Here is a 56,873-nt window from a genome sequence, read left to right as displayed (position 1 = left end):
TCGCCCTTCTGCCGTCCCCTGCACTACCGCGGGACGCCGCCGACCGGTCGGGCCGGCCAGGCATCCCCGCCCCTGTAACGGATTCGACCATCCGAAAGTTGCAGTACTATACGTCATCCTCCTCACGCTTGGCCAAGGCCGCCGGTCGGATTGCCCCCGCCCCGAACCGCCGCGTGACCGCGTCCATGGCCTGCTCGGCCTCGCGCCAGCCGGTCTCGGGCTCGTCCAGGCTGAGTTGGCGGTGGGAGTCGGCGACCGGCGCCAGTCCCTCCATTCGCACCCCCACCAGCCGCAGCCGCACCCGTTCCAGGCCCGCCGCGGCGTAGAGCTCGCGCGCGGCGGCGCTGATCTCGTGCGCGACGTCGGTGGACTCGGCCAGGGTGCGCGAGCGGGTGATGGTGGTGAAGTCGGCCCGGCGCAGCTTCACCACGACCGTGCGGCCGACGTGCCGGCCGGCCCGCATCCGCCGGGCGACCTTCTCCGACAGCCGCAGCAGCTCCCGCCGGATGACCTCGGGGTCGTCGACGTCGCGGGGGAAGGTCTCCTCGGCGCCGATGCTCTTGTCGGGCGAGGACGGTACGACCGGGCTCTCGTCGCGTCCCCGGGCGAGGCCGGCCAGGCGGTCGCCCAGTGCCGTCCCGAACTCGCCGCGCAGGGTGGCCGCCGAGACACGCGCCAGGTCGCCGACCGTGCGCAGGCCCAGCCGGGTCAGGGTCTGCTCGGTCTTGTCCCCCACGCCCGCCAGCGCGCCGACCGGCAGCGGGTGCAGGAACGCGGTCACGCGCTCGGGCGGCACGGCCAGCAGGCCGTCGGGCTTGCACCGGGTGGAGGCGAGCTTGGCCACCAGCTTGGTGGGCGCGGCGCCCACCGAGCAGGTCAGGCTCTGCTCGTCGCGCACCCGGCGGCGGATCTCCTCTGCGATGCGCACCGGGCCGCCGAGGCGGCGCCGGGCGCCGGAGACGTCCAGGTAGGCCTCGTCCAGGGAAACGCGCTCGACCTCGGGGGTGACCGCCAGCAGGATGTCCATGACGGCCTCGGAGACCCGCTTGTAGTGGGCGCCGTCGGGCGGGAAGACCATCGCGTCGGGGCACAGCCGCAGCGCGCGCACCATGGGCATGGCCGAGTGCACGCCGTAGGTGCGGGCGATGTAGTCGGCCGAGGAGACCACGCCGCGCGGCCCGGTGCCGCCGACGATGATGGGCTTGCCGCGGGTCTCGGGGTGCACCAGCCGCTCGACGCCGGCGAAGAAGGCGTCCATGTCGATGTGCAGGACGGTGCAGCCGGCGGTGTCCTCGCTGTCGCCCTCCGGCAGCGGTTCGACCCCGCTGGGCCCGATCATCCCGCGCAGCGCCTGACCGCGCTCGAGCTGGCGTCGGCTCATGCCACCAGTGTGCCGCCGCCGGCGCGGGACGCGCCAGCGGCCCCGTCCGATTGCGTCGTCACAGCGGCTTGCGGGCCAGCAGGTGGATCTGGGTGGCGATCCCCGACAGCGCCGGGTGCACAGCGGCCGCCTTCTCCAGCTCCAGCAGCTGCTCGCCGATCCCGTGCTCGCCGTCGAGCACCCGTCCGGGCAGCAGGTCGGCGAAGACCCGCACGCCGCGGACGTCGGCGCGGCCCAGCCCGGCCCGCTCGGCGAGGTCGACGAGCCGGTCGACGGTGAATCGGCGCGGCATGGGGTCGGCGGTGCCCCAGCGGCCCTCGGGGTCGTCGAGCAGGTGGCGGGCGTCGGCCAGGTGTCCGGCGAGCGCCCGGTGCAGCACGCCGGCCAGTGCGTTGGTCGCCAGCACGCTGACGGCGCCGCCGGGCCGGGTGAGCGCGGCGACGTCGGCCAGGGCGGCCGCCGGCTCCTCGACGTACTCCAGCACGTTGTGCATCAGCACCAGGTGCGCGTGGGCCTCCGGCAGCAGCTGCGCCAGGTCGCCGGTCTCGCCCTGCAGCGCGCGCACGCGCACACCGGCCTCGGCGGCCCGGCGCTCCAGGGCCGCCAGCGAGTCCGGGCTGGGGTCGACCACGGTGACGCGGTGGCCGAGCCGCGCGAGCGGGACGGCCGCGCCGCCGGTGCCGCCGCCGGCGTCGACGATGTCCAGGCCGTCGCCGCCGGGGGGCTCCTGCTCCGCCAAGGCGGTGCGCAGCACCTGCCAGACGACCTCGGTGCGGGCTGCGCTGGCGGCGCGGTGCGGGCCGGAGCCCGTGCCGAGATCGCCCGGGACGGTGCCGCCGTGTGGCTTGTCGCTCAACACCGGCTCCCCTTCTGCTTGCTGGTCGAAAGCCCGCCGACCGGCGGCGCCGGTCAGGGCGCGAGCTGGGCCTTGTTCTCCATCAGCCGCGAAAGAAGGCCGTTGATGAAGGACGGGGACTCGTCGGTGGAGAGCTGGCGCGCCACCGCGACCGCCTCGGAGATCGCGACGCCGTCGGGGATGTCCTCGGCCCACAGCAGCTCATAGGCGCCCATCCGCAGGATGTTGCGGTCGACCACCGGCATGCGCTCAAGCGACCAGTCGATCGCGTAGTCGTCGAGCAGCGCGTCGAGGCGTTCGCGGCGCTCGTCGACGGCGCAGGCCAGCTGAACCGTGAACTCGTTGATCGGCGGCTCGGTCTGGGCGCGGCGGCGCTCGACGACGTCCCCGACCGCCGTGGCGCGCACCTCGGCCTCGTAGAGGATCTCCACGGCGCGTCTGCGCGCCTTGCGCCGCGCGCCTCCGCCACTGCTCATCGCTGCTCCGCCCGCGGACCCCGGACACCGATCGCGGTCGGCGCCATCAGTTGACGCGGCCGAGGTAGTCGCCGGTGCGGGTGTCGACCTTCACGCGCTCGCCCGTGGTGATGAACAGCGGGACCTGGATGACCGCGCCGGTCTCGATGGTGGCGGGCTTGGTGCCGCCGGTGGAGCGGTCGCCCTGCACGCCGGGGTCGGTCTGGGTGATCTCGACCTCCACCGCGGCGGGCAGCTCGACGTAGAGCGGGGCGCCCTCGTTCACCGCGACGGTCACCATGGCGCTCTCCAGCAGGTAGTCGGCGTTCTTGCCGACCACCTTGGCCTCGACGGGCAGCTGGTCGTAGGTCTCGGTGTCCATGAAGATGTAGGACTCGCCGTCGCTGTAGAGGTACTGCATGGCACGGCGGTCCACATTGGCGATCTCGACCTTGGCGCCGGCGTTGAAGGTCTTGTCGACGACCTTCCCCGAGGTGACGTTCTTCAGCTTGGTGCGGACGAACGCTCCGCCCTTGCCGGGCTTGACGTGCTGGAACTCCACGACGTTCCAGAGTTCTCCGCCGTCGAGCTTCAGCGTCGTGCCGTTCTTGAGGTCGTTCGTCGAGGCCACTTGGGTCGTCTCTCCAGAGGGTCGGGCTCGTTCGGTGGCGGGCGGGCGCCCGCAGCGCGGCCGCGCGGGGCGGCCTGCGCCGTCGTCAATGCAGTCTAGTGGGTTTCACCGGTGCGGGCGTTCACACAGACCCGCAGGTGCTCGGGGCCTCAGGTGCTCATCGCGGCGTACGCCGCGTCCAGCAGCTCGGGGGCGGGTGCGGCCAGCACCGCGGGCTCGGCGAGTGCGTCGAGCACGATGAAGCGCAGGGTGGCGCCGCGGGCCTTCTTGTCGACGCGCATGGCGCGCCGCAGCTCGGGCCAGGGCGCGCCGGAGTAGCCGGTGGGCAGCCCGACCGAGGCGAGGGTCGTACGGTGCCGTTCGACCAGGGCGGCGTCGATGCGGCCGTCCAAGCGCGCCAGCTCGGCGGCGAAGACCATGCCCACGGCCACGGCGTAGCCGTGCCGGAACGTGTAGTCCTCGGCCCGCTCGACGGCGTGTCCGAGGGTGTGCCCGTAGTTGAGGATCTCGCGGCGGCCGCTCTCGCGCAGATCGCCCGAGACGACCTCGGCCTTGACGGAGACGGCGCGCTCGATGAGCTCGCGGGTGTGGCGCCCGTCGGGCCGGGCGGCACCCTCGGGGTCGGCCTCGACGAGGTCGAGGATGGCGGGGTCGGCGATGAACCCGGCCTTGACCACCTCGGCCAGACCGCCGATGTAGTCGGACGCGGGCAGGCCGGCCAGGGTGTCCAGGTCGCACAGCACCCCGGAGGGCGGGTGGAAGGACCCGACGAGGTTCTTGCCTTCGGCGGTGTTGACGCCGGTCTTGCCCCCCACGGCGGCGTCGACCATGCCCAGCAGGGTCGTGGGCACCAGGACGCTGCGCACGCCGCGCAGCCAGGTCGCCGCGACGAACCCGGCCAGGTCGGTCGCCGCGCCGCCGCCCACGCCCACTACGGCGTCGCTGCGGGTGAACCCGGCCTGTCCCAGCCGGCTCCACAGCCCGGCGGCGACCTCGGCGGTCTTGGCGGCCTCGCCGTCGGGCACGGCCAGCGGGTGGACGTTGTAGCCGGCCGCGCCCAGCGCGGTCAGCGCGGGGCGGGCCAGCTCGCCCAGGCCCTGGGGGTGGACGACGGCGACCTGCTCGGCCCGCTCGCCCACCAGGGCGGGCAGCTCGGCGAACACCCCGCGGCCGACCACGACGTCGTAGGGGTCGGCGCCGCCGACGCGGATGCGGGCGGCGCTCATCGTGTGTGCTCCCGGTACTGGGGCAGGCCCTCGACGATGGCGTCGACGATCTCCTCGGGGTGGTAGCCGCTGGTGGGCACGGTCGCCCGCGCCAGTCCCTCGTAGACGGGAAGCCGCTCCTCCAGCAGCTTGCGCAGCCGGGTCCGGGGGTTGCCGGCCAATAGGGGACGGGGGGTGTCCAGGCCGACCCGCTTGGCGGCGTCGGCGAACTCCACCTGCAGGTAGACCACGTGGTGGCGGCCGAGCTCATCGGAGGTCCCGGGGTCAAGGACCGAGCCGCCGCCCAGCGCGACCACGCCGGCCCAGGAGGACAGCGCTTCGGCGACGATCTCGCGCTCCAGCGCGCGGAAGGCGGGCTCGCCGTCCTCGACGAAGACGTCCCCCACGGACTTGCCGGCGCGCGCCTCGACCTCGGTGTCGGTGTCGAGCAGATCCACGCCCAGCCGCTCGGCCAGGGCCCGGCCGACCGTGGTCTTGCCCGCGCCGGGCGAGCCGATCAGGACCGCGACCGGTGTGCTCATCGGTGTCTCCTCGGTTGTCGTCCGCCGGGCCCGCCGCACCCGGCCGTGCGCGCCTGCTATTGGATCTCCAGCGTATCCAGGTAGGCGCGGGCGTTGCGGGCGGTCTCGTCCAGGGAGTCGCCGCCGAACTTCTCCACGGCGGCCTCGGCCAGCACCAGCGCCACCATGGCTTCGGCCACCACGCCCGCCGCCGGCACCGCCGTGACGTCGCTGCGCTGGTGGTGGGCCCGGGCCGGCTCCCCGGTGGCCACGTCGACGGTGTCCAGCGCGCGCGGGACGGTCGCGATCGGCTTCATGGCCGCGCGCACCCGCAGCGGACCGCCGGTGGTCATACCGCCTTCGACGCCGCCCGCGCGGTTGCTGCGGCGACGCACGCCGCCGGGTCCGGGCTCGATCTCGTCGTGGGCGTCCGAGCCGCGCCGGGCGGCGGTGCGGAATCCGTCGCCGACCTCGACCCCCTTGATCGCCTGGACGCCCATCAGGGCGCCGGCCAACCGGGAGTCCAGGCGGCGGTCCCAGTGCACGTGGCTGCCCAGCCCCGGCGGCAGGCCGTAGGCGAGCACCTCGACGACGCCGCCCAGGGTGTCGCCGGCCTTCCTGGTGTCGTCTACCTCGGCGACCATGCGCGCGCTGGTGTCGGGGTCGAAGCAGCGCAGCGGGTCGGCGTCGACGCGCTCCAGGTCTGCGGGCTCGGGCTGCACGGAGTCGGGGACGCTGACGGTGCCCATCGACACGACGTGGCTGAGCACCTCGACGCCCAGGGCCTGGCGGCAGAACGCGCGGGCGACCTCGCCGATGGCGACGCGCGCCGCGGTCTCGCGGGCGCTGGCGCGCTCCAGCACGGGGCGGGCCTCGTCGTGGCCGTACTTCTGCATGCCCACCAGATCGGCGTGTCCGGGGCGGGGCCGGGTCAGCGGCGCGTTGCGCGCCACGCCCTCCAGCTCCTCCGCGGGCACGGGGTCGGGCGACATCACCCGCTCCCACTTGGGCCACTCGGAGTTGGCGACCTCGACGGCCACCGGACCCCCCTGGGTCAGGCCGTGGCGGATGCCCCCGACCAGGGTCACCTGGTCCTGCTCGAACTTCATCCGGGCGCCCCGGCCGTACCCGGCGCGACGGCGGGTCAGCGCGGCGGCGATGTCGTCCGAGGTGACGGCGACGCCGGCCGGAAGGCCCTCCAGTATCGCGACGAGTGCCGGTCCGTGGGACTCCCCCGCGGTCAGCCAGCGCAACATGCCTCCGATCATTTCACGGGCGGAGCGGCCGCGGCACATCGCGTGGCCCGCCCCGCGGGCGGCGTCAGAGCGGCGCTCCGGCCGGCACACCCGCCAGCAGCACGGCCAGCGCGCCGCCGATCATGAACGGGCCGAAGGGGATCTGGGTGCGCCGGGTGGCGCGGCGCAGGGCCAGCAGGGCGACGCCGTAGGCGGCGGAGGCCGCGAAGGCCGCGAACGTGCCCGCCGCGACCGCGCCGGGACCGGCCCAGCCGAGGTAGAGGCCGATGAGTCCGGCGATCTTGACGTCGCCCCAGCCCATGCCGGCGGGGTGGACGAACCACAGCAGCCAGTAGAGGGCGGCCAGGCCCGCCATACCGCCCAGGGGGTAGGCCGTGGCGAGCAGGTCGGCGCCGGTGAGCGCGGCCGGGCCGGGGGTGCGAGCGGCGCGCTCCAGCACCGCGGCGCCGAGCACCAGCGGGACGGCCACGGGGTAGGAGGGGCCCACGATCGCGTTGGGCAGCCGGTGCACGCGGACGTCGATCGCGGCCAGCACCGCGCCCGCAGTCGAAAGGAACAGGAGCGCGGCGACCCACAGCGGGTTGGCGGCGGCTCCCGCTGCGCCTTCGGTGGCGCCGACCGCCGCGAACAGCAGCGCGGTCGCTGCGGCAGTCGCGGCCGATGACGGGATCCGCCGGGCGCAGGCGGGGCAGCCGCCGGTGCGGGCGTAGCCGCGCACCCGCACCGCCGGCAGCCAGGGCACGAAGGGAACCTGCGCACCGCAGTGCGGGCAGGCGGGAGGGGGCGGCGGGGTGTCGTCGTCGGGACCGGGGTCGTGGCGGGCGAACAGGGGCACCAGCCGGCCGGACGCGGCGCCGACCGCCGCACCGGCGGCGCCCAGCGCCAGCGCCAGCGCGATGTCGGCGATTCCGGGCATGGGCGGAAACTAGCGGATCGCGGCGCGCGGCGCCCGCGCGGGGCGGCGGCTGTGGACGGCGCACACCCGGCCATCACCGTCGATCTTGTAGCCATCGCAAACGGAAATCGTTTTCCTTCACGATGGCTACAAGATCGACGGGGCTCAGGCGCGCCGGTCGGCGCGTACGACGGCGCTCAGCTCCACGCCGCCGGGCAGCACCGGGGTGAGTTCGGTGGTCAGGCGGTCGGCGACGCGGCGCAGCGACTCGTCGTCGCGGCGCTCCAGCTCCAGGCGGATACCGATCTCGGCGCGGTCGGACTCGTGCACGCGCACGCGCCCGATGCCGAACTCGGTGTGGGTGACCCGGTAGATGAGGGCGAGGATCTGCGGGTCGTCCTTGGGGGCGGGCACGGTGCCGTGCTCGGCGAGGGTGGTCAGGAACCGGCCCTGGACGGCATAGGTGACGGGGCCGGCGACGTCGACGACCACGGCGTCGGCGCCCTCGTCGATGGCCGCGCGGCAAGCCTCGACGGCGGTGACCGGGACCGGGCGGGCGTCCTCGCGCCAGGCGCGGGCGGAGTCGACCGAGGTGAAGGCGAGCACGCCGCGGCGGCCGTCCTGGCCGATCATCAGCGGCAGGGCGATGTCGCTGGACTTCTCGCGCGTGCGGCCGTCCTCGTCCTGCTCGGTCTCGTCGGCCACGGCCACGACCGGCACCAGCACGCGGGAGTCCCCCAGCGCCGCGAGCACCTGCCGGTCGCCGGCCTCGCCCCGGGAAAAGGCGTCGAGCCGCGCGGCGACGGCGGGATCGGGCGAACCGTCGTCGTCGCGGAATCGCTGTGCGCCGGAGATGGTGGGGCGGGTCACGCGGCTCCAGACTCCTGACTGTTCGGGACGGATCAACCCCGGTCGGGATGTCCGGGACCAGCTTAGCCAACCGGGCACGCATCCACGCGGGAAAACGCCGCTGGGCGCGCCGCGGCCGGGCACCGCCGACAGCGCTCGGAGCCGATCGGACCAGTCCGCATCGCCGATTTTCGGAAGTGCGCTATTACAATAAGTGACAACGTCGGCAACGACGCGGCAAGGGGACAGCATGTCGGATCAGCAGCTCAGGCCGGGGACATGGCGGATCGACAGGGCGCACTCGGTGGTCGGCTTCTCGGTGCGCCACATGATGATCAGCCGGGTCCGGGGGCGCTTCGAGATGTTCGACGCCGAGCTCACGGTGCCCGAGGACCCTCTGCAGTCGTCGGTGCGGGCGACAGTCGACGCCGCCTCCATCGATACCGACGACGCGCAACGGGACGCCCGCGTGCGCTCCGCAGACTTCCTCGACACCGCCATGCACCCTCAGTGGACGTTCCTGTCCACCGGAGTCCGCACCTCCGGCGAGGACTTCCTGCTCGACGGCGACCTCTCCGTGAAGGGCAGCACGCGGCCGGTGGTGCTCCGGCTGGAGTTCAACGGCGTGAGACAGGACGCCTCCGGCCTGTTCCGCGCCCGTTTCCGCGCCGGGACCGAGATCAGCCGCAGCGACTTCGGGGTCGACATCGAGATGCCCATGGACGGCGGCGGCGTCGTGGTCGCCGACCGGATCAGGATCGAGATCGACGCGGAGTTCACGCACGAGGCGGACTGACCGGCCGCCCGGTATGCTCGTGGCGCCGCCCCGGCGGATGCACCCCGCATCCCGAGCGCGGCGCGTCCCGCAGCCACGCCGAAGGAGCGCCGTGCCCGAAGCCCCGTTCGCGGCCGAGGCCGTCTCGGCGATCACCAGGCACATGAACGAGGACCATCCCGGCGAGACCCTGGCGATCTGCCGGGCCCTGGGCGGGGTCCCCCGCGCCACCGCGGCGCGGATGACCGGCCTGGACAGCGAGGGCGGCGACTATGCGGCCGTTGTCGGAGGCGCGGAGACCGCGGTGCGCATCCGCTGGTCGGAGCCGCTGACCGAGCGCGCTCAGGTCCGCCGCGAGGTCGTGCGGATGTACCGCGAGGCCTGCGAACGGCTGGGCGCGCCCCCCGGCGGCGAGGGCCCCGGCGGGCGCTGACCGCGCGAGCGGACCGCACCCGGGCCTGCCGAGGCGTCCAGGCCGCGCGGATCAGGGACGGATCCGGGTCGCGGGTCATCCCCGACCGCTCGGGGCTCGCCTAGTCTGGAAGGCGCCAAGGCCCGGAGCGGCGCCGTTCGCGGCGACGCGGCCAGGGTGTCAGCGACAGCCCCGAGAGCGCCGCAACCACGATGGTCGATCCCGAGTCCGCCGATCCCGACTCGCCCACACGCAACATCGAGCCGGCCACCACCCGGCTCGACGCCGACCGTGCCCGCACCCGGTGGGTCACCCGCGTCCTGCACCCGCTCACCGGCGGGTCCGGCGCTGCGCCGGGCACGTTCTCCGGCGCCGCCCGCACCCGCGCCCTGGTGCGCCCCGCTCCGGCGGCCGGCGCCGAGGGCGCGGCCGAGCATCCGGCGCGGCCGTGGTGGCGCCGCCTGCTGTCGCCGCTGGTCTCGTGGCTCCCGCGCCTGCTCGCGCAGGTGGTCGTCGGGCCCGCGGGCGAGATCGACTACGCGGTGCCCGCCGAGCTGCGCCGCGCCTACACCGTACGGGAGCGGATCGGAGCCGGCGGCGAAGCCGTCGTCTACCTCGCCGAGCCCGCCGGAGCGGGGCGCAGGCGCGAAGGTGAGGACGGTCCGGCGCCGGGGCGCCGCTTCGCGCTGAAGGTCTACCGCCCCGGCCACGACATCAACCGCGAGCTGCTGGACCGGCTGCAGGCCCGCGGCGAGGGCGACCCGCACACGCCCGCCATCCACGGCTACGGCCGCACGCGCAGCTCCTGGGGCGAGGACGTGGCGTGGGAGGCCCAGGAGTACTTCCCGCAGGGCTCGCTGCGCTCGGTGCTGGACCGGGCCCCGCTGGACGACGCGGCCGCGCGCGCCGTCGTGGCGGCCGTCGCCGACTGCCTGCACCACTGGCAGGACCAGCTCCAGCACAACCACACCGACGTCAAGCCCGAGAACCTGCTGATCCGCTCCCTCGACCCGCCCGTGTTCGCGCTGACCGACTTCGGCGGCGCGGTGCGGGCCACGATGAGCCGCGTCTACGGCGGACTGGCCGTCACGGAGGCCTACGCCGCGCCTGAGGTCGTCGAGGGCCGCCGAGAGGCACCCGCTGCCTGGTGGTCGCTGGGTGTCATGGTCCACGAGCTGGTCACCGGCCGCAGGCCGGAGCGCGGGGAGAGCTGGCTGACCGCGCGCAGCACCGAGGTCGACGTCTCGGCGGTCGCCGACGAGTCCTGGCGGCTGCTGGCGCGCGGACTGCTCACCCCCGCCCCGTCGGCGCGCTGGGGCTGCGGCGAGGTGCGGCAGTGGCTGGCCGGGGAGCGCCCGAGCATCGTCCGGCCGCGCGGGCACGCGCCCATCCGCTTCGCCGACACTTCCCACGACGACCCGCCCAGCCTCGCCTTCGACCTGCTGGACCGCTGGGACCGCGGCGAGGTGTGGCTGCGCACGCACTGGCCGACGGTGCGCACCTGGCTGGACCGCGAGGTCAACGACTACACCTTCGACCGCAGCTACCTCACCGACCTCGACGCCCGCCCCGAACGGGTGCACCTGGCCATCAGCGCGCTGGCGGCCCGGTTCGTGCCGGGGATGCCCCCGCGCTTCCGCGGCCTGGAGGTCGGCGCCGAGGGCGTGCTGTCCCTGGCCCGGGGCGGGTCCAGCCGCCACTCCGTACTGCGGGAGGCCCTGGAGCTGGGGGCGCTGGGCCTGGCGGCCCGGCACTGGTGCGGCCACCCCGGCTGCCGCGCCGAGGGCGCCGGCCGCTGCGCTCCGCTGGAGCACGTCCAGCACGAAGTGCCGCTGATCATGCGCCAGGTCGAGGCCGCAGCCCGAGGACTGGAGTCCGGGCCCGCATCGGCCGCCGGCGTCGCCGACCTGCCCCGCCACGCCTGGGACGGAGCGTGGGCGCTGGCCGCCGAGCTGGTGCTCGACCCCGAGGCGGGGGCGCGCGAGCGCGGGCGACTGCGCGCGCAGTCCTGGCACCCGCGCCTGCGCAGCGCGGCCCCGCACGTCGACTGGTGGCGCCATCAGCGCGACACCGGGCTGCGCCGCCGATCGGACGCGCTCGCGTCGAACGCGGCCCTGGTCACCGCCTCGCTGCTGCTGCCGGTCGCCGCGCGGGTGGGTGCCGCCGAGCGCGACCGGGAGAGTCGGGAGAGCCGCGCACGGCGCCGCGACCGGTGGGCCGCGTTCTCCGACGCCGTCTCCGACCGCTGGCAGCGTGTGCGCGAACGCACGGGCGGCCCCGCCGCGGCGCCGCCGCAGGACCCCGCCGGGGCGCCATGGGGTACCGCGCCTTACGGGCGGCCGGACTCCCCGTACGGGCGGCCGGACTCGTACGGGCGCCCGCTGACCGAGTCCGAGCAGCGCAAGGCGCGCCGCCGCGAGGAGCGGGAGCGACGGCGCGTCGGCCGCAGCATGCGCCAGCTCGAACGGGCCGAGGGCGCCGGACGGTGCCGCAGGTTCGCCTACCCCGCCGCACTGGCCGGGCTCGTCGACGGGCTGGGGCGGCTGATGCGTGCCGACGGGTTCTATCCCGATCGGCCGGGTCCGATCGCCGACGCCTACGCGGGTCTGGTCGAGTTCGCGCGCAGTGCCGCCGTCTCGGCCGCGGCGGGTGCCGCCGACGCGGTGGTGGGCCTGCTTCCCGCGGGCGCCGCCGGCCGGTGGTGGCTGCCGGTGCTGCTGGGTCTGCTGCTCGTGGTGCTGGGCCGCACGGCGGCGGGCCGCAGGCGCGCCCGCACCCGCCTGGTGGCCTACCGGCTGGCCGTGGCCGGCTCGGTGCTGATGCTGCTGGTGGTGCTCTCCAGCGGGTTGCTGATGGTGGGCGCCGGCGTGCTGATCCCGCTGTACAACCTGCTCGGCTGAGCGACGCCTCCGCTTCCGCGGCGCGGCGTGTCCGCGCCGCGCACGCGCCCGCCGGAGCGGCGGTGCGCGCCCGAGCGCGCGAAGCCGGGCACTATCATCGCCCGGGACCGGTAGCGGAACGGAAGGGCGGCAGTCTGGTGGGCGATGCGATCGAGTTGGCGGCCGGCGGGTACCGGGCGGCCGTCGGCCGCCGCGGTGCGGCGATGTGCCGACTGGCCTACGGCGAGCAGGAGCTGATCTGGCGCGTCCCGCCCGACGAGCCGCCGCCCGCCTCGCACGGGCTGCTGCTGGCGCCCTGGCCCAACCGGATCCGCGACGGCCGATACACCTTCAAGGGCGTTGAGCGGCAACTGGAGGTCACCGAGCCCCGGCGCGGCGCGGCGCTGCACGGTCTGGCCTACGGCAAGCCGTGGCTGCCGGTGGAGATCGGCTCCGACCGCGCCCGGCTGACCTGCGAGCTCGATGGCGGCGACCGGGGCTATCCATACCGCCTCGAACTGACCGTCGACTACGAGCTGCACGCGGCCGACGGTCTGACGGCGACCCTGGGTGCCCGCAACACCGGCGACTCCCCCGCCCCCTACGGCATGGGCGCGCACCCGTTCGTGTCCATCGCGGCGCCGATGGACGACGCGGTGCTGAAACTGCCCGCCTCGCACCGGCTGCCCGTCGACGAGCGGCTGCTCCCCTCGGGCGGCCCGGAGCCGGTGGAGGGCACCGAGCACGACTTCCGCACGCCCCGGCCCATCGGGGCCACGGCCTTCGACACCGCGTTCACCGGCCTGGAGCGCGACGCCGACGGCCTGGCCTGGACGGTGGTCACCTCCGGCGGCACGTCAGTGGGCGTGTGGGGCGACGCGTCCTGCCGCTGGCTCCAGGTGTTCAGCGCCGAGGGCCTGCCCGGGGAGCTGAACCGGCGCGGGCTCGCTGTGGAGCCGATGACCTGCCCGCCGGACGCGTTCAACTCCGGCACCGACCTGATCGTGCTGGAGCCGGGCGAGCGGACGAGCTCCCGCTTCGGGATCATGCGCCTGGCGCAGGGCTAGCCGCGATGTGGGGAAAAGCCCGCGGCGGGACCGGCACGAGCCCGGTCGGCTGATGCCGGCGGCCGTGTCCGCGCCGCCGATTGTGATCGCTCACACCTGCGCTGGCGGCGGGGCCTCCCTCCGGCACCCGCCGCGCCCGGCGGGTACGAGAGTTCACGTGGGCCGGTGCGGGGCGGAGCCGCGGGTTTCGAGGCAGGCCTGGAGGCGCTCCAGATCCTCGGGGGTGTCAATGTCCTCGGGGCTGGCCACGTCGTCGCAGGGCACGTGGGTGACCAGATGTGAGTAGGCACTCAGGAACGGGCGCGCTCCCACGTCGCCCTCGGCGAGGGCGTGGACGCTCGGCCAGTGCTCGCGGCCCAGCAGAACGGGGTTGCGCAGGTTGCCGGCGTAGGTGGCGACGGCCGCGCGGGCGCCGTCGGCGTGGGCCTCCAGCAGCCGCTGCACCGCCGAGGCGCTCACCAGCGGCTGGTCGGCCAGCGCGACGACGACGGCGTCGACGTCCTCGGGCAGCGTGTCCAGCCCCGCCCGCAGCGACGAGCCCAGGCCGCTCTGCCAACCGGGGTTGTGCACCGAGGCCGCGCAGCCCACGTCGACCTCGACCGCCCCGGTGACGACGTAGACCGGCGCGCACCCGCCCTCGCGCAGCGTCCGCACGCCCCGGTCGACGAGCCGCTCCCCCGCGACCTCCACCAGTGCCTTGGGGCGGCCCAGGCGGGCCCCCTCGCCGGCGGCCAGCAGCAGCCCGGCGACCGGTGCCGTCCCCGCACCGCTTTCGCCCCGCTTGCGTGTCGTCATGCCGCGATGATGCCACGCCCGGGCGCCGGGCCGTCCGGTGCCCGGGGACGCCTGCAGGCCCGGGAACGCCGCGTCCTGAGGCGAACCGGCCGATCCGTGCGGGTCGAGCTGCGGGGTTACATCGGACGCTGTCCGCTTCCGGCCTCCGCGCCCGCCGCGTCCCGGGCGTGTCGCGGCGGACCGGTCGGGGTCCGCGGCCCCGGCGCCGGACCGCCCGGTCACCGCGCGCGGCCGGCCGGCACCCTCGGTTCGGCGTCGTCGGCGCCCGCGGCGGCGAGCGGCTCGGTGTGGATGCGGCCGGCGGTGGTGGACAGGGGGCGCCCGCTGCCGCCCCACCGGGTCTGGATCAGCTCGGCGGCGATGGAGACGGCGGTCTCCTCGGGGGTGCGCGCACCCAGGTCGAGTCCGATGGGCGAGCGCACCCGCGCGAGCCGCTCCTCGCCGACGCCCGCCTCGCGCAGCCGCGCCAGCCGGTCCTCGTGGGTGCGCCGGCTGCCCATCGCCCCGATGTAGCCGGCCGGGGTGCGCAGCGCCGCCTCCAGCACCGGCACGTCGAACTTGGGGTCGTGGGTGAGCACGCAGATGGCGGTGCGCTCGTCGATCTGCGCCTCGATCTCGGAGAGGAAGACGTGCGGCCACTTCACCACCACCTCGTCGGCGCGCGGGAAGCGCTTGGTGGTGGCGAAGACCGGGCGGGCGTCGCACACGGTGACCCGGTAGCCCAGGTAGGCGCCGATTCCGGCGACCGCGGCAGCGAAGTCGATGGCCCCGAAGACCAGCATGCGCGGCGCCGGGGCGAAGGACTGCACGAACACCTCCAGCTCGTCGCCGCGCCGCTGGCCGTCGGCGCCGTAGCGCAGGATTCCGGTGCTGCCCTGGGCCAGCATCCCGCGGGCGTCGTCGTCGACCGCGGCCTCCAGCCTGGTCCCGCCCAGGTCCCCTTCGGCGCGGTCGGGCCAGATGACGCGGCGCGCGCCCAGTCGGCCGGGGCCGCCGGCGACGGTGGCCACGGCGACCGGGCGGTGCGACTCGATGTCGGCGATGACCGCGCCCAGGTGCGGGTGGCGGCCCGGGTCGACCGGTTCCACCAGCACGTGCAGGGTGCCGCCGCAGGTCAGTCCGACAGCGAACGCGTCGTCGTCGCTGACGCCGTAGGTGGCGCGGGCGGGCTCGCCGTCGGCGATGACCTGCTGGGCCAGCTCGTAGACGGCGCCCTCGACGCAGCCGCCGGAGACGCTGCCGGCCACCTCGCCTCCGGCGCCCACGGCCATGGCGGCGCCCGCTTCACGCGGTGCGCTGCGGTAGGTGTCGATGACCGTGGCCAGCGCGAACGTGTCGCCGGAGGCGTACATGTCGGCGACGGCGGTGCGGATGTCACGCACGGGGCCCTCCTCTTCCGCGCCGACCGCCGATCACGGCGGTGGCGAGCTGTTCCAGCGCGTCCAGGCTGTGGCCGGACACGAACTCGTCGATGTGCGGCCAGGCGGCCCGCATCCCCGCTGTCAGGGGCGCGTAGCCGGGCTGGGCCTTGTGCGGGTTCACCCACACCACGCGGTGGGCGAGCCGGGACAGCCGCGCCATCTGGGTACCCAGCAGCGCGGCGTCGCCGCGCTCCCAGCCGTCGGAGGCGATGACCGCCACCGCGCCGCGGGCCGCGCCGCGGCGGCCGTAGAGGTCCAGGAACTCCTTGAGCTCGGTGCCCAGGCGGGTGCCGCCGTTCCAGTCGGGGATCGCCTCGGCGACCGCGGACAGCGCGGCTCCGGGGTCGCGGATGCGCATCTGGGGGGTGAGGCGGGTCAGCCGGGTGCCGACGCTGAAGGCCTCGGTGTGGCGGGGGTGGCCGCGCACCACGACGTGGGCCAAGCGCAGCAGGGCGTCGGCGTAGGGCGACATGGACCCGCTGATGTCGACCAGCAGCACGACCCGGCGCGGCCGGGTGGAGCGGTGGCGGCGCGGCAGTCGGACGGGATCGCCGCCGGTGCGCAGTGCGGCGCGCAGCGTGCGGCGGTGGTCGAGCCGGCCGTGCGCCGCGGGTTCGAGGCGGCGGGTGCGGCGGCGCGGGCGGTCGGCACTGATGCGCGAGACCAGGCGCGCCACCTCGGCGCGCTCCTCGCGGGTGAGGGCGGCGATGTCGGCCGAGCGCAGGACCTCGGTCTCGCCCGCGGCGAGCAGTCCGGCGGTGTCGGCGTCGTCGCCCTCGGCCCCCTCGGGCGGGTTCCACATCGCGGGCGCCGTCACGGTGCGCGTGCGCGCGGACCGGGACGGCTCGGGCCGGGCGCCGCCGAAGTAGTGGGCGAAGCAGGCGTCGTAGCGGGCGAGGTCGGCGCCGCAGGAGCACAGGGTCAGCCGGCCGGCCCAGTAGACGGGTCCGGGCCGGGTCACGTCGAGGGTGTCGACGGCGCGCAGGAAGGCCGCCGCGCGGCCGGTGTCGGCGCCGACCCCCGCCGCGCGTAGGGTGCGGACGAACCCCAGCAGGGTCTCGGTGCTGTCGCGGCCGGCCGGGTCCACGGCCCTCACCCCACCGGCGCCTGGTCGTGCCCGTTGAACAGGGACGCGAGCTTGAGTCGGACGGCCTCGTGGTCCTCGCGGTGCTTGATGAGAGCGCCGAGGCTGCGGGCCGCGGAGTCGGGGTCGAGCTCGCGGGCGCCCAGCGCCACCAGCGCCGCGGTCCAGTCGATGGTCTCGGCCACGCCGGGCGGCTTGACCAGGTCCAGGCCCTCGCCGGAGGGTGCGCGCAGCCGCTGCCCGGCGGAGGCGACCTGGCGGACGAGGCGGTCGGCGGCGTCGGGCAGCCGCCGGCGGATGATGGCCACCTCGCGGTCGAAGCCGGGGTTGGGCATCCAGTGGTAGAGGCATCGGCGCTTGAGCGCGTCGTGGACCTCGCGGGTGCGGTTGGAGGTGAGCACGACGACAGGCGGGGTCTCGGCGCGCACGGTGCCGAGTTCGGGGATGGAGATCGTGAAGTCGGAGAGGAACTCCAGCAGGAACGCCTCGAACTCGTCGTCGGCGCGGTCGATCTCGTCGACCAGCAGCACCCCGGGGCCGGCGGCGCTGGCCTCCAGGGCGCGCAGCAGCGGCCGCGCCAGCAGGAACCGGCGGTCGTAGAGGCCCGACTCCAGCCGCTCGGCGTCGGACCCGCCGCCGGCGGCCTGCGCCGCGCGCAGATGCAGCAGCTGGCGCGGGTAGTCCCAGTCGTAGAGCGCCTGGGCGGCGTCGATGCCCTCGTAGCACTGCAGCCGGATCAGCGGTGCACCCATGACGGCGGCCAGGGCCTTGGCCAGCTCGGTCTTGCCGACTCCGGCGTCGCCTTCGAGGAACAGCGGGCGGCCCATGCGCACGGCGAGGAAGCAGGCGGTGGCCGCGCCGTCGTCGGCGAGGTAGTCGTGCTCGTCGAGCCGGCGGGCGAAGTCCTCTGGCCCGGTCGTCGCGTCGGCGGTCCCCTGTGCGTCAGCCATCGTCGGGGCCTCCCCTCCTCCTACGGCCCAGGCTATGCGGTCGGAAGGCTACGGCGGGAGCGGCGGAGGCGGCAAGAACCGGCGGGGCGCGGCGGACGCCCGCGGGTCAGACGATGCCGGCACCACCGTCGATCTTGTAGCCATCGCAAATGGAAGTCGTTTTCCTTCACGATGGCTACAAGATCAACGGGGTTCGGGGCCGGGCTCCTGCGCCTCGCCCCGGGTGTGCAGGAGGCGCTGGAAATCCTCCAGGGCCTCCCGGGCCCGCGCCCCGTCGTTGCTCTGGATGCCCATGACGCCCAGCGTGGAGCCGTCGGCCAGATCGACGGTGGGCCAGGGCTCGCCCGTCGGCATGCGGGCGTCGATGATCTCGGGCCACTCCAGCACGTGGGTGCGGATGCTGTTGACCACGGTCACGCGGGTCTCGGTGGCCTCCAGGCGGGGGCGGGCGAGAAGGTGCAGGACGCCCGCGCCCACGGCGCCGATGGCGACCAGGCCCACCCGGTCCGACAGCCGCCACTGGTCCGGCAGGACGGCGGCCAGCGCCGTCATCGTCACCACGACGAGCGCGGCCAGCGCGTAGCCGACGATGCGCATATTGCGGGGCCGCCAGGTCACCGGCAGCTCGGGGACCTGATCGCGGTGCGCGTCCTCGTCCACTGTGTAGGTGTCTCCTCGCCTGGATCGTGCTCATCCGGGCCCGGCGCCGAGCGCCGGGCCGCAGCTATCCGGATACCCGCTGGTCGGCCGCGCGCAGGCCGCGCAGGACGGCGGCGGTGTCGACGGCCGCCGTGGCGGCCTCCCAACCCTTGTCCTCGCTGCTGCCGGGCAGTCCCGCGCGCTCGCGGGCCTGCTCTTGGGTATCACAGGTCAGCACGCCGTTGGCGACAGGGGTGGACTCGGCCAGCGCGACCTCGGTCAAGCCCTGGGTCAGCGACTGGCAGACGTAGTCGAAGTGCGGGGTGCCGCCGCGGATCACCGCACCCAGCGCGACCACCGCGTGGTGGGTGCGGGCGAGCTGCTGGGCGACGACGGGGATCTCGATCGCCCCCGCCACACGGACGACGTCGGGCTCCTCGGCACCCCAGTGCGCCAGGGCCTTGCGGGCGCGGTCGAGCATGGGGTCGACGACCTCGGCGTTCCAGCGGGTGGCGACGATGCCCACGCGCAGGCCGGCGGCGTCGACCCGGGACTTCTCAGGACGTCCTGTACCGCTCATCTGGATCGGGTTCCTTCCGGGCTGGTGCGGTGGTGCGGTGGTGCGGTTGCCGCCGCGGCGGTTCGCGGCGGCGGCCGCGGCCCGGGCGGCGCGCAGCGCGGGCCGCGCGCCCCTCAGGTGGCGGCGACGCCGGGCAGGTCGTGGCCCATCCGGTCGCGCTTGGTCTGCAGGTAGCGCAGGTTCTCGGCGGTGACGGCGCTGGGCATCGGGATCCGCTCCGCGACCTCGACGCCGTGCTCGCTCAGGCCTTCCGTCTTCTTGGGGTTGTTGCTCAGCAGGCGCACCGAGCGCACTCCCAGGTCGGCGAGCACCGCCGCGCCGCCGCCGAAGTCGCGGGCGTCGGCGGGCAGGCCCAGTTCCAGGTTCGCGTCGACGGTGTCGGCCCCCGAGTCCTGCAGCCGGTAGGCCCGCAGCTTGTGCAGCAGCCCGATCCCGCGTCCCTCGTGGCCCCGCAGGTAGACGATGACGCCGCGCCCCTCGGCGGCGACGGCGGCCATGGCGGCCTCCAGCTGTGCGCCGCAGTCGCAGCGGTGGGAACCGAACGCGTCGCCCGTCAGGCACTCCGAGTGCAGGCGCACCAGAGGGGAGGGGTCTTCGGCGGGGTCGCCCAGGACCAGGGCGACGTGCTCGGCGCCGTCGGACGTACCCCGGTAGCCGACGGCGCGCCAGTCGCCGTGGTTGTTGGGGATGCGGGTCTCGACCACGCGCTCGACCAGCGGTCCGCTGGAGCCGGGCCCGGGCTGGGCGGAGGTGCCGGCCGCCTCGATGTGGTGGACCAACTGGTCGATGGAGACCAGCCGCAGCCCGTGCTCGTCGGCGAATTCGCGCAGCCGCGGCAGGCGGGCCATGGTGCCGTCGTCCTCGACGACCTCGGCGATGACCGCGGCGGGCCGCATGCCCGCGAGCCGCGCGAGGTCGACCGAGGCCTCGGTGTGGCCGCGGCGGGCGAGGACACCACCGGGACGGTACCGCAGCGGCAGCACGTGGCCCGGCCGGTTGAGGTCGGCGGCCCGGGTGCCGGGGGCGGCGAGCAGGCGGACGGTGCGGGCTCGGTCGGCGGCGGAGATCCCGGTGCTGATCCCGGTGCGCGCGTCGACGGTGACCGTGTAGGCGGTGCGCAGGCCCTCCTGGTTCTCCGACGTCATGAGCGGCAGGTCGAGCCGGTCCAGGTCCTCGCCGAGCATCGGCACGCACAGCAGGCCCGAGGTGTGGCGGACCGTGAAAGCGAGCAGCTCGGGGGTTGCGGACTCGGCGGCGAAGACGATGTCGCCCTCGTTCTCGCGGTCCTCGTCGTCGACCACGATCACCGGCCGCCCGGCGGCGATGTCGCCGATCGCATCGGCGATGTCGTCGAGGAGGCTCGGGCGGGCGCCGGCGGACGGGTCCTGCGGGATGCGGTCGATGTCAGCGGGGGCGGGCTGCTCGGTGGTGGTGCTGGTCATCGCTTCGATAACTCCTCGGCCGTTGCCTGCGGTGCGTATGGCGGCTGCGGGGGCCGCGGGCGGGGCCTCCCCCGGGTGCGGGCGTCCCCCGCCGGCCTGCCCGCCCATCAGGCGCCCGCCTGTGAATTCGGCATCAGGCGCTCGACGTACTTGGCGATGACGTCGGCCTCCAGGTTCACCGGCGCGCCGATGCCCTTGGAGCCCAGCGTGGTGAGGTCGAGCGTGGTGGGGATGAGGCTGACGGTGAAGCTGTCGGCGCCGACCGAGGCCACGGTCAGACTCACGCCGTCGACGGTGATCGAGCCCTTGTCGACGACGTAGCGCGCCAGGCCGGACGGCAGCGAAAAGCGGACGGTCTCCCAGCGGGAGCCCGTGACGCGCTCGACGACCTCGGCCCTGGCATCGACGTGGCCTTGGACGATGTGGCCGCCCAAGCGGTCGGACACCTTCGCGGCGCGTTCCAGGTTGACTGGGGACCCCGCGGTGAGCGCGCCGAGGCTGGAGCGGTCCAGGGTCTCCTTCATCACGTCGGCGCCGAAGCTGTCGCCGGAGACGGCGGTGGCGGTGAGGCAGACCCCGTTGACGGCGACCGAGTCGCCATGCCGGGTGTCGGCGGTCACGACGGGGCCGCGCACGGTCAGCCGTACGGCGTCGCCCTCGAATTCGCCCGCCTGCTCGATCCCGGTGATCTCACCGAGCTCCTCGACGATTCCGGTGAACACGTCCCATCCATCCCCTTACCCGGATCAGGCTCCGGGGATGGCGTGCGGGCGGTCGCACCGCCCTGGAAGGACCGGAAGGAGGATGCGGGCGGGGGCCCGCGGCTCGACCGATCCCACGCGTACTGCCTCCCATCCGGACTTTCACCGTCGGTACCGGAGTTCCACCGGTTCAACCGGCCGATGGCATCGGCCGGGTCGCGGACTGTCACCGCCGGTTCGGACTTTCACCGACCCCGGAGCACGCGTTGGTTCAACGTTTCTGGCAACAGTGTGCCATGCCGCGTCATTCCCGATCGGCAGCGGGGCCGTCCGGCGGCGCGTCGGCGTGCCCGGCGCCCGCGGCGCGGCCCACACCGCCGGGACGCCCGGCCAGGCCCATGCGCAGGAACAGCTCCGGCGCGCCCAGCGCCGACCAGGCGCCCAGCACCGCGAAGACCAGGTACTCGCGCAGCAGCCCCGCACTGCCCGCGGCACCGGGGACGGCGACGTCGGCCACTGCGAGGATCAGGACCGTCCCGGAGATCCCGACCACATAGCGCGCCGCGCGCGAGACCGCCGAGCCCGCCGCGCTGTACCAGCCGCGCACGGCCAGCGCCGACAGCCCGAGCACGCCGCCGAAGAGGCCGCCGGCGACCCCCGCGGTGTGCTCCAGCGAGGCGTCGCCGATCCCGGGCGGAACCGAGCCGGTCCACTCCTCGGGCGGGGTCCAGTCGGCGTGGAACAGCGCCTGCCACCCGGCGGCGGCCAGCAGCGGGGCCAGCGAGGCGGCGAGCGCGAGGCCCGTCTGCGCAGGCAGGCCCAGCCGCCGCCAGCGCGCCAGCAGCGCGTCCTCGTAGCGCAGTGCGGCCCACAGGGCAGCCGCGCCCAGCAGCCAGCCGGCCAGCACGTCGGTGACGAAGTGCGCGCCGAGGTAGATCCGCGTCAGACCGACCGCCGCGACGATCGCGGCGGCCGCCCACCACGCCCCCCTCCGGCGAAGGCGCAGTGCTCCGTATCCCCAGAGCACCAGGGACGTCGCGGCGTGGGCGGAGGGCGCGCCGAAGGTGGTCTCGCCGGCCAGCGGGCGCACGGAGAGGTGGAACCAGGAGGGCCGCGCACCGTGCAGGGCGATCTTGAGCAGGTCGGCGACCAGAGCGGCGCCGGCGGCGATCAGGTAGAGGCGCGCGCCCACCGCCGGGTGCAGGCTCCAGAACACCAGGGGCACGAGCACCAGCAGCAGCGCCTGGGAGCCGAGGAGGGTCACGGCCTCCATGGGCGCCTCAAGCCACCGGCCCCAGCTCTGGATCCACTCGACCACGACGATCTCGACGTCCCACACCGCGTCCATGCACACCTCGCGTATCGCGACCACCGGCCGCCCTTGGCGGCCGGGCCTGGAGCGCGCCCCACCGATGCTCTCCTACACCGGATTCCAGACCTCGGATTATCGGGTTCCTTCGGATGAGAGGGGATCGTAGACGCCTGCGCGCCGATCCTCCAAGCCGCCCGGCTACCCGGCGGCCTTCTGCGCCCGCGCGCGCAGCGCCCGGACCGCGGCGGCGGGGTCGTCGGCCTTGTACACCGACGAGCCCGCGACGAACACGTCGGCTCCGGCCTCCGCCGCCCGCTCGACGGTCTCGTCGGTGATGCCGCCGTCCACCTGCAGCCAGACCGAGCCCCCGCCGGCCGCGATCAGCTCGCGGGCACGGCGGATCTTCGGCAGCACCAGGTCGAGGAACGCCTGGCCGCCGAACCCGGGTTCGACGGTCATCATCAGCAGCATGTCGACCTCGGGCAGCAGGTCGGCATAGGACTCCAGGGCGGTGCCGGGGTTCAGCGCCAGCCCGGCCCGCGCGCCCTGCCCGCGGATCTCCCGCAGGGTCCGCACCGGCGAGCGCGCCGCCTCGGCGTGCACGGTGACGCTGCCGGCTCCGGCCTCGGCGTAGGCGGGCGCCCAGCGGTCGGGGTCTTCGATCATCAGGTGGCAGTCCATCGGCACGTGCACGGACGTGAGCAGCGACTCCACGACCGGGAGGCCCAGGGTCAGGTTGGGCACGAAATGGTTGTCCATCACGTCGACGTGCAGCCAGTCGGCCGTACCGGAGACCGCCGCCGCCTCGTCGGCCAGGTGCGCGAAGTCGGCGGACAGAATGCTGGGTGAGATTTGGATTGCCACGCGCCCGAGTCTATTAGCGGATCGGTGCAGGTCCCGCGCCGCCCGGCGCTGTGTGCGGTGCCCGCGGGGCCGCCTCAGCGCTTGCGCAGCAGGGCCAGGAACATGGCGTCGGTGCCGTGGCGGTGCGGCCAGAACTGGACGTAGCGCCCGTCGGGCCCGGCCGCGACGTCGGGGACCTCGCCGAGGTGGTCGGCGGCGCGCAGCGGCTCGGCGTCGGAGCGTTCGGCCAGGACCCCTTCGACGACGCCGCGCGTCTCGGCCAGGTGCGGCGAGCAGGTCACGTAGGCGACCACGCCGCCGGGGCGCGCGGCGTCCAGCGCGCGGGACAGCAGGCCGCGCTGCAGCGGCTCCAGGTTCGCGGCGGTCTCGGGCGTGCGCCGCCAGCGCGCCTCCGGGCGCCGGCGCAGCGCGCCCAGACCGGTGCAGGGCGCGTCGACCAGCACGCGGTCGAAGGCGCCGTCGCGCCAGGCCGGGCGCGTGGAGTCGGCCACCACGGTGCGGCCCGCGTCGCGCGGCGAGCGTTCCACCGCTGCGGCGACCAGGCCCGCCCGGGCGGGCTGGACCTCGGCGGCCAGCAGGCGGGCGTCCCGCCTGCCCGCAAGCCCGGCCAGCAGGGCGGCCTTGCCGCCGGGTCCGGCGCAGGCGTCCAGCCAGCGGGAGTCGGCGCCGTCGAGCCCGACGCGGGTCAGCGCGAGCGCGACGAGCTGGCTGGCCTCGTCCTGCACCGCGGCGCGGCGCTGGCGGACCTCGCGCAGCTGCGCGGGATCGCCCTCGGGCAGGTAGGCGCCGTAGGGCGAGTACTGCGCGGGCGCGGCGCCGCCGCCGACCAGGTCCTCGACCGCGGCACGTCCGGGCTTGGCGACCAGTGTCACCCCCGGCCGCTCGTTGTGCGCGGCGAGCAGGCGCTCGGTCTCGGCCAAGGGCCCGCCCGCCTCCGCCTCGGCGCCGGAGGCGCCGCCCCGGGCGTCCTCGCCCAGGGCGGCGGCGAGGGCTTCCACGATCCAGCGCGGGTGGCTGTGGACCACGCTGAGGTGGCCGACGGGGTCGGCCGCGCGGTCGGGGGCCACGATCGCGGTCCAGTCGTCGAGGCCGCGGCGGCCCACCTTGCGCAGCACCGCGTTGGCGAACCGGCCGCGGTGGTGGCCGACCACCCGGCGGGCCAGGTCGACGGTCGCGCTGACGGCGGCGTGCGGCGGAATGGCAGTGGAGAGCAGCTGGTGGGCGCCCAGCCGCAGGACGGGCAGCACCTCGCTGTCGACCGAGCGGAGCGAGCGGTCGATGCAGGCGTCCAGGATCGCGTCGTAGGTGCCCTGGCGGCGCAGGGCGCCGTAGGTGAGCTCCGTGGCGAGAGCGGCGTCGCGCCCGTGGAGGCCGCGCTCGCGCAGCATGGAGGGAAGCAGCAGGTTGGCGTAGGCGTCGCGGTCCTGCACCGCCCGCAGCACGTCGTAGGCGGTCCGCCGCGCCGGGTCCTTCGGAGCGGGCGGCGCGGTCTTGCCGCCCTTTTCGCCACTCCCCCCGTTCGTGCGGGGCGAGGAGCGGTGGGACGGACGGGAACGGTCACTCACAGGGAACTCTGCCTTCAGCCTCACCAGGGGGTCTGCACTCGGCCCGCGCGCCGATCCCCCTGGCCACGGGCGCAGGGGCCGGTTGTGGGCTCGGGAGCGGGGAGCGGGCCGCCCTGTCGAGGATACTCACTCTGCGTACCCGATGCCCCCCTGCGCCCGGGATGGGGCGGTCCGGCGGCCGGTACGCGGCCTCAGCCGGCGCCCAGGACGTCGGCCTCCGCCGGGCGCACGCCGCGGGCCCAGTCGACGGCGGGCATGCGCCGCTTGCCCTGGGGCTGGACCTCGCCCAGTTCCACCGGGTGCGTGGCGGTGCCGGCGAAGACGCGGTCCCTGGTGAGGCCGATGCGGCCGGGCGGCAGTGCGTCGGCGCCGGTGACCGGTCGGACCGGCCCGAGCTTCAGGCGCTCGCCGCGGAAGGTCGTCCACGCGCCGGGGGCCGGTGTGCACGCCCGGATGAGGCGGTCGACCCGCATCGCCGGCGCGGTGAAGTCGACCTCGGCGTCGGCGGGGGCGAGCTTCGGTGCGAAGGAGACGCCGTCTCCGCTCTGCGGGCGCGGCGCCAGCTCGCCGGACTCGATGCCGTCCAGGGTGCGCAGCAGCAGACCGGCCCCCGACTCGGCGAGACGGGTGAGCAGGTCGCCGCTGGTGTCGTGCGGGCCGATGGGTTCGACGACCGTGCCGAAGACCGGGCCGGAGTCGAGGTCGGGTTCGATGCGGAACGTCGCCGCCCCGGTGAGGTCGTCGCCGTGCAGCACCGCGTGCTGCACCGGCGCGGCGCCGCGCCACTGGGGCAGCAGCGAGAAGTGCAGGTTCACCCAGCCGCGGGCCGGGACGTCCAGGGCGTCCTGGCGCAGCAGCGCGCCGTAGGCCACCACCGGGCAGCAGTCGGGGGCGATCTCCCGCAGCCGGCCGAGGAACTCCGGGTCGCTCGCCTTCTCCGGCTTGAGCACCTCGACGCCGGCGTCCTCGGCGACCTGGGCGACCGGGCTCGGCGCAAGGCGCCGCCCCCGCCCCGAGCGGGCGTCGGGCCGGGTCGCCACCGCCGCCACGTCGTGGTGGGAGCTCAGCAGCGTCGTGAGCGAGGGCACCGCCGCTTCAGGAGTTCCCGCGAAGACCAGTTTCATACGCCGCTCTTTCTCACCTGTTCTCGTCCTGCGCAGCACCTTGTCTATCAGTCCGCCCGCCGGTGCGGACGCCGATCACCCGGTCGGGGCCGCGTCGGCGCAGCGCGGCGGGGGTGTCGGCGGGCTCTGGTAGACCTGTTGTCCGATGACTCCGCCGCCCGACCCCGACGAGGGGACGCTGTTCGACGTGCCCCGCTCCGCCGCGGGGGCCGCAGGGGTGCCGCCGCCGGAGGGGCGGGGCGCGGCGGAGTCCGCGGATGCGGCCGGCAGCGAGGGCAGCACCGGGAACGCGGGCAGGGGCGCTGCCGGGGGCGGCGCGAAGCCCGCCCGGGGCGCCAAGCGCCCCGAGCCGCGACGCCCGGCCGATTGCGACCCGGTCGCCCGCGTCGCGGTCGACACCCCGCTCCCCCACCTCGACCGGCTCTTCGACTACCGGGTCCCCGAGAGCATGGACGCCGACGCCGTTCCGGGATGCCGGGTCCGGGTCAGATTCAACGGGCAACTGCTCACCGGCTTCCTGGTCGAGCGCCGGGCCGAGTCCGACTTCCAGGGCCGGCTGGCCTACCTGCACCAGGTGGTCTCGCCCGAACCGGTCCTCACCCCCGAGATCGCCGGTCTGGCCCGCGCGGTCGCCGACCGCTACGCGGGCACCTTCAGCGACGTGCTCCGGCTGGCCGTGCCGCCGCGGCACGCCCGGGTCGAGAAGGAGGAGGCGCGGGCGGCCGCCGAAGCCGCGGAGAGCGGTGCGGAGACCGCGGAGGGCGCCGACGAGCCCGGACCCGGGTCCGGCACCGCGGCCGCGCCGGACGAGGGGGCCGACGGCTCCCCGGACGGTGCGTGCACCGGGTCGCCGACCCGGGACTCGCAGGAGGCACCGGCCGACTCCGCGCCGGAGCAGGCCGGCCCCGCGGCCGCGCCCGGCGCCGCCGGACCGGACGGCGGCGCCGACAGCACGCTTCCCGGCCCCGAGCCCGGCCCCTGGGCCGCCTACACCGCCGGCCGCTCCTTCCTGACCGCGCTGCGCTCGGGCGCGGCGCCGCGCGCGGTGTGGGGCGCGCTTCCGGGCCCCGACTGGGCCGAGGCGATCGCCGTCGCGGCCGCCACCGCCGACGCCGCGGGCCGGGGCGCGGTCGTGGTCGTGCCCGACGGCCGCGACGTCGAGGCCGTCGACGCCGCCCTGAACCGGCGGTTGGGCGAGGGCCGCCACGTCGCGCTGACGGCCGGTCTCGGCCCCGCTGAGCGCTACCGCCGGTGGCTGGCGGCGCTGCGCGGCCGCGTCCGCGTGGTCGTCGGAACCCGCGCCGCCGCGTTCGCGCCGGTACACGACCTGGGGCTGGTCGTGCTGTGGGACGACGGCGACGACGTCCACGCCGAGCCGCACGCGCCGTATCCGCACCCGCGCACGGTGCTGACCATGCGTGCGCACCGGGCGCAGGCGGCGGCGCTGGTCGGCGGCTTCACCCGCACCACCGAGGGCGCCCAGCTCGTCGAGTCCGGGTGGGCGCACCCCCTGGCGGCCGACCGCGCGACGGTGCGCGAGCGCGCGCCGCGCGTGCAGGCCTCGGGCGACGACAGCGAGCTGGCCCGCGACGAAGCCGCCCGCACCGCCCGCATCCCCAGTCTCGCGCTGCGCGTGGCGCGCGAGGCCGCCACCGACGGTCCGGTGCTCGTCCAGGTGCCGCGCCGGGGCTACCTGGCCTCGCTCGCCTGCGGTTCCTGCCGGGCGCCCGCGCGCTGCGGCTCCTGCCAGGGCCCGCTGGCGGTGCGCGGTGCGCACGCGATGCCCTACTGCCGCTGGTGCGGCCGGATCGCGGGCGAGTGGACCTGCGCGTCCTGCGGCGCTTCCCGGATGCGTGCGGGCGTGGTCGGTGCGCGCCGGACCGCCGAGGAGCTGGGGCGGGCGTTTCCCGCCCTGACGGTGCGCACCTCGGGGCGGGAGGGAGTGCTCTCCGGCGTCGGCGGGCGCCCCGCGCTCGTGGTGGCCACCCCCGGGGCCGAGCCCGCAGCCGAGGGCGGCTATGCGGCGGCCGTGCTGCTGGACGGCTGGGCGCTGCTGGGCCGCGCCGACCTGCGCGCCTCCGAGGAGGCGCTGCGCCGCTGGTGCAACGCCGCGGCCCTGGTGCGCCCGGCGGCCGAGGGCGGCCGGGTGGTGGTCGTCGCCGACGCCCAGGTGTCGGCCACCCAGGCGCTGGTGCGCTGGGACCCGGGCGGATTCGCCGAGCGCGAGCTGGCCGAGCGCCGCGAGCTCGGGTTCCCTCCGGCGGTCACGATGGCCTCGGTCACCGGCGGACCAGCACACGTGCGCGAAATACTGGACCAGGTCGAGCCGCCCGCGTCCGCGGAGCTGCTGGGGCCGGTGACCGTGGGCGGCGCCGGGGCGGAGGCCGGCGACTCCGCCGACGAGCGCGCCCTGCTGCGCGTACCCCGCTCCGACACCCTCGCGCTGGCCGCGTCCCTCAAGGCCGCCGCCTCGGCCCGCAGCGCCCGCAAAGACGAGCACCTCGCCCAGGTCCGAATGGACCCGCTCGATGTGGTGTAGGCGATCCGCGGCCGACGCGGATTCCGCAGCGCCGACCGAGGCGGAGGCGGATTCCGCGAATGCGCGCCCGTCCGGCCTCCGAGTCGGTGGAGTTCGGGAAATCAGCGCCGGAACCGGGGCACGCGCTGAATACTTGGTTCCATGCGATCGGGGAGGCATCATGGTTGTCATGAGCATCGAGGAAGCGGATCCTCAACAGCATCCGCTGACGGTGGAGGACCTGGAACGAACACCGGACGACGGTCGGCGCTACGAACTGGCCGAAGGGCGGCTTGAGGTGTCGCCCGCTCCGACGTTCTTTCACACGCTCATCAACGACCGGTTGAGTTTCGCCTTGAACAGCCAGGCTCCCAGAGGTTTCACGATGGTCAGCGGGGCGGGCATCAATTTCAACGCCGACCGCACACATCATCGAGTTCCCGACCTATCGGTCATCGCGTCCACAGCACGGGAATCCCCGTATCTCACGCGGGCTCCCCTACTGGCTGTGGAGATCGTCTCGAAGTCGAGCGTGTTCCACGACCACCACACCAAGCGCATCGAATACGCCAAATTCGGTATCGAATCCTACTGGATCATCAGCCCGGACGTAGAGGAGCCGGGGATCCTTGAGCTCCGCCTTGAGGACGGCCAGTACCGCGACGCTTCGCAAGCCTTCGGAAGCGACCTTTTCACGACCGACGCTCCGTTCCCGGTCTCTCTGGTTCCGTACTGGCTTGTGGCCGACAGCGACGCCTGGCGCGAAGAGATCAGCGGCAACGACACGCCCGACGTGGACTAAGGGGGCGCGCTGCCGAACCGTGCGGGCGGCTCATCCGCACGGGGACAGGCGCCGGCATGCGCCGGGCCCGGTCCGCGGGTGCGCCTCACAGGGCGTCGTCCCGGTGGGCCGGGTGGGAGCGGTAGAGGTCGCGCAGCAGGGCGATCTCGGCGTGGTGGTGGATGACCTCGCGGTTGACGTGCAGGGCAAGGGCCGCGAACGGGCGCTGCGACCACTCCGCGGGTTCCGCGGCTCCCACCGGGGCCGCGAAGTCGGCCCCGCTCAGCTTGCGCACCTCGTCGCGCCAGCGCCGGTGGGCGCGCTCCAGCCGGTCGAGGGCATGGTCGGCGCCGCCCGGCCACACCGGCTCCTCCGGCGGCACGGCGCTTCCGCCGAAGTGGCGGTCGATGCGCGCCTCCAGCACCACCACGATGACGTGGCTGAGCCGCCAGGCGATGGTGGTGACCGGGGGAGGGTCCGGTTCGGGCCGGGCGAAGTCGAGCCCGAATCCGCCGTCCGGACGCGGCCGCACCGACCAGCAGCCCTCGACCGGCTCCCAGAAGTACTCGTCGTCGTCGAGCCCCTGCAGGCGGGGCCACATGGTGCGGGCCCAGTGGGACTCCAACTGGCCGAGGATCTCCGCACCCCACTCCGGCGCCGTCATGGCCGCCCCCTTCCGTGCCGCTCCGCCGATCCGCCGTGCCGGCGCTCCGCCGTACCCCCGGTGCCGTTCCCGCGCTGCGCGCCTCCCGCGGTCCTCTCGGACGGACGGCGTACTCAGCAGCGGCGGCCCAGCCCGGCGAGGAAGCCGGTGGGCTCACCGCTGACCTCCTCATCGGGATAGGGCCACCAGGCCATGTCCGCGAGTCCGGGCTCGACGAGGGCGAAGGGCCCGAACGCCGACGCCGCGATCTCCCGGGAGTGCGGGTCGCGCGCGTCGGGCACGGGCTGGGCGATCGCGACGTGCCCGCCGCGACCCATGCGCGCGTGCAGCGAGCGGACCAGGTCGTGGACGAGGACGCCGTCGCGCCGCAGCGCGGTCGTGTCGGTGACGAGGACGCCGACCGGCTCGTCGAAGTCGACGATGCCGCCCCCGGCGATGCGCTCCGTCAGCGCACCGGGGTCCATGCGCTCCACGGCGACCACGACCGCCGCGGTGTCGTCGGCGCCCGCGCGCCCGGCGCGCAGCGTGGCGCTGGACTCGGCGTCGACGTAGACGAGCCGGGAACCGGGCGCGTACTCGCGCGCAGCGCGGCCGATGCCCTCGTCCACCGGCAGGCGCGATCCCAGGTCGACGAACTGGCGGACGCCGGCGTCGGCGGCCAGATAGCCCACGGCCCGGCGCAGGAACCCGCGCCGGGCCTCGATCAGGGTGCCGCCGACCTGCGCCGGCACGCGGCCGTGCGCGCTCGCGGCGGCAGAGTATGCGGCTTCGCCGGCCCCCTCCGGCCACCCGCCGGCGCCGGAGTCTCCCCGTCCCCGTCGCTCGGCCATGTCCACTACGCGCTGGTCGGGGACCTCGGCCGCGGGCCGCTCGTCGTCGGTGTGCACCGCTCGCCGGTGGTCAGTCACGGTCGCGCTCCCCGGGCCGTCGGCCGGTGCCGCGGGCGCCCGGCGCCGCTGCGGGCGCGTGGTTCGCGCGGCCCGCGGGGTCCGGGACGGTGGCCGGTCGCCGCCGCACCTTCAGTTAGCGCCCGATGTTACCGGTTGTGAGGCAGATCATTCACCCGCGGAGAACTTCACGGTTCTTTTCCCGGACGCCCCCCTGGCGCTCCGGGCCCTGAGCGCCCGCTCTCAGCGGCGCACCCCGCCGCGCCCGGGCCCCGATTGACACGCCGCGGCGCCGGTCGGGAATACTGTGAAGCGCCTGCCCTCCCGCCGAGGGCGCCCGGCTTCCCCCGGCCGCCCGTCAGGCGTGAGACTCCAGCACACCGGGAGATCCGCATGTCCAAGGGGCATGCGGCGCGTAGCGCCGCCGCCGACGGGCGGCGGCGGGTCACGGGAGGGGGCGCTGTGCGCGCGAACGACGGCATCCGGCCGCTGCTGGAGGATCCGGGGATCATCCTCGTCTCCGGCTATGCCCGGCTGCCCGACACCGTGGCGAGCCATTCCCAGTACGAGCGGCTGGGCGTCGTGCTCGCGGTCGACGTGGCCGACGGCAGGATCGTCGCCGCCGACACCACCCTGCTCACCGACCTGGCAAAGGAGTTCTTCCGCGCGCTCGTCGAAGGCCTGTCGGTGACCCGGGACATGACCGAGATCGTGGACCGCGTGCAGCGCCGCTACGCCGGGCAGTCCGGCGGGGCGCTGGCCACCGCGCTGCGCCGCTGCCTGGAGGCCTTCCATCAGCGGTGCGCGGCCGAGCCGACGCAGGACCCGGCCGCGAGCGGGCCGGCGTGACCGGCCAGGCGCGCTCCGACCGGCAGGTGGGGCACAGCCCCTCCCCCGCGTCCGAAGAGGGCTTCGGCACGCCCGGCCGCCCGCTGGAGGGCGTGCGGGTGGCGGACCTGTCCCGCGTGCTGGCCGGCCCCTACGCGACGATGCTGCTGGCGGACATGGGCGCCGACGTGGTCAAGATCGAGCACCCCGGCCGCGGCGACGACACGCGCGCGTGGGGTCCGCCGTGGGCCGGCGGCGAGGCGAGCTACTTCCTCGCGGTCAACCGGAACAAGCGCAGCCTGGCCGTGGACCTGAAGGATCCCGAAGGGCTCGCCGCGGTGCAGGAGGTCTGCGCGGGCGCCGACGTCGTCATGCAGAACTTCCGCCCCGGCGTGGTCGACCGCCTGGGACTGGGCTACGCCGAGGTGAGCGCGCGCAACCCCGCCGTCGTCTACTGCTCGATCAGCGGCTTCGGGCCGGAGCACGCGCCGGCCGAGCGGCCCGGCTTCGACCTCATCGTGCAGGCCGAGAGCGGGTTCATGGCCGCCACCGGCGAACCCGGCGGCCCGCCGACCAAGGCCGGGGTGGCCATCACCGACGTGCTCACCGGCCTCAACGCCGCGGTTGCCGTCCTGGGCGCCCTGGTGCGCTCGCGCGCCACCGGCCGCGGCGAGCACGTCAGCGCCTCCCTGGTCAACTCGGCCTTGTCGGGACTGGCCAACGTCACCCAGCAGGCGCTGGTCACGGGGACCGAGCCCGCGCGGGTGGGCAACACCCACGGCTCCATCGTGCCGTACCAGGCGTTCGCCACCGCCGACGCCGACATCGTCGTCGCCGCCGGAAACGACGCGCTCTATGGGCGGCTGTGCTCGGTGCTGGGCCGCAGCGACCTCGCCGCCGACCCGCGGTTCGCCACCAACCCCGACCGGGTGGCCCACCGCGCGGAGTTGGTGGCCGAGATCTCGGGCGAGCTGCGCACCCGGCCGGCCGCCGAGTGGCTTGAGGCGCTGCTGGCGGCCGGAGTCCCGGTCGGGCGGGTCCGCGGCGTGCTCGACGCCGTCGGGAACGCCCAGCTGGCCGGCGACGACGTGCTGCTGCACGCCGAGCACCCCGCGGCGGGACCGCTGGACCTGGTGCGCGCCGGGTTCCGGTTGGACTCGGCCGCCGGCGAGAGCACCGCCGCCCCTCCGCCGCTGCTGGGCGAGCACTCCGCGCGGGTGCTGGCCGAGACAGGCCTGCCCGCCGACCGCGTCGCCCGGCTGATCGATCGGGGCGCCGTCCTCCAGGCCCGGCGCGAGGACGCCGGCGCCGGTGGAGCGCCGCCGACCGGCTGACCGCCCGGCGCCCCCCGGCACGAGCACCGCCCCGTCCCGCGCCGCCGGCTCCGCAGCACGACCCGCCCGCCACGTGAAGGAGGCACCGCCCAGATGAGCGACCAGCACCGCCCTCAGGCGCCCGACCCGCAGGACTTCCTCGCGCTCGACGCGACGCTGTCGGCGGAGGAGGCCGACATCCGCGACGCTGTCCGCACCTTCGCGAACCGGGAACTGCTTCCGCACGTCGCCGACTGGTACGAGGCAGGCACGCTGCCCGACCCGCGCGGGCTGGCCCGGGCCTTCGGCGAGCTGGGCGTGCTGGGCATGCACCTGGAGGGCTACGGGTGCGCGGGTGCGGGGGCGGTCTCATATGGCCTGGCCTGCCGCGAGCTGGAAGCGGTCGACTCCGGGCTGCGCAGCTTCGTGTCGGTGCAGGGGTCGCTGGCCATGTACGCCCTCCACCGGTTCGGCTCGGCGGAGCAGAAGCAGGAGTGGCTGCCGCGGATGGCGGCAGGCCAGGCGATCGGCTGCTTCGGGCTGACCGAGCCCGACTCGGGCAGCGACCCGGGGTCGATGCGCACCCGCGCCCGGCGGGACGGCGCGGACTGGGTGCTGGACGGCACCAAGATGTGGATCACCAACGGCTCGGTCGCCGACGTGGCGATCGTGTGGGCCGCCACCGACGAGGGCGTCCGCGGGTTCGCGGTGCCCGCCGACACCCCCGGATTCACCGCCAACACGCTGCACCGCAAGCTGTCCCTGCGCGCCTCGATCACCTCCGAGCTCGTCCTGGACGGGGTGCGGCTGCCCGGGGACGCGCTGCTGCCCGGCTCGGCGGGCCTGGGCTCGCCGCTGTCCTGCCTCAACGAGGCCCGGTACGGCATCGTGTGGGGCGCGGCCGGCGCAGCGCGCGCCTGCTACGCCGCGGCGCTGGACTACGCCGGCACGCGCGAGCAGTTCGGCGGGCCCATCGCCGGCTTCCAGCTGACCCAGCGCAAGCTCGCCGACATGGTGCTGGACGTGAACCAGGCGGGGCTGACCGCGATGCGCATCGGCCGGCTCAAGGAGGAGGGCGCCTGCCATCGCAACCACATCAGCCTGGGCAAGTTCGGCAACGTGGCCGCCGCCCAGCGGGTGGCGCGCACCGCGCGCTCGCTGCACGGCGCCAACGGCATCACCCTGGAGTATCCGGTCATGCGGCACATGGCCAATCTGGAGACGGTGGCCACCTACGAGGGCACCGAGGAGATCCACGCGCTGAGCATCGGCCAGGCGGTGACGGGCGTCTCGGCGTTCCGGTGAGGCGCCGCAGGGTGCGGGCGCTCCGCGGAACCACCAGAATGGGGGGCAACCGAGCAAGGGAGACGTCGATGCCAGACCAGGCCGGCCGCTTTCCCCGTACACGGCTGCGGCGCACCGCCAACGCCGTCATCGCGGGCTTCATCACCTACGGCATCAGCCCCGGCGAGATGCGGCTGCTGACCACGCGCGGCAGCAAGTCGGGGTTCCTGCGGACGACACCCGTCAGCCTGGTGGAGAACGAGCAGGGAAGGTTCCTCGTCGGCGCGTACGGCGAGACGGGCTGGGTGCGCAACATCCGCCGCGACGGCTTCGCCACGCTGCGCCGCGGCGGGTGGATCGAACTGATCAGCGTCGAGCAGACCGGACCGGAGCGCGCGGCGCGCGTGCTCAAGGAGTACCTGGACCACCCGCGCGCCGCGGTGGTGGCCGGACAGTTCACCGCCGCACCGGACTCCCCGGTCGAGGCGTTCGGGCAGGAGGTCGGCTCCCACCCCGTCTTCGAGATCGTCCGCAGTACCACCGTGCGCCTGTAGCCCCGCGGGGGTGTACAACCAAAGCCGCACACCGGCCGGGCATCCGGGAGGATGTGCCGGAGGATCCGTTCGGCCAGGCTGAACGTCCGGGCGGGGCCGCGAGCCCCCGCCCGGACCCATCCGCGGCCTGTGAACGGAGCATTCGGCGATGGACACCCCCTCCGCGGCGGCCGGCCGCACCCGTCCCGAACCGGACGCGCCCCGGGCGCGGCTGCCGCTGCTGGACGTGCTGCGCGGCACGGCCATCCTCGGCACGCTGGCGACCAACATCTGGATCTTCACCGCACCCGGTGCCGAGATGGGCCTGCTGAGCGGATCGGCGCAGCTGGTGGACGTGCCCGGGCTGCTGTCGGACCCCTCGCTCGCGGCCGCGGCGGAGGCGCTGATGCGCTTCGCCGCCAACGGCAAGTCCTACGCGCTGCTGACCCTGCTGTTCGGTGCCGGGCTCGCGGTGCAGTTCGGCTCCGCCGCCCGGCGGGGCCGGCGCTGGCCGGGCCGCTTCACGTGGCGCGCGCTGTTCCTCTTCGCCGAGGGCACCGTGCACTTCGCCCTGGTGTTCGCCTGGGACGTGCTGATGGGCTACGCGGTGGCCTCGCTGCTGGTCGCGTGGCTGCTGACGCGCTCGCGGCGCGTCCGCACGGCGGCGATGTGGTGCGCCGGAGCGTTCCACATCGCCGTGATGGGGCTGCTGACCCTGGCGCTGGCGGCGGTGCAGGGCGCCGCCGGGTCGGGCCCCTCCCCGGAGGCCGTCCGCCTCTACGCCGAGGGAGGCTACGCCGACCAGGTGGCGGCGCGCCTGCAGAACGCGGCGGTGCTGCGGCTGGAGCCGGTGCTCGCATTCGCGATGATGGTGTTCCTGCTCCTGGTGGGCGTGCGGTTGCTGCGGGCCGGCGCGTTCGACCCGGGCCCTGCGGGTGCGGCCCTGCGATGGCGGCTGCTGACGTGGGGCCTGGGCGCGGGCGTCCCGCTCAACGCGGCCACGACCCTGGTCGGCGACGCGTTCTTCCTCGACCGGTACGTGGCCGCCCCGGTCGTGGCCTTGGGCCTGGTGGGGCTGATCGGCACGCTGCTGGACCGGTTCGGCGGCCGGGCCCGCCCCGGCCCGGTGGCCGGGCCGCTGGCGTGCCTGGGACGGACGGCGATGTCGGGCTATGTGCTGCAGAACGTACTGGCGATGCTCCTGTGCTACGGGTTCGGGCTGGGGCTGGCGTCGCGCCTCTGGGGGTCGGGACCGTGGTGGGTGATCGGCCTGTGGGCGGGCATCAGCCTGGTCTTGCTGGCGGGGTCGGTGCTGTGGCTGCGCCGCTTCGACCGGGGACCGCTGGAGGCCCTGCAGAAGGCGGTGCTGGACCGGATACCCGAACGGGAGCGGGCGGCGGCCGCGCGGGTCAGCCGGTGAACAGGCGCGCCGCCGTGCTGCTGACGCGCAGGACCGCGTAGCCGAGGAGGACCGCCACCACCGCCCACGAGGCCACGAGCAGCGGGAGCGAACTCCGGGAGGCGCCGTCGCCGGTCCCCGGCGCGGATCCGCCCGGCTCGGCTCCCGCAGCGGCGGCATCCGCGGGTACGGCCTGCGCGGGTACGGCCTGCGCGGGCTCCTTTGCGGCGGGCTCGAAGAAGCCCGCGCTCACGCGGCGGATCAGCAGGTTGGCGGCGAACCCCACGACCAGTAGCCCCACCATCGTGAACAGCGGCGCCTGATAGGCGTCCCGGGTGAGGGTGCCGGGCTCGCCCTGGGCGTCGAGGAACGCGTTGATGATCAGCGGCCCGGCGATGCCCGCCGCGGACCACGCGGTCAGCAGCCGGCCGTGGATGGCGCCGACCTCGTAGGTGCCGAAGAGGTCGCGGAGGTAGGCGGGCACCGTGGCGAACCCGCCGCCGTAGAAGGAGATGATGATGCCCGCCGTGGCGACGAAGACGATGGTCGAGGTGCCGCCGACGGTGGCCATGAGGATGTAGAGGATCGCGCCCACGCCCAGGTAGAAGGCATAGATGGGCTTGCGCCCGACGATGTCGGAGGTCGAGGACCACACGAACCGGCCGGCCATGTTGAACAGGGACAGCACTCCCACGAAGCCGCCGGCGGCGGCCGCGGTGACGGCCGACGTGCCCGAGGCGTCGCGGAAGAAGTCCTGCAGCAGCGGGCTGGCGTGCTCCAGGATGCCGATGCCGGCGGTGACGTTGGTGAACAGAACGGTCCACAGCAGCCAGAACTGCGGCGTGCGCAGCGCGTTGTTGGCCGAGACCCCCTCGGAGCCGGCCACCGGCGCGTGGTTGTTGGCGGCGGGGTTGTACCCGGCGGGCCGCCATCCCCTGGGCGGGACGCGGACAAGCAGCACGCCCATCATCATCAGCGCGAAGTAGCCCAGCCCGAGGGTGACGAACAGGCCCACGAGCGCGCCGCCGGAGGCCACCGAGCCGGGAACCGTGGCGTCGTAGGCGGGATCGTAGACCGCCATGAGCTGGTTGGACACCGGCGAGGCGACGAGTGCGCCGCCGCCGAAGCCCATGATCGCCAGGCCGGTGGCGAGCCCGGGCCGGTCGGGGAACCACTTCATCAGGGTCGACACCGGGGAGATGTAGCCGATGCCCAGGCCGATCCCGCCGAACGCCCCGTAGCCCAGGTAGAGCAGCCAGAGCTGGCCGGTGGCGATGCCGAGAGCGCCGACGAGGAACCCGCCGCTCCAGAACGCGGCCGCGACCAGCATCGCTTTGCGCGGCCCGTTGTGCTCGACCCAGGTGCCGCCCAGCGCCGCGGACAGCCCCAGCATCACGATCGCGATGGAGAAGATGACGCCGATCTGGGTCTGGCTGGCGTCGAAGTGCTCGACCAGTGAGTTCTTGTAGACGCTGGTGGCGTAGGCCTGCCCGATCGACAGGTGCACCGCCAGCGCAGCGGGCGGTATGAGCCAGCGGTTGTAGCTTCTGGGAGCGACGGATCTTTCCCGGTCCAGCACGCTCAACGCGGACAAGCGGCCCCCTCGATGCGACCTCGGGCCCTCGGCCCGGGGGGATGGGCAGTCTGCATCGGTGCATGTGGCGCACAATGGTTCGCATACCGCATACAGCCGACCGCCGACATGATGCCATGGTCGTCGGGGAGTGGGAACCCTCATAGGGGACGCCCAACACAGCGCCCCGCGGGGTGTGAACCCCCGTTGATCTTGTAGCCATCGTCACTGGAAATCGTTTTAATTCACGATAGCTACAAGATCAACGGGGGTTGGGGCCGACCGCTGACACGAACGCGCCCGGCCGCGGCCCTCGTCGGGCCGCGGCCGGGCGTGCGTCGGTGCCGGGCGCCCCGGATGCGGAGCGCTCGCGCCGGATGCCGGGGTCAGGCGCCCGCGGCGGACTTCAGGGCGGCCGCGCGGTCGGTCTGCTCCCAGGTGAACTTCGCGTCCTGGCGGCCGAAGTGGCCGTAGGCGGCGGTGCCGGAGTAGATCGGGCGCAGCAGGTCCAGGTCGCGCACGATCGCCGCCGGGCGCAGGTCGAAGACCTCGTCGACGGCCTTCTCGATGACCTCGGGGGCGACCTGCTCGGTGCCGAAGGTCTCGATGAAGACGCCGACCGGGTGCGCCTTGCCGATCGCGTAGGCGACCTGCACCTCGGCACGGTCGGCCAGGCCGGCCGCGACGATGTTCTTGGCGACCCAGCGGGTGGCGTAGGCGGCCGAGCGGTCGACCTTGGACGGGTCCTTGCCGGAGAAGGCGCCGCCGCCGTGGCGGGCGTAGCCGCCGTAGGTGTCGACGATGATCTTGCGGCCGGTCAGACCCGCGTCGCCCATCGGGCCGCCGATCTCGAAGCGGCCGGTCGGGTTGACCAGCAGCCGGTAGTCGTCGGCCTCAAGGCCGTAGCTCGCGACGATCGGCGCGATGACGTGCTCCTTGACGTCCGGGGTCAGGAGCTCGTCGATGTCGATGTCGGGGGCGTGCTGGCTGGAGACGACGACCGTGTCCAGGCGGACCGGCTTCTGGCCCTCGTACTCCACGGTGACCTGGGTCTTGCCGTCGGGACGCAGGTAGGGGACGGTCCCGTTGTGGCGGACCTCGGAGAGGCGCTCCGCCAGAGCGTGGGCGAGCTTGATCGGCAGCGGCATGAGCTCGGGCGTCTCGTTGTTCGCGTAGCCGAACATCAGGCCCTGGTCGCCGGCGCCCTGCTTGTCGAGCGCGTCGTCCTCCTTGTCGACACGCGCCTCGTAGGCGGTGTCGACGCCCTGGGCGATGTCGGGGGACTGCGCGTCGAGGGAGACCGAAACCCCGCAGGACTGGCCGTCGAAGCCCTTGGCGGAGGAGTCGTACCCGATCTCCAGGATCTTCTTGCGGACGATCTCTTGGATGTCGACGTAGGTCTTGGTGGTGACCTCACCGGCCACGTGTACCTGTCCGGTGGTGATCAGGGTCTCGGCGGCGACCCGGCTGGCCGGGTCGTCCTTGAGCATCGCGTCGAGGATCGCGTCACTGATCTGGTCGGCCATCTTGTCGGGGTGGCCTTCGGTGACCGACTCGGAGGTGAAAAGGCGACGGGACACGTTGAGTGACTCCTTGCAGCGGCTGCTGGCTGACAGTTGTCGGCTCGGCTCGGCCATCACGGAGGGGAAGGGGGTCTCCTCCGCGAAACCGACCGACGCGGTTGGTTTCTGAGGACCACTGTAGTGGGGCGGTGCTCGACGCGCTCGGGCGGCCTCGCCGCTCGGGCCGCACAAAGTCGGCCCCCGAGGCGGGGCGGCGTCGCCGCGTCAGCGCGGAATGCCTACTCAGGCGGCAACCTGCGGAGTGTGACGCACGACACACCCGAATTTCCGGTACCGCCCCGATCATGCCCATGTGCTGGGAATTCCCGTAGCGGAGAGCGAAACGGGAAGCTAGACACGCAACACGGAGCCCGGTGCGGCGCGGCAGCGGAGCGGTCGTATCGCCGCCGTCGCGATCACCCGGGGTAGCCGGATCCGCGGCTAGGGGGCCGTGTCGGCGGGCGCCAGCCGCGGGACCACGAGGTCCCACACGCGGTCGGCCAGGTCCTCCTTGGGACCGTTGCCGACCTCGGTGGCCGACCCGTCGGCCGCCAGCACCACCGCCTGGTTGTCCTCGGTGCCGAAGGCCCGGCCGTCGCCGACCTGGTTGACCACCAGCAGGTCGCAGCCCTTGCGGCGCAGCTTGGCGCGGCCGTTGGCGATCACGTCGTCGGTCTCGGCGGCGAAGCCCACCACCACCTGGCCCGGGCGCCCGCGCTCGGCGGACAGCCGCAGCAGGACGTCGGGGTTCTCGACGAGTTCGACGGGGGCCGGCCCCTCCCCCGTCTTCTTGATCTTTCCGGTCGCGGTTTCGGTCGGCCTGAAATCGGCGACCGCGGCGGCCATGACGACGGCGTCGGCGTCGCCGCTGCGGGCGAGGACCGCATCGCGCAACTCGCGGGCGGTCCCGACGCCGACGACCTCGGCCCCGGCGGGCGGCGGCAGCGCGACGTTCGCCGACACCAGGCTCACCCGGGCCCCGCGGGCCAGCGCGGTGGCGGCCAGCGCGTAGCCCTGGCGGCCCGAGGAGCGGTTGCCGATGAAGCGCACCGGGTCGATGGGCTCGCGGGTACCGCCGGCGGTGATGAGCACGTGGCGACCGGCCAGGTCTGCGGGCAGGCCGCCGCGGGCGAGCACGCGGCGGGCGGCCGCGAAGAGCGTGTCGGGCTCGGGCAGCCGCCCGGGCCCGGTGTCGGCGCCGGTGAGCCGTCCCGCGGCCGGCTCGACGACCACGGCCCCGCGCGAGCGCAGCGTGGCGACGTTGGCGCGGGTGGCCGGGTGCTCCCACATCTCGGTGTGCATGGCCGGGGCGAAGACGACGGGGCAGCGCGCGGTCAGCAGCGTGTTGGTGAGCAGGTCGTCGGCGAGGCCGTGGGCGGCCTTGGCCAGCAGGTCGGCCGTCGCCGGTGCGACGAGCACGAGGTCGGCGCGACGGCCGATGCGCACGTGCGGAACCTCGTGCACGGACTCCCACACCCCGGTGGCGACGGTGCGGCCGGAGAGCGCGGCCCAGGTGGGCTCGCCCACGAACCGCAGCGCGTCGGCGGTGGGGACGACTTGGACGCTGTGCCCGGACTCGGTGAGGCGGCGGAGTAGCTCGCACACCTTGTAGGCGGCGATGCCTGCTCCGACGCCCAGGACCACCTCGGGCCGGTTATCGATGTTCACCAGGAGATCCCAGCAGATGCGGCCGCGCGCCGGGCGGGCCGCCCCGGCCGGACCGTGTTCCGCGAGCGCCCCGCCTGTGCGGGCGGCGGCGGAACACGCCCGGGGGAAGGGTCAGGCGCCCTCGTAGGGCTCGGCGGTGAGCAGGCCGCTCTTGACCTCGCGCAGGGCGATGGACAGGGCCTTCTCCTGGACCTGGGTCTCGACCAGCGGACCCACGTACTCCAGCAGCCCTTCGCCGAGCTGGGCGTAGTAGGCGTTGATCTGGCGGGCGCGCTTGGCGCTCATGGTGACCAGGCTGTACTTGCTCTCGACGCATTCGAGGAGGTCGTCGATCGGCGGGTTGGTGATGCCTTCGGCGACGGGCTCGGTGCCTGCCACGTGCGTCCCCCTGGAGGGTCGGACGGCCCCTGCCGGGACCTGCGGATTCTGACTCGGCCTCAAGGATAGTCGACTGCGGGCGCCGCTCCGGCCGCCGCGCGGCTACCGTGGAGATATCACCGTTGATCTTGTAGCTATCGTCACTGGAAATCGTTTTAGTTCACGATAGCTACAAGATCAACGGGGGTTGGGGCCCGCGGACCGGTGATCATGCGGTTGCCCAACAGTCTGCTAGGCGGGCGCTCCCGGGGCGGCGTCGCCGCGGACGCCGATCAGGGCCAGCAGCCTCTCGCGCACCTCGTCGACGGAGGTGTTGACGAGGGTGGTGTCGAACTCCTTCTCCGCCGCGAGCTCGACCCGGGCGGTGTCGAGGCGGCGCTGGACGACCTCCGGCGGCTCGGTGCCGCGCCCGGTCAGCCGGCGCACCAGCTCCTCCCACGAAGGGGGGGCGAGGAACACCTGGAGCGCCTCGGCCATGGTCTCGCGCACCTGGCGGGCACCCTGCAGGTCGATCTCCAGCAGCACGGGCCGGCCGCCCCGCAGGCGCTCCTCGACAGGGGCACGCGGGGTGCCGTAGCGGTTGCCCGCGAACTGCGCCCACTCCAGAAGCTCCCCGGCGGCGATCATCGCGTCGAACCCGGCGTCGTCGGTGAAGTGGTACTCCACGCCGTCGGTCTCGCCGGGCCGGGGTGCGCGGGTGGTCACCGAGACCGACAGCCACACCTCGGGGTGCTCGGCCCGGAGTTCGCGGACGACCGTGCTCTTACCGACCCCCGAAGGGCCGGACAGGACGGTGAGCCGCTGCGCCCGGCCGGAGCGCCGGCCTCCCTCGGCACGGGAGGCGGAGGCGGAGTCGTAGGACACGTGCGGATCTAACTCTCGACAGGAGGGCCGACCGCGTCGCGGCCGACGGCGGCCCCGACGGGTGCGGGCGGGTTCGGCGCTGATCGCCGCCGACTCACCGCGCCCGGCCTGCCCTGCGCTCGCGGCGCGGGCGGGGCGCCGTCCGGCGGCGCCGGTGGCGATTGGTCTTTTATACCACCGCGCCGACCGCGGTCCGGCCGCTGCGCCGATGACGCGGCCGCCCTGGAACGGGGCGGTGCGGCGGTTCGGCGCGCCGCCGGCGCCGCCGCCGCGGGGCTGCGGCGGTGGGGCACCGGCGGTCGCGCTCAGGCCTGCCCCGCACTGGTGCGAGCGGCCTCAATCCGTCGTGAAAAACGGCACATCCGCCTTCGAGCGCTACTCGGCTCCGCCGAATTCGCGCTCCAGAGCCGAACGCTGGTTGGCGCCCAGCCCGCGGACTCGGCGGGACTCGGCGATGTTCAGCCGCTCCATGATCTGCTTGGCGCGGACTTTGCCGACGCCCGGGAGGGATTCGAGCAGAGCCGAGACCTTCATCTTGCCGATGACGTCGTCCGTCTGTCCGTCAGCGAGCACCTCGGACAGCGACACGCCGCCGTGCTTCAGGCGGTTCTTGACTTCCGCGCGCTCTTTTCTGGCCTTAGCGGCTTTCTCCAGAGCCGCGGCGCGCTGTTCGGGTGTGAGGGGAGGAAGGGCCACGCCGGGTCACCTCGGTTTTCTCTCGTTTGTAGAGGGCGGACGCCTGCGCAAGTTAGTAGGTTCCGACCCCGTTCGGCAACGCAAAGTCGCCTTTCAGGCGCCATTTCATCAAAGTAATTACTCTTTGTAATTGTTTGATTGCACAGAGGCAGGAAAATCAGGACTTTCGGCCCGGTTGAGATTCGGTTCAACCGTACCGCGACCGGACTCGGTCCTCGACCCCGCAGGTCATGGCCGTGCCGCCTCAGACAAGTTTCGGGCGTGAACTTTCTGCTGTCACGAAATGGCCGTAACCGGTCATCGTGTCCACAGGCGGGACGAGCGACGCACGGCGGAATCAGGCGGAGGCCGCCTCCACCCGCCGCAGCGCCGCAGCGATCGATGCGGCGGCCGCACCGGGGTCGGCGGCCCTGGTGATGGGTCGGCCGATCACCAGGAGGTCGGCCCCGGCCTCGTAGGCCGCCTCGGGCGTGGCCACGCGCGCCTGGTCGCCGTGGTCAGAGCCGAGTGGCCGCACGCCGGGGGTGATCAGGGTCACGTCCGGGCCGACCTCGGACCGCAGCGAGGCGACCTCGTGCGGCGAGCACACCAGCGCGCGGGCGCCCGCCTCGACCGCCAGGACGGCCAGGCGCCGCGCCGCGTCGCCCGCCGGTCCGGTGATGCCGACCTCGGCCAGCGCGGCGTCGTCCAGCGACGTCAGGATCGTCACGGCGGCGATGGTCGTCTGCGGGGCGGCTTCAACAGCCGCGGAGATCATCTCGCGCCCGCCGGCCGCGTGCACCGTCAGGATCGAGGGCTTGAACCGCGCGAGGTTGCGCGCCGCGCCGGCCACCGTGGCCGGGATGTCGTGCAGCTTGAGGTCGAGGAAGACCGAGGTCTTGTTGCCTCCGCGCAGGGTGCCCACGACCTCGGGTCCGTAGCGCAGATAGAGCTCCAGCCCCACCTTCACCGTGCTGACGTGGGGAGAGACCTCGGAGGCCCAGCGTGCGGCTGTCTCGATGTCGGGTGCGTCGATGGCGACGGCGATGGGCGCTGCCACGGTGGTTCTCCTTCGGCTCGCTGGGGTGGTCAAACGGTTCAGGGCGTGCGGCCAGCCGCGGAGCCGGGACGGCCCGCGCGGTGCCCGCGCGGTGGGACGCATGCGGCCGGCCGGTCAACGCCGGCGCGCTGCCCCGAGCGGTTCCCCCGTGCGGCCGGTTCATGCATGTTCACCGCGAGATGTGCGTCGGCGCCGCTGAGACGACCGCAGCGCGACGTTCCGTACCCGAGGGTAGGGCGGAAGCAACCCCGGGTACTTTGGGCACCTGGAGGCGATCTGAGCGGTTTTGCGGTCATCGTCCCTGCACGGTTCCCAACGGCCGGTGCGCGGCGCCGACGACGTCGGTCACCCGATCCGCACCACGCTCCTCCAGCAGCTCCGCCAGCTCGCGCAGGATGCGCACGCACGCGGAGGGATCGGCGAAGTTCACGGTGCCCGCGCCCACCGCCGAGGCGCCCGCGGCCAGGAACTCCAGCGCGTCGGCGCCGGTGCGCACACCGCCCGTCCCGATGATGGGCACGTCCGGCAGCGCTGCGCGCACGCGGTAGACGCAGCCCACGGCGATGGGGCGGATCGCCGGCCCCGAGACGCCGCCCACGCCCCCGGCCACCACCGGCCGCAGGGTGGCGGGGTCGATCGCCATGCCGCGCAGGCAGTTGACCATGCTCAGTCCGTCGGCGCCCGCGTCCACGCAGGCGCCGGCGAGGGCCACCGGGTCGGGCACGTCGGCGGCAAGCTTGGCGAAGACGGGCAGCTCCGGCTCGGCGGAGCCGCGCACGGCCGCGACCACGCGGGCCGCCTCGGCGGGGTCGTCGGCGAAGTCGCGCCCGTGGCCGGCGGGGTTGGCGCACGAGAGGTTGACTTCGAGCATCGACACGCCCGCCTCGGCGGTCAGCCGCGCGGCGAGCGCGGCGTACTCGTCGGCGCCCGATCCGGCCACGGAGGCCACGGTGGTGCAGCCGCGCGAGCGCAGCCACGGCAGGTCGCGCTGGAGGAACACCTCGATGCCCGGTCCCTGCAGGCCGATCGCGCTGAGCATGCCCGAGGGGGTCTCGGCGACCCGCGGGGCGGGGCGCCCGGCCCGCGGCTCCAGCATCACCGACTTGGTCGCCAGGGCGCCCAGCCGCGCGATGTCGTAGAAGCGGGCGAGCTCGCGCCCGGTTCCGGCGCAGCCGGCCGCCGCGATGACCGGGTTGGCCAGCTCCAGTCCGGCCAGGCGGACGCGCATGTCGGGGTTCACGCTCAGCCGGCCTCCCGTTCGGCGGCCCCGCCCGCGTCCTCGCCGCGGGCCTTCCAGCCGGGCGCGCCCAGCGCGTCGAAGGGGATGGTGCCCACGTCGTCGAAGCGCACCCGTTCGCCGCGGAAGACCGGCCCGTCTACGCAGGCGCGCGCCATGCGGGTGATGCCGTCCTCGCCGACCACCGGGACGACGCAGCTCATGCACACGCCGGTGCCGCAGGCCATCGCCTCCTCCACCGCCACCTGCGCGGGGATGTCCATGCGGGCGGCGGCCGCGGCGACCCGGCCCAGCATCGGCATCGGCCCGCAAGCGTAGATCACGTCGGAGCGCGCGTCGGCCACCACCCGATCGAGCGCGTCGGTGACGCGGCCGCGCACGCCGAAGGAGCCGTCGTCGGTGGTGAAGGTGGCTGTCTCGGCGACGCGGCGGGCGCTGATCGCGCTGAAGACCCGGTCCGCCGACGCGGCGCCGAGCACGAAGTCCACGCGGCAGCCCCGCCGGCGCAGCGCGTGCGCCAGCGGGAACAGCGGGGCCGCGCCGGATCCGCCGCCGACCAGCACGCAGTTGACCGGATCGCGCGGCAGGGGGAACGGTCGGCCCAGCGGCCCGACGACGTCGATGAGGTCGCGCGAGCGCCGCTCGGCCAGCCAGGCCGTCCCGGGCCCGCGCACCGCGAAGAGGAACTCCACGGTGCCGCCGTAGTCGGGCTTGACGTCGTGGACGGCGAAGGGGCGGCGCAGCAGCATGCCGGAGTGCTCACCGCCCACGCCCACCGAGAGGAACTGCCCGGAGCGGAACCGCTCGGCGATCTGGGGCGCCACGACCGTGATGGCGTGGTAGGCGTCGACGCGGCGCACGGTCAGCACGGAGCTGCGCGTCTGGACCGGCCCGCTGTCACTCACTCGGCTGCCCCGCCTCGATCCGCTCGGCTGCGCGGCCTGCCCCGGCCCCGCGCCCGGCCGCCTACCGGCCGCCCCCGTCGCGGCCGGGCGATGCCCGGCCGCCTCGACGCCCACTCACACGCGCGCTCAGTCCGCGGCGCCGCGCAGCGACGCGGCGTGGTCCTGCAGAGAGCGCACCCCGATGTCGCCCCGCACCAGGGCCTCGATGCCCTGGACCGCCGCGGCCAGTCCTTGGACCGTGGTGACGCTGGGCACCCCGCGTACGACCGCCGCGGTGCGGATCTCGTATCCGTCCAGGCGCGGACCGGACTGCCCGGCGCTGCCGAAGGGCGTGTTGACGATGAGGTCCACATCGCCGCGGTGGATGAGTTGCACGATAGTGGGTTCGCCGTCCGCTCCGGGACCTGCGCTGTGCTTGCGCACCACACGGGCGGCCACGCCGTGGCGGCGCAGCACCCATGCGGTGCCCTCGGTCGCCAGGATCTCGAAGCCGAGGTCGGCCAGCCGCTTGACGGGGAAGACCATGGTGCGCTTATCGCGATTGGCCACCGACACGAACACCGACCCGGCCGTCGGCAGCGAGCCGTAGGCGGCCAGCTGCGACTTGGCGTAGGCGGCCCCGAAGTCGGTGTCCAGGCCCATGACCTCGCCGGTGGAGCGCATCTCCGGCCCCAGCACGGTGTCCACGCCCTCGCCCTGGCGGTCGATGAAGCGGTTGAAGGGCAGCACCGCCTCCTTCATCGAGACGGGGGCGTCCATGGGCAGCGTGCCGCCGTCGCCCTCGGCCGGCAGGAGTCCCTCGGCGCGCAGCTCGCGCACGCCCGTCCCCAGCATCACCCGGGCCGCTGCCTTGGCCAGCGGCACGGCGGTGGCCTTGGACACGAACGGGACCGTGCGCGAAGCGCGCGGGTTGGCCTCCAGCACGTACAGGACGCCCGAGGCCAGCGCGTACTGGACGTTGAGCAGCCCGCGCACGCCGGTACCGCGGGCGATGGCCTCGGTGGAGTAGCGGATGCGCTCGAAGTCCTCGTTGCCCAGCGTCACCGCCGGCAGCGCGCAGGCCGAGTCGCCGGAGTGGATGCCGGCCTCCTCGATGTGCTCCATGATGCCGCCGAGGTAGAGGTCGGTGCCGTCGTAGATGGCGTCGACGTCGATCTCGATGGCGTCGTCGAGGAACCGGTCGATGAGTACCGGGTAGTCCGGGCTGACCTCGGCGTTGCGCTCGATGTAGTCGGCCAGCATCCGCTCGTCGTAGACGATCTCCATGCCGCGCCCGCCCAGTACGTAGGAGGGCCGCACCATCACGGGGTAGCCGATCTCGGCGGCGACCTCGCGGGCGCCGGCGAAGGAGTGGGCCGTGCCGTGCTTGGGCGCGGGCAGCCCGGCGTCGGCGAGCACCTTGCCGAACTCGCCGCGGTCCTCGGCGAGGTCGATGGAGCCGGGACTGGTGCCGACGATGGGCACGCCCGCGGCCTCCAGGCCGCGCGCCAGCCCCAGCGGGGTCTGCCCGCCCAGCTGGACCACCACACCGGCCAGCTCGCCGGTGGCGCGCTCGGCGCGTACGACCTCCAGCACGTCCTCCAGTGTGAGCGGCTCGAAGTAGAGGCGGTCGCTCGTGTCGTAGTCGGTGGAGACGGTCTCGGGGTTGCAGTTGACCATGACCGTCTCGTAGCCGGCCGCCGAAAGCGCGAACGAGGCGTGTACGCAGCTGTAGTCGAACTCCACGCCCTGGCCGATGCGGTTGGGGCCGGAGCCCAGGATGATCACCTTGGGCTTGGTGCCCTCGGGGACCTCGGTCTCCTCGTCGTAGCTGGAGTAGAGGTAGGGCGTCTTGGCGGCGAACTCCGCGGCGCAGGTGTCCACGGTCAGGTAGACGGGGTGGACGCCCAGCGCGTAGCGCAGCTCGCGCACGACCTCCTCGGACTTGCCGCTGATCTCGCCGATCTGCAGGTCGGAGAACCCCACGCGCTTGGCGGAGCGCAGCCGCCGGGCGTCCAGCCGGGCCCCGGCCAGAGCGCGGGCGGTCTCCTCCAGCTGCAGCATCTGGTCCAGGAACCAGGGGTCGATGCCGGTGGCCTCGTGCAGCTCCGCCACGCCCGCGCCGGCGCGCAGCGCCTGCTGGATCCGGCGCAGCCGCAGCTCGCCGGGCGTCGCCGCGGCACGCACCAGCTCGTCCCTGTCGCCGGGCTCGCCCGCCCAGGTGAACCCGACACCGTTCTTCTCGACCGAGCGCATCGCCTTCTGCAGCGCCTCGGGGAAGGACCGGCCGATGGCCATGGCCTCGCCGACCGACTTCATGGTGGTGGTCAGCGCGGGGTCGGCGCCGGGGAACTTCTCGAAGGCGAACCGGGGCACCTTCACCACGACGTAGTCCAGGCTCGGTTCGAAGCTGGCCGGGGTCTCGGCGGTGATGTCGTTGGGGATCTCGTCGAGGGTGTAGCCCACGGCCAGCTTGGCGGCGATCTTGGCGATGGGGAACCCGGTGGCCTTGGACGCCAGCGCCGACGACCGGGAGACGCGCGGGTTCATCTCGATGACGATCATGCGCCCGCTGTCGGGGTCGACGGCGAACTGGATGTTGCAGCCGCCGGTGTCGACGCCGACCTCGCGGATGACGGCGATGCCGACGTCGCGCATGCGCTGGTACTCGCGGTCGGTGAGCGTCATGGACGGCGCGACGGTGACGGAGTCGCCGGTGTGCACGCCCATCGGGTCGAAGTTCTCGATGGAGCAGACGACGACCACGTTGTCGTTGCCGTCGCGCATCAGCTCCAGCTCGTACTCCTTCCAGCCGAGGATGGACTCCTCCAGCAGGACCTCGGTCACCGGCGAGAGCGCGAGCCCCTGGCCGGCGATGCGGCGCAGGTCGGCCTCGTCGTGGGCGAAGCCCGAGCCCGACCCGCCCATGGTGAACGAGGGGCGCACCACGACCGGGTAGCTCAGCTCCTCGGCGGCCTCCAGGCACTCCTGGAGCGTGTGGCAGATGCGCGAGCGCGCGGACTCGCCGCCGATGCGCTCGACGATGCCCTTGAACGTCTCGCGGTCCTCGCCCGACTGGATGGCCTCGACATTGGCGCCGATCAGCTCGACGTTGTACTTGGCCAGCACGCCGGAATCGTGCAGAGCCACCGCGGTGTTGAGCGCGGTCTGGCCGCCCAGGGTCGGCAGGAGCGCGTCGGGGCGCTCCTTGGCGATGATCTTCTCGACCATCTCCGGGGTGATCGGCTCGACGTAGGTGGCGTCGGCGATCTCGGGGTCGGTCATGATCGTGGCCGGGTTGGAGTTGACCAGGACGACGCGCAGGCCCTCGGCCTTGAGCACGCGGCAGGCCTGGGTTCCGGAGTAGTCGAACTCCGCGGCCTGGCCGATCACGATCGGCCCGGAACCGACCACGAGGACGGACTTCAGGTCATTACGGCGCGGCATGTGCGGTCCCCCGGCTTACGACTGGGCGGGCTCGGCCGACCGGCCGGAGCTGCTGGACGGATCGGTGGAGGCGGCCATGAGGTCGCAGAAGGCGTCGAAGTGCTCGGCGGCGTCGTGCGGTCCGGCGGCGGCCTCGGGGTGGTACTGGACGCTGAACGCGGGCCGGTCGAGCAGCCGCAGGCCCTCGACGACGCCGTCGTTGAGGTCGACGTGGCTGACCTCCGCGCGGCCGTAGGGGGTCGCGAACGGTCCCTCCGCCGGAGCGTCGACGGCGAAGCCGTGGTTGTGGCTGGTGATGTAGACCCGCTTGGTGTGCACGTCCTGCACCGGCTGGTTCACGCCGCGGTGGCCGAACCTCAGCTTGAAGGTGCCCAGGTCCAGGGCGCGTCCCAGGATCTGGTTGCCGAAGCAGATGCCGAACAGCGGCGTGCCGGACTCCAGGACGCCGCGCATCGCGTCCACCGGCGCGTCGGCGGTGGCCGGGTCGCCCGGGCCGTTGCTGAAGAAGACGCCGTCGGGCTCCAGGGCCAGGATCTCCTCGGCGGTGGCCCCGCCCGGCAGGACCGTGACCTCGCAGCCGCGCTCGGCGAGGCGCTGGGGGGTCATCGCCTTGATGCCCAGATCCACGGCCGCGACGCGGAAGCGGGCGGCCACGCCCTCGGGCGGGCGGACCGTGTAGGGCTCGTCGGTGGCGACCTCGCCCGCCAGGTCGGCCCCGGCCATCTGCGGACTGGCCAGTACGCGCTCGCGCAGCCGCTCGGGGTCGGTCTCGACGGTGCTGATGGCCGCGCGCATGGCGCCGCGGTCGCGCAGGTGGCGGGTCAGGGCGCGGGTTCCGTCCAGGGCGATGCCCACCACGTCCTGGCGGACCAGCTCCTCCTCCAGGGTGCGCTCGGCGCGCCAGTTGGAGGAGACGCGGGCGGGCTCGCGCACCACGTAGCCCGAGACCCAGATCCGGCCGGACTCGGGGTCGTCGTCGTTGACGCCGGTGTTGCCGATGTGCGGGGCGGTCATCACGACGATCTGTCGGTGGTACGAGGGGTCGGTGAGGGTCTCCTGGTATCCGGTCATCCCGGTGTTGAAGACGACCTCGCCGAGGGTCTCGCCCTGTGCGCCGAAGGACCTGCCGTGGAACGCGCGCCCGTCCTCCAGGACGAGGACCGCGGGGGCGGCGCCGCCGGCTGCTGCGTGTGGATTCACTGGATCTTCCCATCGAGGACCGTGGGGACGCCGCGCAGGAACGTCGCCTGGATGCGGCCGGGCAGGCGCATACCCCGGTAGGGGGTGTTCGCGCTCTTGGAGGCCAGGGCCGCCGGATCGATGTCCGAGGCGGTGTCCGCGTCATACAGCGTAACGTTGGCGGGCTCGCCGGGGGCGATCGGGCGACCGTGACCTGCGAGACGTCCGATGCGAGCCGGTTCGGCCGACATCCGCCGGGCCAGCGCGGCCCAGTCGAGCAGCCCGGTGTCGACCATGGTGTGCTGCACCACCGACAGGGCGGTCTCCAAGCCGAGCATGCCCATCGCCGCCGTGGCCCACTCGGTCTCCTTGGCCTCGGCCGGGTGGGGCGCGTGGTCGGTGGCCACGCAGTCGACGGTGCCGTCGGCCAAGCCCTCCCGCAGCGCCCGCACGTCCTCGGCGGTGCGCAGTGGCGGGTTGACCTTGTAGACGGGGTCGTAGCTCTCGGCGAGGTCGTCGATGAGCAGGAGGTGGTGCGGGGTGACCTCGGCGGTGACGTCGCAGCCGCGCTCCTTGGCCCAGCGGATGATCTCCACCGAGCCCTTGGTCGAGACGTGGCAGACGTGCAGTCGCGAGCCGACATGCTCGGTGAGCAGGCAGTCGCGGGCGATGACCGCCTCCTCGGCCACGGCCGGCCAGCCGGCCAGGCCCAGCCGGTCGCTGACCACGCCCTCGTTCATCTGGGCGTTCTCGGTGAGCCGGGGCTCCTGAGCGTGCTGGGCGACGACGCCGTCGAAGGCCTTGACGTACTCCAGGGCGCGGCGCATCAGCAGCGCGTCGGAGACGCAGCTGCCGTCGTCGGAGAACACGCGCACCGCCGCAGCGGAGTCGGCCATGGCGCCCAGTTCGGCGAGCTGGACGCCGCCCAGGTTCCGGGTGACCGCGCCGACGGGCTGGACGTCGCAGTGCCCGGACTCGCGGCCCAGCCGCCAGACCTGCTCGACCACCCCGGCGGTGTCGGCGACGGGGTCGGTGTTGGCCATGGCGTGCACGGCGGTGTAGCCGCCGGCCGCGGCGGCCCGGGCGCCGCTGGCCACGGTCTCGGCGTCCTCGCGGCCGGGTTCGCGCAGGTGGGTGTGGAGGTCGACGAGGCCGGGCAGGGCGATGAGCCCTTCGGCGTCGACCACGGCGGCGCCGGCGGCGCTGAGACCGGTGCCGGTCTCGGCGATCGTGCCGTCGCGAATGAGGATGTCGACCGGGTCCCCCCCGGCGATCCGGGCACCGCGGACCAGGTGGGCGGCGCTGCTCTGGGTCATAGGGTCCATCGCTTCTGTGTGGTGGTCGTGTTGCGGGCGGGCGCGGCGCGGCCGCCGCCCCGGGGATCAGGCGGGCGCGGCGGGGCCGGGGCGGTGCGCGCTAGGAGCCGCCCAGGAGCAGGTAGAGCACGGCCATGCGCACGCTGACGCCGTTGGCGACCTGCTCGTTGACGGTGCTGCGCGGGGAGTCGGCGACCTCGGCCGAGATCTCCATGCCGCGGACCATGGGGCCCGGGTGCATGACGATGGCGTCGTCCTGCATGCGGGCGAAGCGCTCGCCGTCGAGCCCGTAGCGGCGGCTGTACTCGCGCGCGGTGGGGAAGAACGCGTCGTGCATGCGCTCGGCCTGCACCCGCAGCAGCATGACCACGTCGCTCTTGGGCAGCACGGCGTCGAGGTCGTAGGAAACCGAGCAGGGCCAGGTGTGCACCGACACCGGAACCAGGGTGGGCGGCGCGACGAGGGTGACCTCGGCGCCCAGGGTGTGCAGCAGCAGCACGTTGGACCTGGCCACCCGGCTGTGCAGGATGTCGCCGACGACGGCCACGCGCAGCCCGTCGAGGCGGCCCATGCGCTCGCGCATGGTGTAGACGTCCAGCAGCGCCTGGGTGGGGTGCTCGTGGGTGCCGTCGCCGGCGTTGAGCACGGCGCCGTCGACCCACTCGGCCAGCCGGTGGGCGGCCCCCGAGGCGCTGTGGCGTACGACGACGCCGTCGGCGCCCATGGCCTGCAGCGTCAGCGCGGTGTCCTTGAGGCTCTCGCCCTTGGAGACGCTGGAGCCCTTGGCGGAGAAGTTGACGACGTCGGCCGAGAGGCGCTTGGCCGCCAGCTCGAAGGACGTGCGGGTGCGGGTGGAGTCCTCGTAGAAGAGGTTGACCACGGTGCGCCCGCGCAGGGTGGGCAGCTTCTTCACCGAGCGGCCGCTGACCTGGGCGAGCTCGGCGGCGGTGTCGAGCACCAGCAGCGCCTCGTCGCGGGAGAGGTCGCCGGCGGACAGCAGGTGGCGCATCAGGCCTCCACCGCCCCTCCGCTCCGGCCGCCCGGGCGGGGCCGGTCCGCCGGGCCCAGCAGGACGGCGTCTGCCCCGTCGGACTCCTCCAGCTGCACCGTGACGTTCTCGCGCAGCGAGGTGGGCAGGTTCTTGCCGACGTAGTCGGCGCGGACGGGCAGTTCGCGGTGGCCGCGGTCGACGAGGATGGCCAGCTGCACCGCGCGGGGGCGGCCGAGGTCGTTGAGGGCGTCCAGCGCGGCGCGCACGGTGCGCCCCGAGAACAGGACGTCGTCGACCAGGACCACCAGGCGGCCGTCGATCCCTTCGGGCGGGATCTCGGTGCGGCCCAGCGCGCGGGCGGGAGCCAGCCGCAGGTCGTCGCGGTACATGGTGATGTCCAGCGAGCCCCGGGGGACGGTGCGGCCCTCGACGCGCTCGATGCGCTCGGCGAGGCGCTCGGCCAGCGGGACGCCCCGCGAGGGGATGCCCAGCAGGGTGACGTCGGTGCCGCCCTTGGTGCGTTCCAGGATCTCGTGGGCGATACGGGTCAGCGCCCGCTGGATCTCGGGGCCGTCCAGTACGGTCCGCGCAGCCGCAGGGGCGCGCGCGCCGGATCCGAGCGGATCGGCGGCTCCGTCCGGGGATGCACCCGAATCACGTTCGGCACGCTGTTGCGCACACACAGTAGTGACTCCCTTCCCTGCCTCACGGGACAGGCCGTTAAAGGATGTCGAACGCCTTCACGCTATCAGCGGAGGTCGAGCACTCCGGGCGGCCGGTCGGCGACACCCGGCGAAAAATGTGACTCTCGTCACACCCACTGATCTTGACATATCGCCGCATTGCTCCGCCAAGGGGGTGCCATGCACGGTGCACATACCGGGCAGAACTCCGAAATCCCCACGCCATCGGGCTTTCCGCGCACCGGGGGTGCATACGGTGTCCCGATCAGTCCCGGAATGAGAGCCCTCTCACTTACACACGGTTTGGCAACTGAATCGTCGCATTTCCACCCAACGGCTTGACCTGGCAACAGAACGGCCCTACCGTCACTGTCCGTAACCAATCTCGGGCGGGACGGCTCCGTCCGGGCCCTGCGGCAGGAGCCCACCGGGCGCCTTCGGCCGGGCGCGGTCGCCCATGGCGGACTCGGGGCCCTACCGCCCACACCAGCCACTCACGGCCGGGGAGCGACGAAGAAGATGCCATCCGAATACGCCAAGTCCCTAGGTGCGCGGCTGCGCGCCATCCGCACCCAGCAAGGGCTTTCCCTGCACGGAGTGGAGGAGAAGTCCCACGGCCGCTGGAAGGCCGTCGTCGTGGGCTCCTACGAGCGCGGCGACCGCGCCGTGACCGTCCAGAAGCTCGCCGAGCTCGCCGACTTCTACGGCGTGCCCATGTCCGAGCTGCTGCCGGGCGGCGCCGCGCCGACGCCGCTGGGCCCCACGCCCAAGCTGGTGATCGACCTGGAGCGCATGCAGCAGCTGCCCCAGGAGAAGGCCGGGCCGCTCGCACGCTACGTGGCCACCATCCAGAGCCAGCGCGGCGACTACAACGGGCGCGTGCTGTCCATCCGCCAGGAGGACCTGCGCTCGCTGGCGGTCATCTACGACCGCTCGCCCGGCGACCTCACCGAGGAGCTGATCAACTGGGGCGTCCTCGACCCCGAGGCCCGCCGCGCGGTCGACGCGTTCTAGCAGGTTCGGGCAGGCCTTCCGGCAGGCGCGAAGGACGGAACGGGAACCGCGGCGCGCACAGCGCGCGGCGGCCTCCGCGTGCGCCCGCGCCCACTCCCCCGGGTCGCGGACGCCCTGACCGCGGCCGCGCCGGCGGCACGCCGCCGAGCGCCGCGCGGACCGGTCCCGCGCTTGCCCGTACTCCTCGGGACGCGCGGTTCGCCCGCGCCGAGACGACGACGGCCGCGTCCCCGCTGCTCGAGTGCAGCGGGGACGCGGCCGTCGGTGTCGAAGCGGGCACCCGGCACCCGGATCACGCCGAGACGGATACAGGAAGGGGCGCGGCCGGGCAAGAGGCTTCCCCTCCCCCCGCCCGGCCGCCGTCCCGCGCCCGCGGGCCCAACCGGACGGGCGGGCCGCGAGCACAGCATGTACGTAGCTTCCGAACGACCCGGCAGGGCCTCATCCGCGACCCCAGTCGAACAGAAGTACGAACAAGACCAGTTAAGCGCACCCCGGCGGCCTCCGTCAACAGCGCCGCGCGCGGACGCCGGTCGTCTACCGTGGCCCTGTGCGCACCACCGAGATCGAGTTGTGGGAGCTGGCCGCCCCGGCCTTCCTGCACGCTCTGCCGGCCCTGATGGAGATCTACACGGCCGCGATGGAGCCTCCCCGCGAGCAGCTCGCCGGGCGCCGCTCCATCATGCGCGAGCACGCCCGCTATCCCCGCTTCCGCTCGGTGATCGCGCTGCCGCGGGAGGGCGGGGGCGCGGCCGGATTCGCCTACGGGTTCCGCGGCGGCAGCGGGCAGTGGTGGCACGACATCGTCGCCGCCGAACTGCGCGAGCGCGACCCCGGCGCCGAGCGGCGCTGGTTCGCCGACTCCTTCGAGGTCGCCGAGCTGCACGTGCTGCCCGCCTACCAGGGGCGCGGCATCGGGCGCAGCCTGCTGGAAACACTGACGGCGGCGCGCAGGGAGCGCACCGCCGTCCTGTCGACACCGGCCGGCCCCACGGCCGCCCGGGGCCTCTACCGCTCGCGCGGTTTCGTCGACGTACTACCGGAGTTCCACTTCCCCGGCAGCCCTCACCGGCCCTTCACGATCATGGCCGCGCCCCTGCCATTGCCGGGAGGCGGTCGGCGGCGACCTGCTCGTAGATCTCCCGTGTGGCAGTGGACTGGTTGAACGTGATGAAGTGGATGCCGGGGGCGCCCTCGTCCAGCAGCCGCTCGCACATGCGCTGCGCCTGCTCGATGCCCAGCTTGCGCACCGACTCGGGGTCGTCGGCGACCTTGTCGAACTCCTCGGCGAGGTGGCGCGGGAACGGCGCGCCGGAGAGCTGCTCGGACATCCCGATCGTGGAGTGCTTCACCACCGGCATGATCTCGGGGATGATCGGGGTGTCGCAGCCCGCGGCCGCCACCCGGTCGCGCAGCCGCAGGTAGTCCTCGGCGTCGAAGAACATCTGGGTGATGGCGTAGTCGGCGCCCGCGCGGCACTTCTGCACGAGGTACTTCGTGTCGGACTCGATGTCGGGCGAGCGGGGGTGCTTGTAGGGGAAGGCGGCGACGCCGACGCTGAAGTCGCCGGTCTCCTTGAGCAGCCTGACCAGATCCTCCGCGTACTCCAGCCCCTCGGGGTGCTTGACCCACTCGCCGAGCGGGTCGCCCGGGGGGTCGCCGCGCAGCGCGAGGAGGTTGTTCACGCCAACGCCGGCGAAGCGGCCGATGAGGTGGCGCAGCTCGCGCACGGAGTGGTTCACGGCCGTCATGTGGGCGACGGGCAGCAGTGTCGTGTCGGTGGCGACCTGCTCGGTGATCTCGACGGTGAGATCACGTGTACCGCCGCCGGCGCCGTACGTCACCGAGATGAACGACGGCTGCAGCGCCTCGATCTGGCGGATCACCCGCCAGAGTTTGCGCAGTCCTTCCTCGGTCTTCGGCGGGAAGAACTCGAATGAGAATGTCGGTTCGCCGGCCTTGAGCAGTTCGCGGATGTCGCGCGGCCGCGACGCTGCGGCCGGCGCGCTCCCGTTGCGTGTCGATGACCCAACCATGCAGTCCACCTTAGGCGAAGCCCTGCGCCGCGCCGGGAAGGTGGGTACCCACTACCCGCTCCACCTGCGCGAACACCTGCAGAAACGCCTCGGGGTGCCACGCGGCGGCGGCCGTGTACCGGCCGGCGGCCCCGCCCCTCCGGCGTCGCCGCGACGCGACGCGCGGACCCGCCCGTCAGGCAAGACACGCCATACCAACCGATAATGTGCAGCCCATGACCTTCTCCGCCGCCTCTCCGGTCTCCTTCGTGCGCACGGCCGTCGACGACGAGATCGCCCGGTTCGTCGCCCGGCGGCGCGCCCAGCTGCTGGAGATCGGCTCCGAGCTGAGGCCGGCCGTCGACGCGCTGGAGGCCATGCTCGCCGGGGGCAAGCGGCTTCGGCCGGCGTTCTGCTACTGGGGTTGGCGCGGTGCGGGCGGCGCTGACGTGCCGGGCATC

General features: G+C 74.1%; 52 protein-coding genes and 1 riboswitch (1 of these 53 running past the window's edge). Of the genes, 14 read left to right on the top strand and 38 right to left on the bottom strand.

The genetic code is table 11. The annotated features are described in order from the left end of the window. Positions 1 to 106 precede the first annotated feature (106 nt). The 9 genes from dinB to RM446_RS03280 all read right to left on the bottom strand — a co-directional run bounded on the left by dinB (position 107) and on the right by RM446_RS03280 (position 8,070). Entirely contained in the window at positions 107 to 1,381 is a 1,275-nt protein-coding gene (gene dinB, locus RM446_RS03320; RefSeq protein ID WP_311543557.1) for a DNA polymerase IV, read from the bottom strand. 58 nt (positions 1,382 to 1,439) lie between these two features. Further along, complete coding sequence (locus tag RM446_RS03315; protein WP_311543556.1) at positions 1,440 to 2,237, bottom strand: methyltransferase; 798 nt, start codon at positions 2,235 to 2,237, stop codon at positions 1,440 to 1,442. A 53-nt stretch (positions 2,238 to 2,290) separates the two neighbouring features. Then, positions 2,291 to 2,713, bottom strand: coding sequence for a transcription antitermination factor NusB (nusB, locus tag RM446_RS03310; protein WP_311543555.1), 423 nt, complete (start codon positions 2,711 to 2,713; stop codon positions 2,291 to 2,293). Between the two features lie 46 nt (positions 2,714 to 2,759). Continuing rightward, positions 2,760 to 3,323 carry an elongation factor P gene (gene efp, locus RM446_RS03305; protein ID WP_311543554.1) on the bottom strand — a complete coding sequence of 188 codons (564 nt, stop codon included), beginning with the start codon at positions 3,321 to 3,323 and terminating at the stop codon, positions 2,760 to 2,762. A gap of 149 nt (positions 3,324 to 3,472) precedes the next feature. Further along, the gene (gene aroB / locus RM446_RS03300; protein WP_311543553.1) at positions 3,473 to 4,549 is read right to left on the bottom strand and encodes a 3-dehydroquinate synthase; all 1,077 of its coding nucleotides are present in this window, start codon (positions 4,547 to 4,549) and stop codon (positions 3,473 to 3,475) included. Then, the gene (locus RM446_RS03295; RefSeq protein WP_311543552.1) at positions 4,546 to 5,070 is read right to left on the bottom strand and encodes a shikimate kinase; all 525 of its coding nucleotides are present in this window, start codon (positions 5,068 to 5,070) and stop codon (positions 4,546 to 4,548) included. The genes aroB and RM446_RS03295 overlap by 4 nt, the downstream gene beginning before the upstream one ends. A 56-nt stretch (positions 5,071 to 5,126) precedes the next feature. Next, entirely contained in the window at positions 5,127 to 6,305 is a 1,179-nt protein-coding gene (gene aroC / locus RM446_RS03290) for a chorismate synthase (RefSeq protein WP_311543551.1), read from the bottom strand. 64 nt (positions 6,306 to 6,369) lie between these two features. Then, the gene (locus RM446_RS03285) at positions 6,370 to 7,221 is read right to left on the bottom strand and encodes an A24 family peptidase (protein ID WP_311543550.1); all 852 of its coding nucleotides are present in this window, start codon (positions 7,219 to 7,221) and stop codon (positions 6,370 to 6,372) included. Positions 7,222 to 7,365: 144 nt separating this feature from the next. Next, positions 7,366 to 8,070 carry an SseB family protein gene (locus tag RM446_RS03280; RefSeq protein WP_311543549.1) on the bottom strand — a complete coding sequence of 235 codons (705 nt, stop codon included), beginning with the start codon at positions 8,068 to 8,070 and terminating at the stop codon, positions 7,366 to 7,368. Positions 8,071 to 8,299: 229 nt separating this feature from the next. Here RM446_RS03280 and RM446_RS03275 point away from each other — a divergent pair, with 229 nt between their 5' ends. The 4 genes from RM446_RS03275 to RM446_RS03260 all read left to right on the top strand — a co-directional run bounded on the left by RM446_RS03275 (position 8,300) and on the right by RM446_RS03260 (position 13,182). Further along, a complete protein-coding gene (locus RM446_RS03275; protein ID WP_311543548.1) occupies positions 8,300 to 8,845 on the top strand; it encodes a YceI family protein in 546 nt (181 codons plus the stop codon). Between the two features lie 91 nt (positions 8,846 to 8,936). Continuing rightward, positions 8,937 to 9,257 carry a DUF2470 domain-containing protein gene (locus RM446_RS03270; RefSeq protein WP_311543547.1) on the top strand — a complete coding sequence of 107 codons (321 nt, stop codon included), beginning with the start codon at positions 8,937 to 8,939 and terminating at the stop codon, positions 9,255 to 9,257. 191 nt (positions 9,258 to 9,448) lie between these two features. Next, complete coding sequence (locus RM446_RS03265) at positions 9,449 to 12,136, top strand: protein kinase domain-containing protein (RefSeq protein ID WP_311543546.1); 2,688 nt, start codon at positions 9,449 to 9,451, stop codon at positions 12,134 to 12,136. Between the two features lie 137 nt (positions 12,137 to 12,273). Beyond that, positions 12,274 to 13,182 carry an aldose 1-epimerase family protein gene (locus RM446_RS03260; protein WP_311543545.1) on the top strand — a complete coding sequence of 303 codons (909 nt, stop codon included), beginning with the start codon at positions 12,274 to 12,276 and terminating at the stop codon, positions 13,180 to 13,182. A 153-nt stretch (positions 13,183 to 13,335) separates the two neighbouring features. Here the strand turns inward: RM446_RS03260 and RM446_RS03255 are convergent, their stop codons facing one another. The 12 genes from RM446_RS03255 to fmt all read right to left on the bottom strand — a co-directional run bounded on the left by RM446_RS03255 (position 13,336) and on the right by fmt (position 25,659). Continuing rightward, positions 13,336 to 13,977 carry a nucleotidyltransferase family protein gene (locus RM446_RS03255; protein ID WP_311543544.1) on the bottom strand — a complete coding sequence of 214 codons (642 nt, stop codon included), beginning with the start codon at positions 13,975 to 13,977 and terminating at the stop codon, positions 13,336 to 13,338. A 218-nt stretch (positions 13,978 to 14,195) separates the two neighbouring features. Continuing rightward, on the bottom strand, positions 14,196 to 15,359 hold the full coding sequence (locus RM446_RS03250) for an XdhC/CoxI family protein (protein WP_311543543.1): 1,164 nt from the start codon (positions 15,357 to 15,359) through the stop codon (positions 14,196 to 14,198). Further along, a complete protein-coding gene (locus RM446_RS03245; RefSeq protein WP_311543542.1) occupies positions 15,352 to 16,485 on the bottom strand; it encodes a vWA domain-containing protein in 1,134 nt (377 codons plus the stop codon). Before RM446_RS03245 ends, RM446_RS03250 begins: the two co-directional genes overlap by 8 nt. A gap of 5 nt (positions 16,486 to 16,490) precedes the next feature. Continuing rightward, positions 16,491 to 17,432, bottom strand: coding sequence for an AAA family ATPase (locus RM446_RS03240; protein ID WP_311543541.1), 942 nt, complete (start codon positions 17,430 to 17,432; stop codon positions 16,491 to 16,493). A gap of 183 nt (positions 17,433 to 17,615) precedes the next feature. Continuing rightward, positions 17,616 to 18,029 (bottom strand): PH domain-containing protein, encoded by a 414-nt coding sequence (locus RM446_RS03235; RefSeq protein WP_311543622.1) that lies wholly within the window; start codon positions 18,027 to 18,029, stop codon positions 17,616 to 17,618. A 127-nt stretch (positions 18,030 to 18,156) separates the two neighbouring features. Continuing rightward, the gene (ribH, locus tag RM446_RS03230) at positions 18,157 to 18,651 is read right to left on the bottom strand and encodes a 6,7-dimethyl-8-ribityllumazine synthase (protein WP_311543540.1); all 495 of its coding nucleotides are present in this window, start codon (positions 18,649 to 18,651) and stop codon (positions 18,157 to 18,159) included. Positions 18,652 to 18,764: 113 nt separating this feature from the next. Continuing rightward, the gene (locus tag RM446_RS03225; protein ID WP_311543539.1) at positions 18,765 to 20,093 is read right to left on the bottom strand and encodes a bifunctional 3,4-dihydroxy-2-butanone-4-phosphate synthase/GTP cyclohydrolase II; all 1,329 of its coding nucleotides are present in this window, start codon (positions 20,091 to 20,093) and stop codon (positions 18,765 to 18,767) included. Positions 20,094 to 20,200: 107 nt separating this feature from the next. Further along, complete coding sequence (locus tag RM446_RS03220; protein WP_311543538.1) at positions 20,201 to 20,815, bottom strand: riboflavin synthase; 615 nt, start codon at positions 20,813 to 20,815, stop codon at positions 20,201 to 20,203. Positions 20,816 to 20,930: 115 nt separating this feature from the next. Further along, positions 20,931 to 21,061, bottom strand: a riboswitch (FMN riboswitch). Positions 21,062 to 21,098: 37 nt separating this feature from the next. After that, positions 21,099 to 22,166, bottom strand: coding sequence for a phosphatase PAP2 family protein (locus tag RM446_RS03215; RefSeq protein WP_311543537.1), 1,068 nt, complete (start codon positions 22,164 to 22,166; stop codon positions 21,099 to 21,101). 138 nt (positions 22,167 to 22,304) lie between these two features. Next, the gene (gene rpe / locus RM446_RS03210; RefSeq protein WP_311543536.1) at positions 22,305 to 22,970 is read right to left on the bottom strand and encodes a ribulose-phosphate 3-epimerase; all 666 of its coding nucleotides are present in this window, start codon (positions 22,968 to 22,970) and stop codon (positions 22,305 to 22,307) included. A 74-nt stretch (positions 22,971 to 23,044) separates the two neighbouring features. Then, on the bottom strand, positions 23,045 to 24,535 hold the full coding sequence (locus RM446_RS03205; RefSeq protein ID WP_311543535.1) for an RsmB/NOP family class I SAM-dependent RNA methyltransferase: 1,491 nt from the start codon (positions 24,533 to 24,535) through the stop codon (positions 23,045 to 23,047). Positions 24,536 to 24,726: 191 nt separating this feature from the next. Continuing rightward, positions 24,727 to 25,659 (bottom strand): methionyl-tRNA formyltransferase, encoded by a 933-nt coding sequence (gene fmt / locus RM446_RS03200; protein WP_311543534.1) that lies wholly within the window; start codon positions 25,657 to 25,659, stop codon positions 24,727 to 24,729. A gap of 145 nt (positions 25,660 to 25,804) precedes the next feature. On the opposite strand from fmt, the gene RM446_RS03195 reads away from it, so the two are divergent. Together RM446_RS03195 and RM446_RS03190 are read left to right on the top strand one after the other, a co-directional pair. After that, positions 25,805 to 28,198, top strand: a complete 2,394-nt coding sequence (locus RM446_RS03195; RefSeq protein WP_311543533.1) for a primosomal protein N' — start codon at positions 25,805 to 25,807, stop codon at positions 28,196 to 28,198. 160 nt (positions 28,199 to 28,358) lie between these two features. Next, positions 28,359 to 28,979, top strand: coding sequence for a Uma2 family endonuclease (locus RM446_RS03190; protein ID WP_398694340.1), 621 nt, complete (start codon positions 28,359 to 28,361; stop codon positions 28,977 to 28,979). Positions 28,980 to 29,064: 85 nt separating this feature from the next. On the opposite strand, the gene RM446_RS03185 is transcribed toward RM446_RS03190, so the two are convergent. Together RM446_RS03185 and RM446_RS03180 are read right to left on the bottom strand one after the other, a co-directional pair. Beyond that, positions 29,065 to 29,622, bottom strand: coding sequence for a DinB family protein (locus RM446_RS03185; RefSeq protein ID WP_311543531.1), 558 nt, complete (start codon positions 29,620 to 29,622; stop codon positions 29,065 to 29,067). Positions 29,623 to 29,735: 113 nt separating this feature from the next. Beyond that, entirely contained in the window at positions 29,736 to 30,530 is a 795-nt protein-coding gene (locus RM446_RS03180; RefSeq protein ID WP_311543530.1) for an SAM-dependent methyltransferase, read from the bottom strand. Between the two features lie 441 nt (positions 30,531 to 30,971). Here RM446_RS03180 and RM446_RS03175 point away from each other — a divergent pair, with 441 nt between their 5' ends. From RM446_RS03175 to RM446_RS03155, 5 genes are all read left to right on the top strand, one after another. Further along, positions 30,972 to 31,358 (top strand): DUF3870 domain-containing protein, encoded by a 387-nt coding sequence (locus RM446_RS03175; RefSeq protein ID WP_311543529.1) that lies wholly within the window; start codon positions 30,972 to 30,974, stop codon positions 31,356 to 31,358. Then, positions 31,355 to 32,671 carry a CaiB/BaiF CoA transferase family protein gene (locus RM446_RS03170; protein WP_398694336.1) on the top strand — a complete coding sequence of 439 codons (1,317 nt, stop codon included), beginning with the start codon at positions 31,355 to 31,357 and terminating at the stop codon, positions 32,669 to 32,671. Before RM446_RS03175 ends, RM446_RS03170 begins: the two co-directional genes overlap by 4 nt. Positions 32,672 to 32,764: 93 nt before the next feature. Continuing rightward, positions 32,765 to 33,955 (top strand): acyl-CoA dehydrogenase family protein, encoded by a 1,191-nt coding sequence (locus tag RM446_RS03165; protein WP_311543528.1) that lies wholly within the window; start codon positions 32,765 to 32,767, stop codon positions 33,953 to 33,955. A 68-nt stretch (positions 33,956 to 34,023) separates the two neighbouring features. Continuing rightward, a complete protein-coding gene (locus RM446_RS03160) occupies positions 34,024 to 34,488 on the top strand; it encodes a nitroreductase/quinone reductase family protein (RefSeq protein WP_311543527.1) in 465 nt (154 codons plus the stop codon). Positions 34,489 to 34,636: 148 nt separating this feature from the next. After that, positions 34,637 to 35,887 carry a DUF418 domain-containing protein gene (locus RM446_RS03155; RefSeq protein WP_311543526.1) on the top strand — a complete coding sequence of 417 codons (1,251 nt, stop codon included), beginning with the start codon at positions 34,637 to 34,639 and terminating at the stop codon, positions 35,885 to 35,887. Here RM446_RS03155 and RM446_RS03150 read toward each other — a convergent pair. From RM446_RS03150 to pyrR, 14 genes are all read right to left on the bottom strand, one after another. Next, entirely contained in the window at positions 35,877 to 37,451 is a 1,575-nt protein-coding gene (locus tag RM446_RS03150; protein WP_311543620.1) for an OFA family MFS transporter, read from the bottom strand. The genes RM446_RS03155 and RM446_RS03150 overlap by 11 nt on opposite strands. 374 nt (positions 37,452 to 37,825) lie before the next feature. Further along, positions 37,826 to 39,019, bottom strand: coding sequence for a methionine adenosyltransferase (gene metK, locus RM446_RS03145; RefSeq protein WP_311543525.1), 1,194 nt, complete (start codon positions 39,017 to 39,019; stop codon positions 37,826 to 37,828). Positions 39,020 to 39,442: 423 nt separating this feature from the next. Then, positions 39,443 to 40,645, bottom strand: coding sequence for a bifunctional phosphopantothenoylcysteine decarboxylase/phosphopantothenate--cysteine ligase CoaBC (gene coaBC, locus RM446_RS03140; RefSeq protein ID WP_311543619.1), 1,203 nt, complete (start codon positions 40,643 to 40,645; stop codon positions 39,443 to 39,445). A gap of 135 nt (positions 40,646 to 40,780) precedes the next feature. Beyond that, the gene (gene rpoZ, locus RM446_RS03135) at positions 40,781 to 41,047 is read right to left on the bottom strand and encodes a DNA-directed RNA polymerase subunit omega (RefSeq protein ID WP_131098133.1); all 267 of its coding nucleotides are present in this window, start codon (positions 41,045 to 41,047) and stop codon (positions 40,781 to 40,783) included. 231 nt (positions 41,048 to 41,278) lie between these two features. Beyond that, entirely contained in the window at positions 41,279 to 41,911 is a 633-nt protein-coding gene (gene gmk, locus RM446_RS03130; protein WP_311543524.1) for a guanylate kinase, read from the bottom strand. Positions 41,912 to 42,286: 375 nt separating this feature from the next. Beyond that, positions 42,287 to 42,607 (bottom strand): integration host factor, actinobacterial type, encoded by a 321-nt coding sequence (gene mihF / locus RM446_RS03125; RefSeq protein ID WP_131098131.1) that lies wholly within the window; start codon positions 42,605 to 42,607, stop codon positions 42,287 to 42,289. Between the two features lie 337 nt (positions 42,608 to 42,944). Then, on the bottom strand, positions 42,945 to 43,646 hold the full coding sequence (gene pyrF / locus RM446_RS03120; RefSeq protein ID WP_311543523.1) for an orotidine-5'-phosphate decarboxylase: 702 nt from the start codon (positions 43,644 to 43,646) through the stop codon (positions 42,945 to 42,947). A 292-nt stretch (positions 43,647 to 43,938) separates the two neighbouring features. Then, on the bottom strand, positions 43,939 to 44,886 hold the full coding sequence (locus RM446_RS03115) for a dihydroorotate dehydrogenase (RefSeq protein WP_311543522.1): 948 nt from the start codon (positions 44,884 to 44,886) through the stop codon (positions 43,939 to 43,941). Positions 44,887 to 44,888: 2 nt separating this feature from the next. Further along, positions 44,889 to 45,788, bottom strand: coding sequence for a dihydroorotate dehydrogenase electron transfer subunit (locus tag RM446_RS03110; RefSeq protein ID WP_311543521.1), 900 nt, complete (start codon positions 45,786 to 45,788; stop codon positions 44,889 to 44,891). A gap of 126 nt (positions 45,789 to 45,914) precedes the next feature. Then, entirely contained in the window at positions 45,915 to 49,214 is a 3,300-nt protein-coding gene (carB, locus tag RM446_RS03105) for a carbamoyl-phosphate synthase large subunit (protein ID WP_311543520.1), read from the bottom strand. A gap of 15 nt (positions 49,215 to 49,229) precedes the next feature. Then, entirely contained in the window at positions 49,230 to 50,414 is a 1,185-nt protein-coding gene (carA, locus tag RM446_RS03100) for a glutamine-hydrolyzing carbamoyl-phosphate synthase small subunit (protein WP_311543519.1), read from the bottom strand. Then, positions 50,411 to 51,709 (bottom strand): dihydroorotase, encoded by a 1,299-nt coding sequence (locus RM446_RS03095; RefSeq protein ID WP_311543518.1) that lies wholly within the window; start codon positions 51,707 to 51,709, stop codon positions 50,411 to 50,413. The genes carA and RM446_RS03095 overlap by 4 nt, the downstream gene beginning before the upstream one ends. 100 nt (positions 51,710 to 51,809) lie before the next feature. Continuing rightward, entirely contained in the window at positions 51,810 to 52,718 is a 909-nt protein-coding gene (locus RM446_RS03090) for an aspartate carbamoyltransferase catalytic subunit (protein WP_311543517.1), read from the bottom strand. Continuing rightward, the gene (gene pyrR / locus RM446_RS03085) at positions 52,718 to 53,383 is read right to left on the bottom strand and encodes a bifunctional pyr operon transcriptional regulator/uracil phosphoribosyltransferase PyrR (RefSeq protein WP_311543516.1); all 666 of its coding nucleotides are present in this window, start codon (positions 53,381 to 53,383) and stop codon (positions 52,718 to 52,720) included. The genes RM446_RS03090 and pyrR overlap by 1 nt, the downstream gene beginning before the upstream one ends. A 519-nt stretch (positions 53,384 to 53,902) precedes the next feature. On the opposite strand from pyrR, the gene bldD reads away from it, so the two are divergent. Further along, positions 53,903 to 54,397, top strand: coding sequence for a transcriptional regulator BldD (gene bldD / locus RM446_RS03080; protein ID WP_017591133.1), 495 nt, complete (start codon positions 53,903 to 53,905; stop codon positions 54,395 to 54,397). A gap of 619 nt (positions 54,398 to 55,016) precedes the next feature. Further along, positions 55,017 to 55,562 carry a GNAT family N-acetyltransferase gene (locus tag RM446_RS03075; protein WP_311543618.1) on the top strand — a complete coding sequence of 182 codons (546 nt, stop codon included), beginning with the start codon at positions 55,017 to 55,019 and terminating at the stop codon, positions 55,560 to 55,562. Here RM446_RS03075 and metF read toward each other — a convergent pair. Continuing rightward, positions 55,480 to 56,433 (bottom strand): methylenetetrahydrofolate reductase [NAD(P)H], encoded by a 954-nt coding sequence (gene metF, locus RM446_RS03070; protein ID WP_311543515.1) that lies wholly within the window; start codon positions 56,431 to 56,433, stop codon positions 55,480 to 55,482. The two genes, RM446_RS03075 and metF, sit on opposite strands and share 83 nt — an antisense overlap. A gap of 215 nt (positions 56,434 to 56,648) precedes the next feature. Between metF and RM446_RS03065 the strand changes: the two genes are divergently transcribed. Then, positions 56,649 to 56,873: the 5' end (the start) of a polyprenyl synthetase family protein gene (locus RM446_RS03065; protein WP_311543514.1), read on the top strand. It continues 846 nt past the right edge of the window; the window shows 225 of its 1,071 coding nt (coding positions 1–225); the start codon lies at positions 56,649 to 56,651; its stop codon lies off the right edge, out of view.

Origin of the sequence: Streptomonospora wellingtoniae (genome assembly GCF_031845375.1) — a bacterium.
GTDB classification, from domain to species: Bacteria; Actinomycetota; Actinomycetes; order Streptosporangiales; family Streptosporangiaceae; genus Streptomonospora; species Streptomonospora wellingtoniae.
Note: the sequence above shows the minus strand (reverse complement) of the source record. Positions and strands in the feature narration are given on the sequence as shown.

What these genes read in the sequence shown, in the direction of transcription:
- dinB (WP_311543557.1), bottom strand. Translation starts at nt 1,381, where the DNA reads ATGAGCCGACGCCAGCTCGAGCGCGGTCAGGCGCTGCGCGGGATGATC.
- nusB (WP_311543555.1), bottom strand. Translation starts at nt 2,713, where the DNA reads ATGAGCAGTGGCGGAGGCGCGCGGCGCAAGGCGCGCAGACGCGCCGTG.
- aroB (WP_311543553.1), bottom strand. Translation starts at nt 4,549, where the DNA reads ATGAGCGCCGCCCGCATCCGCGTCGGCGGCGCCGACCCCTACGACGTC.
- RM446_RS03295 (WP_311543552.1), bottom strand. Translation starts at nt 5,070, where the DNA reads ATGAGCACACCGGTCGCGGTCCTGATCGGCTCGCCCGGCGCGGGCAAG.
- aroC (WP_311543551.1), bottom strand. Translation starts at nt 6,305, where the DNA reads ATGTTGCGCTGGCTGACCGCGGGGGAGTCCCACGGACCGGCACTCGTC.
- RM446_RS03285 (WP_311543550.1), bottom strand. Translation starts at nt 7,221, where the DNA reads ATGCCCGGAATCGCCGACATCGCGCTGGCGCTGGCGCTGGGCGCCGCC.
- RM446_RS03275 (WP_311543548.1), top strand. Translation starts at nt 8,300, where the DNA reads ATGTCGGATCAGCAGCTCAGGCCGGGGACATGGCGGATCGACAGGGCG.
- RM446_RS03265 (WP_311543546.1), top strand. Translation starts at nt 9,449, where the DNA reads ATGGTCGATCCCGAGTCCGCCGATCCCGACTCGCCCACACGCAACATC.
- RM446_RS03255 (WP_311543544.1), bottom strand. Translation starts at nt 13,977, where the DNA reads ATGACGACACGCAAGCGGGGCGAAAGCGGTGCGGGGACGGCACCGGTC.
- RM446_RS03240 (WP_311543541.1), bottom strand. Translation starts at nt 17,432, where the DNA reads ATGGCTGACGCACAGGGGACCGCCGACGCGACGACCGGGCCAGAGGAC.
- RM446_RS03235 (WP_311543622.1), bottom strand. Translation starts at nt 18,029, where the DNA reads ATGCGCATCGTCGGCTACGCGCTGGCCGCGCTCGTCGTGGTGACGATG.
- ribH (WP_311543540.1), bottom strand. Translation starts at nt 18,651, where the DNA reads ATGAGCGGTACAGGACGTCCTGAGAAGTCCCGGGTCGACGCCGCCGGC.
- RM446_RS03225 (WP_311543539.1), bottom strand. Translation starts at nt 20,093, where the DNA reads ATGACCAGCACCACCACCGAGCAGCCCGCCCCCGCTGACATCGACCGC.
- fmt (WP_311543534.1), bottom strand. Translation starts at nt 25,659, where the DNA reads ATGAAACTGGTCTTCGCGGGAACTCCTGAAGCGGCGGTGCCCTCGCTC.
- RM446_RS03195 (WP_311543533.1), top strand. Translation starts at nt 25,805, where the DNA reads ATGACTCCGCCGCCCGACCCCGACGAGGGGACGCTGTTCGACGTGCCC.
- RM446_RS03190 (WP_398694340.1), top strand. Translation starts at nt 28,359, where the DNA reads ATGGTTGTCATGAGCATCGAGGAAGCGGATCCTCAACAGCATCCGCTG.
- RM446_RS03185 (WP_311543531.1), bottom strand. Translation starts at nt 29,622, where the DNA reads ATGACGGCGCCGGAGTGGGGTGCGGAGATCCTCGGCCAGTTGGAGTCC.
- RM446_RS03165 (WP_311543528.1), top strand. Translation starts at nt 32,765, where the DNA reads ATGAGCGACCAGCACCGCCCTCAGGCGCCCGACCCGCAGGACTTCCTC.
- RM446_RS03160 (WP_311543527.1), top strand. Translation starts at nt 34,024, where the DNA reads ATGCCAGACCAGGCCGGCCGCTTTCCCCGTACACGGCTGCGGCGCACC.
- RM446_RS03155 (WP_311543526.1), top strand. Translation starts at nt 34,637, where the DNA reads ATGGACACCCCCTCCGCGGCGGCCGGCCGCACCCGTCCCGAACCGGAC.
- carB (WP_311543520.1), bottom strand. Translation starts at nt 49,214, where the DNA reads ATGCCGCGCCGTAATGACCTGAAGTCCGTCCTCGTGGTCGGTTCCGGG.
- RM446_RS03095 (WP_311543518.1), bottom strand. Translation starts at nt 51,709, where the DNA reads ATGACCCAGAGCAGCGCCGCCCACCTGGTCCGCGGTGCCCGGATCGCC.
- RM446_RS03090 (WP_311543517.1), bottom strand. Translation starts at nt 52,718, where the DNA reads ATGCGCCACCTGCTGTCCGCCGGCGACCTCTCCCGCGACGAGGCGCTG.
- bldD (WP_017591133.1), top strand. Translation starts at nt 53,903, where the DNA reads ATGCCATCCGAATACGCCAAGTCCCTAGGTGCGCGGCTGCGCGCCATC.
- RM446_RS03075 (WP_311543618.1), top strand. Translation starts at nt 55,017, where the DNA reads ATGGAGATCTACACGGCCGCGATGGAGCCTCCCCGCGAGCAGCTCGCC.
- metF (WP_311543515.1), bottom strand. Translation starts at nt 56,433, where the DNA reads ATGGTTGGGTCATCGACACGCAACGGGAGCGCGCCGGCCGCAGCGTCG.